Source organism: uncultured Anaerovibrio sp. (assembly GCA_902786545.1).
GTDB lineage: Bacteria > Bacillota > Negativicutes > Selenomonadales > Selenomonadaceae > Anaerovibrio.
Genome location: CADACU010000012.1, coordinates 1 through 41,505, shown reverse-complemented (window position 1 = coordinate 41,505; position 41,505 = coordinate 1). Strand labels below are relative to the sequence as shown.

The following is a 41,505-nucleotide window of genomic DNA, read 5'->3' as shown; positions in this document are numbered from 1 at the left end:
ACGGCGGCTGTGGCCAGAGATAATGTGATGGCAACCCAGTTTCACCCGGAAAAGTCCGGTGATGTAGGTTTGCAGCTGATAAAAAATTTTGTAGACTGGAAGTGTGAGTAGATGATAATTTTTCCTGCTATAGATATTCGGGGTGGGAAGGCTGTCCGGTTGTATAAGGGAGATTTTGCCCGGGAAACGGTATTTGGTGAGCCGGAGGAAATGGCCGCCAAGTGGGAATCTCTGGGAGGACAGTACCTTCATCTGGTAGATTTGGATGGCGCCAGAGCTGGCAAATCCATGAATTTGGATGTGGTAAAGAGAATTATTGACCGGGTTAATATTCCTGTGGAGCTGGGTGGCGGCATTCGCACAATGGACAATATTGATGAAGTTTTGTCGTCAGGCGTTCAGCGGGTTATTTTGGGTTCAGTAGCAGCCAAAAATCCAGCGTTGGTTCAGAGAGCCTGTGCCAAGTACGGTGACCGTATAGTTGTAGGCATTGATGCCAAAGACGGTATAGTGGCCGTGGAAGGCTGGGAAGTGTCCGGTAATGTAGAAGTGGGCATTTTGGCTAAGCAAATGGCTCAGGTGGGAGTAGAGACCATTATTTATACGGATATTTCCCGGGATGGCACCTTGGAGGGGGTCAATGTGGACGCTACAGCCCAGTTGGCCCGTCATAGCGGTGTTAAGGTGGTGGCTTCCGGCGGGGTGAAATCCATTGATGATATCAAGGCCCTGCTTCCTTACGAAAAGTCTGGTATTGAAGGGGTTATTGTAGGCAAGTCCATTTACACCGGTACCCTGAATTTGGCAGAAGCTATTCGTGTTGCAGCTGGGGAGTGATATAATATGTATACCAAGCGGATTATTCCCTGTCTGGATGTAAAAAATGGCCGGGTAGTCAAGGGAACCAACTTTGTGGGGCTTAGAGATGCCGGTGATCCGGTGGAATTGGCCCAAAAATATGATGAAGAACGCTGTGACGAGCTGGTTTTTTTGGATATTACCGCTTCCAATGAGCAGCGGGATACCATAGTGCAGGTGGCCCGGGATTGCGCTTCCAAGGTGTTTATTCCATTTACTATCGGTGGTGGTATCCGCACACCGGAGGATATGCGGAAAATGCTGAAAGCTGGGGCTGATAAGACCTCCGTCAATACGGCGGCAGTAAAAAATCCGGATATTATCCGTCAGGGAGCGGAAATATTTGGCAGTCAGTGCGTGGTGCTGGCTGTAGATGCCCGTAAGACTGGGGAGAACCAGTGGGAAGTATATGTAAATGGTGGACGCACTCCTACGGGAATTGATGTTATCGACTGGGTAAGGAGGGGAACCAGCCTGGGGGCCGGGGAAATACTTCTGACCAGTATGGATGCTGATGGCACCAAAGACGGCTATGACATTCCATTGACCAGAGCCGTATCTGAAGCGGTAAATGTGCCGGTTATTGCCTCGGGGGGAGCAGGGAAACTGGAGCATTTTTATGATGTTTTGACTGAAGGGAAGGCGGATGCTGTATTGGCCGCTTCCGTATTTCATTACGGGCAGTTTACCATACGCCAGGTAAAAGAGTACTTAAAATCCCGAGGGATAGAAATGAGACTTTAAAAAAATAGGAATTAGGAATTAGGAATTAGGAATATTCCCTTCCGTATTTGGAAGGGTGTCAGCCTATCGGGCTGACGGGTGAGGTCTATAGATGAGGTGATATGCTATGTTTGATGTTTCAAAGATTAAATTTGATGAAAATGGTCTTGTACCAGCCATTGTTCAGGAGGAAAATGGCCAAGTGCTGATGATGGCTTATATGAACGCCGAGTCGCTGCAGAAGACCATCGAAACCCGGACCACCTGGTTCTGGAGCCGTAGCCGGAAATCCTTGTGGAATAAAGGAGCCACCTCAGGCAACATCCAGGAGGTCAAGGATTTATTCTATGATTGTGACGGTGATACGCTGTTGGTGATTGTTCATCAACGGGGTAGTGGAGCCTGTCACACCGGGACATATTCCTGCTTTAGTGGCCGTCGCCTGATGGAAAACGATAAGGCGTTGGCCGTGGTGGATCAGCCAAAGGACAATCAACTGGCCAACATTTTAAACGAGCTGTATGATGTGATAAAGGATCGTCAGCTCAATCCAAAGGAAGGCTCCTATACCAACTATCTCTTTGAAAAGGGTCAGGATAAGATTCTTAAAAAGGTGGGCGAGGAAGCGGTGGAAACCGTTATTGCCTCCAAGAATGATGACAGGAATGAAATCATTTATGAGATGGGGGACCTTTGGTATCACTGTCTGGTGCTGTTGGCATACCATAATATCAAGCCGGAGGAAGTGTTCTGTGAGCTTATAAATCGCCACAATGGAGGCAATTATCATCACTTCACCGGAAAAACAGGAATTCGTCCGGTGGATTGATGCAAATTATTACTGAATATTGATACAATTTTATACTCAAATTGCCTGGCCTTTGGTATAATAAAGAATTGAAAGATATTATGAAAGGCTGGGCATTTTTTATGTACAAGGATATTTTTAAATCGTTGAGGGAAGCTGCCCTGGTACGAAATAATATGAATACCCGCCGTACTACGGATGAACCGGCTCCATTGCCGCAAAAATCCTATCCGGAGGACAGCAAGCTGATTGCGTTGCCGGAGCCGGATTTTTTGGAGGATAAGGAAGTAAGCTTTCTGGAATTGATGGAACTGCGGTCGACTATCCGTCTGTACAGCGACCAAAAGCTGACATTGAAGGAGTTGTCTTATCTTCTTTGGTGTACCCAAGGGGTAAAGATGGTTCTTCCATCGGGGGTGACCAAGCGTACGGTGCCATCAGCCGGAGCACGAAATGCCTTTGAAACATATTTATACATTGATAAGGTGGAGGGCCTTAGCAGCGGATTATATCGTTTTTTGGCCATAGAGCACGCTCTGTTGCCGATTGACACCAGTGCTGGTGTCAAAGAACGCTTGCGCAAGGGCTTTAACAAAATCAATATGTTCGATGAATGTGCCGTAACATTCATTTGGGCGGCTGTTCTTGACCGGATGGATTACTTTTTTGGGGGAAGGGCCCTGCAGTATTTGTTTATTGACGCAGGTCATGTTTGTCAGAATTTATATTTGGCAAGCTACACTATAGATGTGGGCTGTTGTGCCATCGGGCATTTTAACGATGAAGAATTAAATCGGGAATTGGGCCTTGATGGTGAGGAAGAATTCGTGGTCTATGCTGCTCATGTGGGCAAAATAAGATAAAAAGGGATGAGTGAAATGGCTGGTAAATCAAGAGAGTTTCCAATATATGCACCTATGTCTGGTCAGGTTGTGTCGCTGGCGGAGGTGCCTGACAGAACCTTTTCCGACAAAACAATGGGGGATGGCGTGGCTATCATTCCTGCTGAAGGACAGCTGTACAGTCCGGTGAGCGGGTATGTAGCAGCGGTAGCTGAAGCAAAGCATGCCATTGGGTTCCAAACGGAGTCAGGGCTGAATATATTGGTCCATGTGGGGTTGGAAGCCCATGATATTACCCGGGAAACCACGGTGGTTCATGTCAAGGAAGGACAACGGGTTCAGGCCGGGGATTTGGTGGCAGAGTACAATCTGGATGCCTTTAAAGAAAAAGAGATAAACACAATTACGCCGGTTGTCTTGATAAATGAGAAAGAGGATAATACGGAAATAATACCAAATGTTGGTCAGGTGCTGGCCGGTGCCGGAGAGATATTTAAGGTTGTGGAAATCGTTGCCCAGGATGAGCAGGAGCCGGAAGAACAACCGCAGGAGCACGAGGAAAAACCAGAAGTTAAAGAGGAAGACGCCTCCAATTCTTTGCTGGACCTGTTTGACAGCTATGGGGCGGACTATTTCAAGGATCCTAAAAATCTGATAAAGCTCGGTGTTATGTTTGTCGTAACAGTCGGTGTCTTGGTAACCATATTTGTTCTTTTGGGAATGTATCTGAACGGTGGTAAATAATATTGTTGCCCAATCTGAGGTTGATATGATGGAGTTGGCACAGGATATTCAATATTTAAAAGGGATAGGCCCGAAGAAGGCCCAGCTCCTGCACAAACTGGGTATTACCAAAATTTTTGATTTGCTCACTCACTTTCCAAGAGGGTATGAGGACCAGAGCTGTATTACACCAATGAGTGATTTGGTGCCGGGAGAAAAAGCAGTGGTTTCCGGAGTTATCACTTCCCTTAATGAGAAGCGGGCCGGGCGGCGTAATATGACCATATTGACTGCCCTGGTTACAGATGGTACCGGATTTTTGCAGGTCACCTGGTTTAACCAGAAATTTTTAAAGGCCAAGCTGAAACCAGGAAAAAAGCTGTTTGCCGCCGGTAAGGTGGAATATGCTTTTGGCGGGCAGGGGCAATATGCTATGAGCCAGCTTTCTTCCTTTGAGGTTATGGATTTTGATGAGGAAATGACGGATAATTTAGGTATTTTGCCTGTTTATCCGGCTGCGGAATCCCTAAATCAAAAATTTTTCCGAAAAACAGTAAGTCAGCTGCTGGACAGTATTGAGTGTATTCCGGAGGTTATTCCGGAAAATATTTTCCGTCGATACAATCTTTTATCGAGGGATGAAGCGTTTCGCAGCATTCATTTTCCGGACAGCTTTGCCAAGGTTCAGCTGGCCCGGGACCGACTGGCCTTTGAGGAATTATATCTTATTCAGTGTGGCCTGATGGTACTAAAAAAACATACCCAGGAGAAAAAACAGGGGATAAAGCATGGTTTGAACAGTCATCTTGTCAATCAATTGCTGGCTGCATTGCCATTTGAGCTTACCAATGATCAGCGGAAGGTGTGGAATGACATCTGTAATGATATGGAACGGCTGGTGCCTATGCGTCGACTGGTGCAGGGGGATGTAGGCTCCGGCAAGACCGTTATTGCCATGCTGGCGTTGGTTAAGACGGTGGAGAATGGTTTTCAAGGGGCCTTGATGGCTCCAACGGAAATATTGGCCAGACAGCATTATGAAGGATTTATGGAGTTATTGGAGCCACTGGGAATAAAGGTGGCTCTTTTATCTGGCAAGCTCACTAAAAGCAAACGGGAAAAGCTTTATGAGGCGCTTGTGAATCATGAGATAGATATTGTAATAGGTACGCATGCCCTAATACAGGATAAGGTGAATTTTGCCAGACTTGGGTTGGTGGTAACGGATGAACAGCACCGTTTTGGCATCAGCCAGCGGGCTGAATTGGAAAAGAAGGCTGCCTATATGCCTGATGTGCTTGTAATGACCGCAACACCTATCCCGCGGACCATGACTTTGACGGTGTACGGTGATTTGGATGTATCTCTGATAAAGGAATTGCCCCCAGGGCGGAAAAGTATTCGTACCTTTGTGCGTACCCCGGATCGCCGGGAGCTTATTTATAAATTTATGCGGGAAGAAATCCTCAAAGGTCGGCAAGCCTATGTGGTGTGTCCTCTGATTGCTGACAATGAGGAAAGTCATTTGCTGTCAGCTGAGGCGGTGTATGATGAACTGACCCATGGAATATTTAGGGATATAAGCTGTGGCCTGGTACATGGCAAGCTGAAGCAGAAAGACAAGGAAGCCATAATGCAGGAGTTTTATGAGGGAAAAATAAAGCTTTTGGTGGCAACCACCGTGATTGAGGTGGGGGTAAATGTTCCAAATGCCAGTATGATGGTGATTGAAAATGCCCAGCAATTTGGCTTGGCCCAGCTTCATCAGCTCCGGGGGAGGATTGGCCGGGGCGAATACAGCTCCTACTGTGTGCTGGTGGCTGATAACCGGGGAGAAGTAGCCAAAGAGCGTATGAATATAATGGAGACTACTTCTGATGGCTTTGAATTGGCCGAGGAGGATCTGAAGCTACGGGGTCCGGGCCAGTTCTTTGGTTCCATGCAGCATGGTCTGCCGGATTTAAAAATCGCTGATGTACTACAGGATATAGATATTCTGCTAAAGGCCCGCCGGGCGGCGCTGGAAACCATGGAAAATAAAGTGGATCTGGACTATGTTTTGCCGGTGTTGGAGCTGCAATATAAGGAGCATTTTTTAAATATAACGGACACATAAAAAGATTACTGACAATTCTTTTATGCTTGTATTCAATCCGTACTTATGCTATTATGTTTACTATGTGGGCATAATGAGGTCATAAATGGGCACAGCCCAATAAAGAGTATATTAGGAGGTCTTTTGACACAATGGAAGTTAATGTAAAGGCGTTGGAAAACCAGCAGGTTGAATTAGAGATTACTGCACCAGCTGCTGAGCTGGATAAGGCATACGATGCAGCATGCAAGAGTATTGCTGGTCGTATCAATATCCCAGGTTTCCGTAAAGGCAAGGCACCAAAGCTTGTTGTTGAGCGCCATGTTGGCAAGGAGAATATCCTCAGCGATGCATTCGAGCGTTTGGGCCAGAAAACCCTCACTGAGGCTTTAGAAAAAGAAGATATTGAGATTGTTACCCGTCCTGAGATTGATGTAGTAACCCTTGAGTTGGGCAAGGATGTTGTTTTCAAGGCAGTTGCTACCAAGAAGCCTGAAGTTGAATTGGGCGAGTATAAGGGCTTGAAGGTTGAAGTAGAGAAGGACACAGTTGATGATGATGCAGTTCAGCAGCAGCTGGTTCGCATGTTGGATCGCCAGGCAGATATGGTTGATGCTGAAGAAGGATCTGCTGTTGAAAAGGACGATTTCATCACCTTGGATTTCAAGGGCTTTGTAGATGATAAGCCATTTGCCGGTGGCGAAGGCAAGGATTATCCGCTTCAGATTGGTTCCAATGCGTTCATTCCAGGCTTTGAGGATCAGCTGATTGGTGCCAAGGTTGGGGAAGAGAAGGATGTAAATGTAACCTTCCCTGAGGAGTATCATTCTGAAGAGTTAAAGGGTAAGCCAGCTGTATTCAAGTGCACTGTAAAGAGCATCAAGAGAAAGGTTCTGCCTGAGCTGAATGATGATTTTGCAAAGAAGGCAAGTACCTTCCAGACCTTGGATGAGCTGAAGGCTGACATTAAGTCCAATCTTGAGAAGAGTGCTGAGACCAAGGCAGAGACTGAAAAGCGCGAGAAGGCAATCAGCATGGCTGCTGACAATGCCAAGGTTGATGTTCCTGAGGTTATGGTAGAGAACCGCATCAATGCAATGATTCAGGAACTGGCTCTCCGGGTTGAGCAGCAGGGCTTGAAGCTGGAGCAGTATATGGCTTATGCTGGTACTGATATTGCCAAGTTGCGGGAAAACTATCGTGATGCAGCTGCTACCAATGTTAAGGTTGATTTGGTATTGGATGCAATTGCCAAGGCTGAGGGCATCAAGGTTGAGGCTGAGGATTTGGATGCAGAGGTTGCTTCCATGGCTGCAGCTTACAATGCAACCCCTAAGCAGGTAAAGAAGATTATCAGCGAACAGGGTCGTCTTGGTGATTTGGTAGCTTCCGTACATAGAAGAAAGACTGCCAACTTTGTAATTGACAGCATTGCATAATATATCAAGTGAAGAAGATTTCTGCCGCCCATTTTTTATGGGCGGCGGGTTGTCTTTTTCTTGTTTTGCTCGAAATTTAATATTATAATAAAGAGAAAGCTATTTGAGATTAACTTTTGTTAAAATGGTTTTCTTTTTCTTATGATATTAACTTTGAGGTGATTATATGAGCTATTTTGTACCATATGTAGTTGAACAGTCAGGTAATGGAGAGCGGTCTTATGACATTTATTCCCGTTTGTTGAAGGATCGTATCATTATTCTGACTGGTGAGATAAATGATACTGTGGCCAGCTCCGTAGTGGCCCAGCTGCTTTTCTTGGAATCTGAAGACCCTGATAAGGACATTTATCTGTATATTAACAGTCCGGGTGGTGTTGTTACGGCTGGTATGGCTATATATGATACTATGCAGTATATCAAGCCTGATGTTTCTACTATCTGTGTGGGGCAGGCTGCCAGCATGGGGTCATTGCTGCTTACCGCTGGTGCGAAGGGAAAGAGATTTTCTCTGCCAAATGCCCGGATTATGATTCATCAGCCATTGGGTGGTGCCCGGGGGCAGTCTACCGATATTCAGATCCAGGCCCAGGAGCTGCAGCGTACCAGAGACATGCTCAACAATGTATTGTCCAAGCATACTGGTCAGTCATTGGATAAAATAAATACCGACACTGAGCGGGATAATTTTATGAGTGCTGAAGAGGCAGTTTCATATGGTTTGATTGATAAGGTTATTGTTCGTCTTGAGGAAAAAGCTGAGGCGGACCAGTAAGGAGGCACGGTTATGGGCTTCAATTTTGATGACGACAAGCTTTCCTGCTCGTTTTGTGGCAAGAAAGAGGACGAGGTAAAGAAACTGGTGGCCGGTCCTGGTGTGTACATCTGTGATGAGTGCATTGACCTTTGCCGGGAAATAATTACTGAGGAAAATTCACTGGCAGCGGCAGAGGAGCTTAGTGATTTGCCAAAGCCGAAGGAAATCAAGGCTATTTTGGACGATTATGTTATTGGCCAGGAAGAAGCCAAGAAGACCTTGTCAGTAGCTGTATATAACCATTACAAGCGGATAAACTGTGCCATGACTACAGAGCAGGATGTGGAGCTGCAGAAGTCAAATATATTGCTTATCGGCCCTACCGGAAGCGGTAAAACCCTGTTGGCAAAAACCTTGGCAAAGATTTTAAGAGTGCCGTTTGCAGTGGCAGATGCTACTACACTTACTGAAGCTGGTTATGTAGGCGAGGATGTGGAAAATATCCTCTTAAAGCTCATTCAGAATGCGGAGTATGATATTTCCAAGGCCGAACGGGGCATTATTTACATTGATGAAATAGATAAGATTTCCCGCAAGAGCGAGAATGTGTCCATTACCCGTGATGTATCCGGTGAAGGGGTTCAGCAGGCTCTTTTGAAAATTTTGGAGGGTACTGTTGCATCCGTTCCGCCACAGGGTGGGCGCAAGCATCCGCATCAGGAGCTTCTGCAAATAGATACGACCAACATTCTCTTTATTTGCGGTGGTGCTTTTGCTGGCATTGAGAAGATAATAAACAAGCGTCGTGGCAACAAAAATATGGGCTTTGGGGCCAAGGTGACTTCCCGTGACAATGCGGATGTCGGTGAGGTACTGACGCATATTGTGCCGGATGATTTGATGAAAAGCGGTCTGATTCCGGAATTTATTGGCCGGTTGCCAGTGGTTGCTACTCTTGATTCCTTGGATGAGGATATTCTGATTGAAATACTCACAAAACCAAAGAATGCATTGGTGAAGCAGTTTGAGTATTTGCTCAGTCTGGATGATGTAAAGCTGTCCTTTGATGATGAAGCACTGCGGGCTATTGCCAAGAAGGCTTTACAACGAAAAACAGGTGCCCGTGGATTGCGTTCTATCATGGAAGGTATCTTGAAGGATGTTATGTATGAAGTACCTTCCCAGAGCGGGGTTACTAACTGTCATATAACCAAGGCAGTAGTCGAGGACAATGTCGACCCTATTTTGAGTTACGGCAAAAAACGGAAGGGCAATGCCAAAACGAATGAAGTTTCCGCCTAAGGGCGTATTGCAATAGACGCTGTCGAGGCAGCGTCTATATTTTATTCTGATGAAAACATCAGGAGGAATGTTTATATGAAAAATGATTTAAGAAGATTGCCATTACTGCCACTGCGGGGCATGATGGTTTTTCCATATATGATGGTTCATCTGGATGCCGGTCGGGAGCAGTCAGTGGCTGCCTTGGAACAGGCTATGCTGGAGGACAAGGTTATAATGCTCACCGCTCAGAAGGATGCGGATGTGGAAAAACCAAGCTTTAATGACCTGTATTCTGTGGGAACAGTGGCTGAAATTAAGCATTTGGTTAAAATGCCGGGTGGTACGGTCCGGGTTCTGGTGGAAGGTATGTATCGGGCTCAGATCATTAACTGCTACGACAGCGGTGAATATATTGATGTGGATGTCCATGAATATCAGGATGAACTGGATAACAGCCTGGAAATGGAGGCATTGGTCCGGGTCGTTGTTCATGAATTTGAGCAATGGGTCAAGACTAGCCGAAAAATTCCGGCTGATGCCATAGTTTCTGTATCGATTATTTCTGATGCAGGCCGGTTGGCAGATATGATTGCCGGTCACCTGAACCTGAAGCTGGAAGAGCGTCAGGAGCTTTTGGAGTGCATTGATGTAAAAGCCCGTCTGGAAAAGCTTTATGGTGTGCTGAAGCGGGAGCGGGATATTCTGGACATCGAAAAAAAGGTCAGTGGACGGGTCCGCAAGCAGATTGAGAAGGTTCAGAAGGAATATTATCTCCGGGAAAAGGTGAAGGCTATTCATACTGAGCTGGGAGATAAGGACGGTATTCAGGGTGATATTGAAGAATACAAAAAGCGTATGCGGAAGGATAAATACCCTGATGATGTGGTGAAGACCATCAACAAGGAGATTACCCGTCTGGAGCGGGCTGGCAATATGTCTCAGGAAGCCAGCGTCATTACCACCTACATTGAAACCTTGCTGGATATGCCGTGGTATGCTACCACAGAAGATAAGGAAGACATCAAGGCGGCCTCTGATGTACTGAATCAGGATCACTATGGGCTGGAGAAGGTCAAGGAGCGTATATTGGAATATTTGGCTGTGAGAAAGCTCACTTCCGGTCAAAATGCGCCGATTATGTGTCTTGTTGGGCCACCGGGTGTTGGTAAAACATCACTGGCCAGCTCTGTAGCCAGAGCGTTGGGCAGAAAGTTTGTGAGAGCTTCTCTGGGCGGTGTCCGGGATGAAGCTGAGATAAGAGGCCATCGTCGTACCTATGTGGGGGCTATGCCGGGGCGCATTTTGGCTGCCCTGAAAAAAGCCGGTACCAAAAATCCGGTATTTTTGCTGGATGAAGTAGACAAGATGGCGGCAGATTACAAGGGAGATCCTACTTCAGCCTTGTTGGAGGTATTGGATCCGGCCCAGAACAATACATTCAGTGATCATTATGTAGAGCTGCCATTTGATTTGTCCCAGGTTTTGTGGATTGTTACGGCCAATAATTTGGGGGATATTCCAGCACCGTTGCGGGATCGTATGGAAATTATTACCTTATCCAGCTATACCGAGCAGGAGAAGCTGGAAATTGCCAAGCGGTATTTGGTACCAAGACAGCGGGAAAGTAATGGTCTTACTACAAAAAATATAAGGATTGGTGCAGGAGTCATTCAGCATCTTATTACTGATTATACCAGAGAAGCCGGTGTCCGTGAGTTAGAGCGGGTTATCGGGCAGCTGTGCCGCAAGGTGGCTAAAAAGCTGGTGGAAGGTGAAGAGAGTGTAGTTAGTGTTACTACCAAAAATTTGGTTGATATTTTAGGCAAGATTAAATATCCGCATCCAAAGGAAAAGCGCCGGCCAGAGGTGGGACTATGCACTGGTATGGCTTGGACTCAGGTTGGCGGTGATATTTTGCCTACTGAAGTAAATGTATTCCCAGGCAAGGGCCAGCTTATTTTGACTGGCAAGCTGGGCGATGTGATGAAGGAATCGGCCCAGGCTGCTTTGTCATATATTCGTAGCCGTCAGAAGAAGCTAAAGCTCTCGCCAAAATTTTATGAGGAAAATGACATACATATTCATTTTCCGGAGGGTGCTGTACCAAAGGATGGTCCATCGGCTGGTATTACCATGGCTACGGCTATGATTTCTGCCCTTACAGGACGAAAGGTCAGATGTGATGTGGCTATGACCGGTGAGATAACCATCCGGGGGCGGGTGCTGCCGATTGGTGGCTTGAAGGAAAAGGTGCTGGCGGCCTATCGTGAGGGTATCCATACCATTATCCTGCCTGAGGAAAATCGTCGGGATATTGAGGAAATCCCTGAGTCAGTACGCAGCAAACTGGAATTTATTCCGGTTGACCATATTGATAAGGTGTTGGAAAATGCCCTGTTGAAATGAGGTATCTATGGCAGAAAAGGTTGTTATTACCCAGGGGAAATATCTTACCTCAGCGGTACAAATGGACCAATATCCGGAGGTTAGGCGGAAGGAGATAGTCTTTATCGGTCGCTCCAATGTTGGCAAGTCATCCCTGATAAATTCCTTGACCAGAGTTCATCAGCTAGCCCGGGTGTCCAGTCAGCCGGGAAAAACCCAAACCATAAATTTCTATGAAATCGGGGCAAAGATTGACGATAATCCTCAGCGACAGGATTTTTATCTGGTGGATTTGCCAGGATATGGCTATGCCAAAACCGGCGCTAAACGACGGAAAATCTGGAGCAAGTTTATAAATGAATACCTGTTGTCATCGGAGGATTTGCAATTCGTGTGTCAGTTGATTGATATTCGGCATGAACCTATGGCATCGGATGTTGAAATGTTTCAGTGGCTGGTAGAGCATAATCTGCCGGTGTTGGTGGTGGCCACCAAGGCGGACAAGCTGGGGAAAAATGGTATTGCCAAAAGCGTAGCTCAGATAAAGAAAACGCTTGGAGTACCGGAGTTGGATGTTCTTCCCTATTCTTCGGTGAAAAACAGCGGCCGGGAAGAGCTGCTGCAGGTGATTGGGGACTGTTTAATGGAAACCGGCGAATGAGGTGTGATTGTTGATGGAACTTACCGCATTTGACAAGGAACTGCTGAATGTTTTGCAGGGCGGTATAGAGTTTGTTCATAAGCCTTACGAGACTATGGCGAATAAGCTGGGTGTGTCGGAGGAAAGGGTACTGAACCGGCTGACGGAATTAAAGAAAGCTGGCTATGTCCGGAAGATAGGGGCGTTCTTTAATTCGGATAAACTGGGATATAGTGGTACTTTGATTGCGGTCAAGGTAATGGATGAGTATTTGGATGAGGTGGCCGAACGGATAAATGAATATCCGGAGGTCACCCATAATTATCAACGCCGAGGGGAATATGCGCTGTGGTTTACCTTTATTACTGATAGACCGGAGCGCCAGGCTCAGGTCTTGGCTGAAGTAAAGGCTCTGCCTGGGGTTGTTTCCCTGATGGATCTATATTCACAAAAGAAGTATAAAATAGATGTCCGGTTTAAATTGAAATGAGGCGGGAAATGGTAATTTCCGAAGTAGATAAAAAGATAATCAGAGCTTTACAAAATGATTTTCCTATTGTTTCTGAACCATATAAAGCAATAGCCGGGGAAATTGGTATTTCGGAAGAAAGTCTGATGCAGCGTTTGGCTCTGATGAAGGAGAAGGGAGTTCTCAGAAAAATGGGGGCAGTTCTCCGGCATGTGGATGTAGGGTTCAAGGCCAATGCACTGGTAGTGTGGGTGGTTCCGGAAGAAATAATGGATGAGGTGGCGCAAAAAATGTGTGCCCATCCGGCGGTGACCCACTGCTATGACCGAAATACGGCGCCTAACTGGCCCTACAATTTTTATACAATGATACATGGGGATTCAGAAGAATATTGTGCCAAGCTGGTCAAACAGCTTTCCGATGAGACCGGCATCAAGGAGTATGAGCTGCAGTTCACGGAGAAGGAATGGAAAAAGACCAGTATGAAATATTACATGGAGTAAGGGGTAATAATATGGTTTCAGAGAAGATGTATGAATTGGGGACAAAGAAATCAACTATTCGGACTATTTTTGAGTTTGGCCGTAAGCGGGCTGCGGAAGTAGGTGAGGAAAATGTCTATGATTTTTCCATTGGTAATCCGAATGTACCGGCCCCGGAAAAGGTTAACCAAACCATTATGGATATTCTGAAGGAAATGGATTCCTGTGCTCTCCATGGCTATACTGTAGCTCCTGGTGATCCGGCAGTGAGAGAAACCATTGCCGGCAGCATTAACCGTCGGTTTGGTACCAGTTTTACCGGCAGGAATTTGTTTATGACCTCTGGGGCAGCGGCAGCACTCACTATTTGCTTTAAGGCTTTGACTGAAGATAATGGCAATTGTGAATTTATTGCATTTGCACCATATTTCCCGGAATATAAGTGTTTTGTGGAGGCAATGGGGGCTGAGCTGAAGGTGGTTCCGGCCAATACGGCTGATTTTCAGATACAGTTTGAAAAATTCCAGGAAATGCTTTCACCGAGTACCAAGGCTGTGATTGTTAATTCACCAAACAATCCAAGTGGGGTTGTTTATTCGGAAGAAACCATAATGCGTCTGGCCAAGATTTTGGAAGCTAAGTCAAAGGAATTTGGTCATCCGATTTTTATTATTTCAGATGAGCCATATCGTGAATTGGTTTATGGTGATATAACAGTTCCGTACATTCCTAAGTATTATAAGGACACTTTGGTGTGCTATTCTTGGAGTAAGTCCCTGTCATTACCGGGTGAGCGTATTGGTTATATTGTTGTACCGGATGAGGTTGCTGATTTTGGCAAGGTGTATGGCTCCATTGCCGGGGCAGCACGGGTATTGACTCATGTCAATGCTTCATCCCTGTTTCAGCGGGTGGTGGCCCGGTGCGTGGATGAACCATCCAATATCGCTGCTTACGAACGAAACGGAAATTTACTGTATAATGGTCTGGTTGAGGCAGGCTTTACCTGTCAGAAACCACAGGGGGCGTTTTATCTATTTCCCAAAGCTCTGGAAGAGGATGATTATGCCTTCTGTGAACGGGCCAAAAAATACAATTTGCTTCTTGTACCAGGAGCTGATTTCGGTTGCCCTGGATATTTCCGGGTGGCGTACTGCATAAAGCAGGAAACCATTGAACGCTCCCTACCGGCCTTCAAGAAGCTGGCTGAGGAATATATATAGTAAAGATTAAAGGACAGAGACTGTAACACGGTCTCTGTTTTTAGTTTTATTTAGCAGGAAAAAAAGCAGGTCACAGAGAATAACCGTAAAGTGGGGAACAAATTAAATGCAAGGAGTAACAAGATGATTGAAACTGTACGGTTGGGGGATAAAGAGAAGATTTTTGACTACATGTCGAAATACTATTTGTACATCTATTACTGTGATTTGGAAACGGAGATATACTACGAGGTATATAATGCCAGTGAGCATGTACACACCATATTGGGGGAAACCGGCAATGTAAGTATGGCTGTCAATGATTTGAGCCGGATGTTGCTAAAACCGGAGTATGTGACCGAAATGGCGGAATTTGTTGATTTATCCACATTGGTCCAGCGCCTACAAGGTAAAAAATGCATAACTCAGCAGGTTGAAGGCAACTTTACCGGCTGGCTGGAGGCAGTAATATTTTCCGGGGAGCAGGGGGATGACGGCAGTCTAAAAAGTATTATTTTTGCTGTGCGGGATATCAGCTACGAAAAGGAAAAGGAAAACAAGCTGATTTACAACTCATATGTGGATGATATGACCCAGCTGTATAACCGCAAAATGTACAATGAAAATTTGGCGGAGTATAACGGTGGACCGATGCAAAAAAATCTGGCCCTGCTGTCGGTTGATGTAAATGGGTTAAAGGTGGTAAATGATACCTTGGGGCATTCAGCCGGAGATGAGCTTTTGTCGGGAGTAGCGGACTGTCTCCGCAACTGTTTTAGACAATATGGACGGATTTACCGGTTAGGGGGAGATGAGTATGCGGCTATTATTTATATTTCCCCGGGAAATTTGCCCAAGCTGATAGATCAGTTTTATGAAATGGTAAACAACTGGCATGGTAAACTGGTGGACAAGATGTCCATTTCCTTGGGCTATGTCACTAGAGCTGAGGGGATGGATAGAAGCATTTACGATATGGCCAAGGTTGCTGATGCCAGAATGTACAAGGCAAAGGAAAGCTACTATGCCCAAAAGGGCGTGGATCGTATCGGTCGCCAGGTTGCCCATGCAGCACTGTGTGCCATATACATCAAGGTGCTGAAAATTAACCTTACTGATAATTGCTACCAGATCATTCAAATAGATGAGGCGGAATTCAGCCAAGTTAACAGCCTGCGTTGCACCTTATCTGAGGATGTAGTCAAATATGCTGAAATTGGCAACATAGTTGCTGAAGATAAAGAGAAATATTACAATTTTTTTGATATTGAGCAGCTAAAAGCAGCTTTTGATGCTGGCAGCACCCATCTAAGTATTACCTATAGGCGCAAGATAAGCGGGGAATTTAGAAAGGTGCAGCTGGAGTTGGCCAGGGCGCAGGAATATTCCCCGGACAACCGTATTGTTTTTCTGTTTGTCAGATGCATCGATTGATAGCTGGCAGATATATGAAACAATCAATTAGTATATCAATTCTTAACTAATTTAATGGTTTTTTAAAATATTATTAAAAAAATTACATAAAAACACAAATATACTGTTCAAAATTATGCAGTTTATTTGAGAGCCTTGTAAATAAATGCGGTCAAACTTACTATTATCGCAGTTGTTTTTGTCGCTTTTGTGTTTGATGTTATAACTGGATTATGGCAGATTTTGTTATATATAGAAAAGTTTTATATACTAAGAAAGAATTACCAAAAAGAAGCTCTCAGGCATTTGAATGCTCTGGGAGTTTTTTATGTGCATTATAATGTACATTGATTTTGATATATTATGACTAAAGATAGATAATTTTGTTAGAAATGCATTACGGAGGTGCAATAAAATGACAGATCAGAAGGATATAAGGACAGCAGAGCTGATGAAACGCCTTAAAGTTTTGAAAGATAAGGTGGTAGAACGCCGGGAGCAGTTTGATGAATTGATGGAATTTGTAGAAAAAGAGACTGTATATCTTACCACTCCTGCGTCTACCAAATATCATCTTAACTGTGAACAGGGTTTATTGGAGCATAGCATCAATGTGGCGGAAACCATGCTTAAAATAAAGGCAGCCATTGCACCAAAAATTTCCGATGAAAGCTGCGTGATAGTGGCACTTATGCATGATTTAGGTAAAGCCGGAATGCCAGGAAATCCTCTCTATATCAAAAATCCACCAGACAGTCAATTTAGGTACCCGTATTACTGGAACGGTAACCTTACTTATTTGAGTGTTCCTGTGCGTAGTCTGTATCTGGTAGCCCAAAGATTTCCACTGACCGAGGAAGAGGTACAGGCCATTGTCTACCATGATGGGCAGTATGTGGAGGATAATCGAAGTGTAGCTACCAATGAAACACCACTTACCTTACTGTTGCAGTATGCAGATACATGGAGTGGTTTTGTACTGGAGGAAAAATTTTGAATACTCTTATGCTCCCAACTGAAGCAAATAGAAGCAGAATATCAGTTTATGAATTTATCTCATAATATGGATAAATATAAAAGCGTGTGAAAAGCAAAGGAGACAAAAGATGGATATTTTATCTTTCGTCAATTCCAAAGACATAAGAGATTATTTGCACGAAATCGATTATAAATGTGATACCATGCAAGCAGCATGGCTGGTGTACCAAAGTGCAAATAAGACAATGGAAGAAAAGCACACGGCTTATCGCTGGATTATTGATAATATGCCTGATTGTCCTATGCCAGAAAGACAATTTTCAATTAACAGGGATAGTCTTCATGATTTTTTGAGGGAACATATGGATTTTTGTGAGAAGCATGAGCTTCAACTGTCTCAACTTGCTCAGGATCCGTGTCTGGAACAATTAAGTGCTGTTGAGAGGGATGTGTACAGATATGCTTTTGAAAGCCGTTGGTATTGCTTTCCAACCCCATTCAAGAAAGGGGACTTGGTATATCGATTTTGTGAAAAACCCCACAAACACGACCTTTGTGCTGGCGTTTTTGTACTTGATGGCATTACAAATGGTGAGGAGGATATTAAGAGATGTGTTCATGGTGATGCATCAGATATGAATGCCTATGGATGGTTTCAGGATGAAGATGGAACTGTATATCAAGAAGTAATGTTTAATTACATGGATTTGGTGAAATATAAGGGGGAGTTATACGGACAAGAAAGGATACTGATTGCCATAAGCAACTTTGTACAGGGAAAACTTGAATTTGAACTGTTGTTACAGTCACAAAGAACTTTGATGATGCGTGACTACGGAGAGTACTGGATACCTAAATGGTATACGGATGAAGGCTTGGAACTTGCCGGGCTCAATAATTTACCTAAAATGACTTGGAAGCAAAAAAGGGCAAATAAAATCCGTAGACGTGAATTTCGAAAATATTATAACAATCTGAGGAATATCTAATAGAATTAAATACATAGATAAAAGATTAAAAAATATTGCAGGATAATATTATGTGGCAAAGAATTAGACTCCTAAATAATAAAATATTGTTTAGGAGTTTTTATGTACAATGAAATGTACATCGTCTTTGATATAGTATAACTAAATAAACTATACTGCGAAGGAGGCCATATATTATGTGGAAGAATTATCGCGAAGTACTGGAAAAAGAATGTTTAGAACGGGCTCATGAATTGTATGGAATTGAATTGCCAGAAATAGTGCACAAAAGAATCGAGGAAGAATTATCCTTGATTGATTACAGATTTAAGAAGAAGGATTTTATATTGGAGGCATGACGACAATGGTTTCAAAGGTATCAGTGATAGGTATAGGTGAATTTGGCAACAGTGTAGTAAATAGACTGAAGAAAATTGGAGATTCACATTTTGCTTTGTGTTCCATTGTTTTTCAGAAAGAGCTAAGCTCCACAGCCATAGCTGAGCAGCAGTCGAGCATTTATTCAGTGGCCGAAGATAGCGACATGGTCTTTGTTGTGGCTGACATGAGGGAAAATTTCCCTAGTAAAGTTGTTTATGACATTGCTGAATATGTGTGGGAGAGAAAAATCTTATCGGTTTCCGTACTGGTGATAGAAAAAAATGGAATCTTTATAAAAGATTTTACACCACCAGGCAGATTAATGTGCATGACACAGGATGATCTAGATTTTCAGTACAAATTTCAGCCAGATTTGTTTAGGGACGGAGTAGATGTAGTTAAGGAAACAATTTTAGGAATAACAGATCCTGTATGTAGAGTCGGTTTAACAGCTGTTGATTTGCGAGACATTGAAGATGTGCTATGCGCGCCTCGTAAGATAAGACCAGCCTTTGCTATAGGTACAGAATTGGAATCTGTAGTTGATAAATTCCTTCATTCCGCAGGCTTGAACCGTAGTAATACAGGATATCCGGCAATGATAAATTTGGTGGCCAATAATCAGAGAAAATCGTTTCTGCAGGATATCCATGCAGTAGTATCATTTTTTTATGGCGATAATAATTTTGATAAGCCAGTACCGGATTTGGAATACGATCTGGGCGGGAAAAATGATATTCCAGGTTGTGAGCTCGGTGTAGACTATTACATAGTTGCTGTTTTACACATGGATGAACCATTTGAGGGCAAGATAAAAATGTTTGGCCTTTTTTTGGATGATAGCTATTTTTTAGAATAAATCCATATCCTTGTTAAAAGGGATTTGCCATTTATCATGGAATAATATAAACATATAGTAAAAATCGGAGGTGCTTAAAATGAGTGACATTAAGAATGTAATTGGTAGAGAGAAAATCAAGATTGATTTAAGGAAATATGTGGATGTTTTGAAAAATGCCAGTGAAGATGCACAATTGGAAATAGAGATCACCATTGGCATTAACGATGCAGGTAAAATCGATTTGATCAATCATAAAACTGGTAATTGTGGCTTGCCTCTTAATTCAAAATATACCTTTGAATCGATGGTGGACAGAGGCTTTAATCATGTGGCTTATGGTGCAGCATTAAAGGTGGCTAAAAAACCTGGTGATAAACTTAATCCTCTGTTTATATATGGCAATTTTGGAATGGGTAAAACTCATTTATTACAGGCAATAGGTAATGAGGTACTGAAAGGCCATCCTGAAAAGAAAGTACTGTATACCACAGCTGAAAATTTCTCCAGAGAGCTTATTAATTCCATTCGTGACAATGCTACTGAGGCTTTTGAAAAGAAATACAGAACTGTTGACCTTCTGCTAATGGATGATATTCAGACTTTGAGAAGAAGAGTAGGCTCCCTGGAAGAATTTTTTAATACTTTAGATGAACTTCAAAGATTAAATAAGCAAATAGTTGTGTCTTGTGATTGTCCTCCAAGGGCGATAGAGGGCTTTGATGAAAAAATCATTTCAAGGATGGCGGCTGGTATGGTTGTCGATATAAAAGCCCCAGCATTGGAAGATCGAATTGCCTTGTTGCAGAAGGTATGTGATGCGGAGCACACCGAGATAGCGGCAGAGGTGTTGGATTATATTGCTCAGAATATCACCAGCAACATTGGGGAACTGGAAGGCGGTTTGGCAAAAGTGGTAGCATACGCTGAACTGACGGGAAATAAGATTACCGTTGATTTAGCCACTGAGGCTTTAAAAGGTACAGTAAAAAATGAATAACAGAATAAGACAAAAATTAATTTGGAAGAAGTATATTAAACGGCATTACTTTCCTATTCATGAATTGACTGATGAGGTTATGTCTAAACTTATTGACAGCGAAGAAGGAGTAATTATGGAAGAAGTTCTTTATCAGTTAGATGCTGATACCTTAGAGGAGTTTTTGGAATTAAGTAATGAAGAGTTAATGAAATGGGGTTATCAGCCGTGAATGTAAGAGCTAGGCAGATAGCAATTTGGAAGAAGTATATTAAACACCATTATTTCCCTATTCACGAGTTGACTGACGAAGTTATGTCTAAGGTGATTTGTAAGGAGAATGGGTTAATCTATACTGATATAGTAGAGATGATGGATGCAGATACCTTAGAGGAGTTTTTGGAATTAAGTGATGAAGAATTAAAGAAGTGGGGTTATCGTCCATGGGACTGAGAGCTAGACAAATAGCATTATGGAAGAAGTTCTTTATCAGTTAGATGCAGATACCTTAGAGGAGTTTTGGGAATTAAGTGATGAGGAATTGATGAAGTGGGGCTATGAACCATGAATGCTTATGAGGGGCAGTGTGGAAACTATGAATAATAGAAGTCGGCAAATAGCAATTTGGAAGAAATACATTAAGCATCATTACTTTCCTATTCATGAGTTAACTGATGAGGTCATGGCTAAGTTAGTTTGTAGAGAGAGTGGGTTGTTGTCAGATGAGATTATAGATCTACTTGATGCTGACACTTTAGAGGAGTTTTTAGCATTAGATATTGAAGAATTAAAGAAGTGGGGCTATGATCCATGAAAGTTATAATTTTCTTCTTGATGATTTATGTAATCTTCTTCTATAAGAGATGAAGAATTTATGAAATGGAGGGATTAACTGTGAAAGATTATGAGGGGAGAAAAGTTGACTTTGACAAAATGAATAATGCACGGAAAAGAAAACTTTATAAATCAATGTGGGGGGAAGTAGACGGATTTAGTATTGAAAAAACGGGTGATTCTGCCTCACAGGACAATACAGATGAAAAGTATAAACCTGCAAGTTCATATAGATTAAGAGGAATTGGGGAACCTGATAAGATTCTTATTAACCAGTTCCAAATCGGAGATGAGAATCAATTTTTAAAAAAATATAAGATGGCGATTGCAGGTGATGGTCAGGAAGAAAGTAGAATCACCACATTGCACTCATCCTCTTTATGTGCGCTCCTTCATTTTTATAATGTTACCGAGGATAATCCACTTACAATGGCAATAAATGGTAGGGAAATCAAGTTTACTGATTCAATATTTGAATTTAAAAGCCCCGTTATAGATCCAAGATATCCATCTAATATGGATGTGGTGCTTATTGGTAAAAATGAGAAAAGCTATGAAAATGTGGTACTATTTTTGGAAAGTAAATTTGCTGAATATTATCTGAGTGCAGGAACAACTTGTAGGGGGATATCGAAAAATTATTTGGATAATGAATATACGCAAGCGCTGTATAAAAATAATATAGATGCTTTAGAATTAAAAATAGAAGATTCTAAAAAGGATCCTGCTAAGTTTGATTTGGTGACAAAAGACCCTAATGAACCTTTCTATATTGCTGGAATAAAGCAGATGATTTCACACTATTGTGGAATAAGGAATTTGCTTGCATCAGAAAAGTATACCGAAAAAGATGCGTACAGGAACGAAAAGGTTCAAGAAAAAGTAGAATCTGAGATTGAAAAGGAAAAATCTGTGGTTATGCTTGGAGAAATTGTATTTGATAGTAAGATTGGCGAGTTGAAATTGAGCTCTGGTAAGACATGTCTTGAAATATATAGAGAAAAATATCAAGAACTTGCCAAGATCATTGCTGCGATAGAAAATTTACCGAAGAACTTTGAAATAGTAAAGGATTTACTTTGTTATTCTACAATCAGGGACAAAATAGAGGATAAGGTTAAAGCATTTTATTACGGCAAGTAAGAGGATTAAGTAGTCAACATATAGCTCCCAGATGATTAGAGATAATCATCTGGGAGTATTTTTATGTACAACAGGGTGTACATTGACCTTGATATAGTATATTCAAACAAAGTAAAAAAATGATTCTGGAGGCGAATAATATGGATGATTTTATGGAATTAACTTCGACCAAGAGAGAGGCAATACTGCCCTATGAAGATTCACTTCTGATAATGGCAGATGATGATTATGGCAATAACAAAGTGCTTACTAATCAGGTGACTAAACTGTTAGCTAATGGTGTAGCTCCAGAAAATATTTTGTTTATACCATCTGTCAACAGAGCAATTGTGGAAGTGCGAGATTCAATCGCCAAAATGTTTGGCATCAACTCAAAGGATTTGTGGGCATGTACTTTTCATAGCCTTTGTGCCCGTATTTTGCGTCGGGAGATTGAAGCGACCGGAATATATCGCAAAAATTTTGTTATATATGATGACAACGATATAAATTCATTGGTAAAGAAATGCATTAAACAAATGAAGTTAAACGATGAATGCAATACTCCTATTGGTGTTTGGAGGGCCATTTCCAATATCAAAATGAAGATGATGGGGCCTATGGAATTTTCACAGTATGCCAATAATAACGGTAATTTTCACCACAAAAAGATTTCTGAGATTTATTCGCTATATCAAAGCAAACTACAAGAAAGCAATGCCTTGGATTTTGATGATTTGCTGCTGATAACAATATCACTAATAAGAGATCATGAAGAAATCAGAACACGTTATCAGCAACTGTTTCGTTATATCTTGGTGGATGAGCATGAGATTATCAACAAGCTCCAGTATCAGTTAATCAAACTGCTGGCAGGTGAAAAAAGATGTTTTACTGTAAGAAATGTAGATCAGGTTATCTAGTATTCAAAATTGCCTGTACTAAGTCTGACTTTGGCAATGGCCGCTTTGCTAGAAACCTTTTGGAGCAGGCCATGATGAAGCAGTCAGATAGACTTATAAAAGAATCCAATGGCAAAAAGTTAAGTCGCAAGGATTTAACTTCTCTTACGGCAGATGATTTTTCGGTAAATGCCGAGAAGATATATAAAAAGTCTAAAACAGCCATTGGGTTTGTGTGATAGTACGATTAAAAGGGCGCTGCTTTCATTCTGCTTATTATGTATGTGGCAGGAATTATGAGGTATTAAATCGAAGTAATCATCGTACTTATGAGATAATCATTGGTTGTGTGTTTGTTTTATTTAGACTTAGAGGTAAACAATTTTTTATGTTTATTCTTATCTATTTTTAATATTGGGGGAATTTTAAATGGCTAGATTTAAAGTGGTCGGTGTAGGTGGCGGCGGGATAAATGCTGTAAATTCTATGATTAATGCAGGAATAAAAGATGTTGAATTTATTTCGATAGATTTTGCCCCATCAACATCTTTGGCTTCAAAACACATAACACTTGGCAGTAATACTGAGGAATGTGCCAAAGCAGCAGATGAGCACGGTGAAGAAATCTTATGCGCACTTAAGGACGCCGATATGGTAATTATAGTTGCTGGTATAGGCGGAACTACTGGTACCAGTGCGGCACAAGTAGTTGCAAAGTGTTCCAAAAAGATTGGTGCTTTTACTTTTGGGGTAGTAATATATCCTTTTTTGTGTGAAGGAGATGAACGAGCTGAACGAGCCAAAAATGGCATTAATGATTTGCGTAACGTTGTAGATTCAATTCTTGTCATCCCAAGTGAAAAATTATTTAACAATCTTGATAAATCGACTTCCCTTATAGACAAATTTAAGGAGATAGATGATATTATTCGTCATGGTGTCCAAAGTATTTGTGATATTGGCAATGGTTATAGTTTTGTAGGAGCGGACTTAGATATGATTAAGGCGGTAATAGGCAATAATAAATTTGCATATGTGGGTATTGGTGAAGCTGCTGGGAATAATGCTCCCCTGACGGCGTTCGGTGAGGCTATAAATTCGCCGTTTATAGAAGAACAATTATGCGAAGCCAAGGGAATTATTGTCCATTTTATTGGTGATGCATCACAATTTAATTTACTTGAACTTAACGAGACTGTTATGAATATTGGAAACTATGTTCATCCTGAAGCAAATATTATGTGGACTGGTGTTTTGGATGATGCCATGGGTGACAAAGTACGAGCAATAGTAGTGGCAACTAGCCAGTGTAGAGATTACGAATAATGAAGTATATTAAGAAGTTAATATAAGGTTATTGATTCTGGAATATGAATGTAAAATATTTGAGGGGAGTACTAATTATGAATAAGAGAGCACTAGGGGAAAAAATGTTTAAATCATTTTTGGACGGCGATTTAAAGCCTTTGCTGGAAGAAGTAAAAAAAGATGACACTTTAGATTTAGAATTTCGTGGTGAAAGTCATGCAATTATTTATTATCGTGGTGGTAAAATATGCGATATTTACGAAGATAAAGTGGTTTTTGATACAGCTTATATGCCAGAAGCGTTAAAAGCTGAAACTTTTAATGAATTACAAGTAGGTAATTATGTTAATATAATAAATGAAATTCCGACTTATAAGCGGTATATTGATTATAAAATGAGTGAAAAACATGCTTATGAGCGTGAATTCCAGCAGGTTGTGGTTCGTGAAAATAATCGTCATCACGACATTTCACATGATAGTGACTATTATATAACCGATATAGAGTATATGGATGACGATGGTACCAAAACATCTAGATTTGATATGATTTCTATAAAGTGGCGTTCAACTGGAATCGATAGAAGAGAGCATAATGCATCTAAAGTTCCTGTTCTGTCAATTATTGAAATGAAATATGGTGATAATGCTTTAACTGGAAATTCAGGTATCGGAGATCATCTGAGGGATATGAGAGATTTTATTAAAAGTAATGAGATGTCATTTTTTTGCGATGATGTTGCGGAGATTTTTAAGCAAAAATGTAAATTGGGTTTGATACCAGATATGAAAGACAAACCTCATGAGGTTAGTAATTTAAGTGATAGGCGAATAGAAGTCGTATTTTTGATTGGTAATCATAAGCCAGCAAAGAGCAAATTATGTGAGGAAATTGCGAAAATTAAATCATCAGAGTATGATTTTGATATAAAATTTGCAAGGGCTTCTCTTATGGGATATTGTCTATATGACAGTCTGATGCTTACACCAGAAGAGTGTGTTGAATTTTTACAAAAAAATAAATAGGATAAGGCTACGGCTTTAGTTGTTATCTTTTAACAAGATTAGAACTCCCAGTTGGTTTGGTATCATTAAATGAGATGCTTGATTTATAGAGGTGGTCACTCATGGTAGAAGAATTTTATGGGAAAATCAGCAGGTCAGGTTCTAATTTATCAGGGACAAAATAGAGGATAAGGTTAAAGCATTTTATTACGGCAAGTAAGAGGATTAAGTAGTCAACATATAGCTCCCAGGTGATTAGAGATAATCATCTGGGAGTATTTTTATGTACAATTGAATGTACATTGACTTTGATATGGTATATTCAAACGAAATAAAAAATTGGAGGCGGGTAATATGGATATGTGATGTTAATCAAGTTATTTAATGTACAAATAATTGAACATTGCATATTGTAGAATACATATAAAAGAAACAGATGATATTTTAAAAATATGGCTACTAAAAATGGAGGCGGGCAACATGATTATTTACAGAGCTGAATTGACATATGAGTCCCTACAGTGTGGAAGGAATGATAAGGAAACCTTGAATCCGGAAATTGATGATAAAAAAATTGTCCGCATTATTAATGATGTTAACGATGATCTTGGGTTTTGCTGCGGCCTGGATGACAACCTGAGTGTTGCCGTTGTTAGTGGTGAATACGGACGCTGGGATATAGTTTGGGCCTGCAATTTGGAAAAAATTACTTTAAAGGACTGTGAAAAGTGGCTTAAGAATCACTTTTTGGATAACTATGCCGTTAAAAAGGTGGTAGTGGATAATATTCACGAGATTTCAGTAAAAGAATTTAATAAACTTCTTGATAAGGCAAATGACAAGAACTTTTATAGTGGCTGGAATATAGTAAATAAGCTGGGGCTTGATTACTTTGAGAACAGACGGTTTCATGTTCAGGAGCATGTATATCGGCAGGAGAACATCACAAAAAGAAAAATTAAAAGCCTTGCTTATGAAATTATGGCTGATCAAAGTCTGTTGGAGGAGATTGACAGAATTTATTCCCGCCAGAATGAAAAGAAATATTATGGTAATCCCGTGCATTATGTTATTAAAGCTGGTACAGTACAGGCTGCCAATGATATTATTAGCCTTCTTGTTTTTGCATTGAAGGCAAATAAGCGGCTTCTGGGCGGACGGGTGAGCTATGTTAATAACATTAGTGAGCACTGCTATGATGATGAAGAATTTCAGCAAATGTTTAAAACGGGCAGAGGCTCGGCTTTGGCTATTGATATGAGTGGTACTGATGAAGATCATGGAGTGTATGCTTCGGCTTATCGGGAGGTAGTGGATTTTATTGCAAAGTCAGTGATGGATAACCAGCTTTATACACTTTGCTTTTTGGTGCAGATTTCTGAAAATCTTGGGTTTAGCAAAGGTCTTATTGCGTCTGTCCAGGAAGACATACACTTGATAGAAATCTGCGAAGGACGGGGAGATAAGGAACAGGCGGTCAATTACTTGGAAAAGCTTACAACAAAATCACAATTCAAGGCATCTCGGGAAGAATTGGAAAGGGCATTGCCATCCCAAACTAAGACCTTTACGGCAACTGAAGTATATAAAACCTATAATAAATGGTTTAGTAATGGGCTGAAAAGCAAGGCTTACAAAGCATATAAGGCAGTTGAAAAGGTTGCTATCAAAGAAAAGAAGAAAGGCAACAAGCCTTATGAAGAACTTAAGAATATGGTGGGGCTTGTGAATATAAAGGCGTTGGTGGACCAAATTATTAATACTGCCAAAATTAGACAGACCAGAAGCAAACTGGGGCTGGATAACTACAATGTATCCCAGCACATGCTTTTTACCGGTAATCCGGGTAGTGCCAAAACCACAGTTGCCCGCCTTATGGCGGAAATATTAAAACAGGAAGGAGTGCTGGAAACTGGACATTTTGTGGAATGTGGCCGGGCTGATCTGGTAGGCAAATATGTGGGCTGGACAGCTCAAATCGTACAGGAAAAATTCCGTGAAGCCGTGGGAGGCATATTATTCATTGATGAAGCCTATGCTTTGGTGGATGATACAAATTCCTTTGGGGCGGAGGCGATCAATACTATTGTGCAGGAGATGGAGAACAGACGGGATAGTGTTATTGTGATTTTTGCCGGTTATCCGGAAAAGATGGAGGAATTTTTGGCAGGAAATGAGGGCTTGCGGAGCCGTATTGCCTTTCATCTTGATTTTCCTGACTATAATGCTGAGGAGATGCTTCAAATTCTTGAGCTTATGGTAAAAAATAAGGGGTATGTAATTGACGATGAGGTGCGTGAAAAGTGTCTGGATATCTTCAAATGTGCCTGCGGACAATCGGAATTTGGCAATGGGCGTTTTGCCAGAAATCTTTTGGAACAGGCAATGATGAAGCAGTCAGATAGACTTATAAAAGAATCCAATGGCAAAAGGTTAAGCCGCAAGGATTTAACTTCTCTTACGGCAGATGATTTTTCTGTAAATGTCGAGAAGATATATAAAAAGCCTAAAACAGCCATTGGGTTTGTGTGATAGTACAATTGAAATGGCACCTGCTTTCTTTCTACTTATTTTGTATGTGGCAGGAATTATGAGGTATTAAATCGAAGTAATAATCGTAGTTATATGATAATTATTGGCTGTGTGTTTTTTTATTTTAGATGTATATGTAAACCATTTTTTATGTTTATTATTATCTATTTTTAATGTGTGTGGTGATTAAAGTTGTCTAAAAAGTGGAATATTTGTGATTTTTCTATAATGCCTAGATTTAAAGTGGTCGGTGTAGGTGGCGGTGGAATAAATGCTGTAAATTATATGATTAATGCAGGCATAAAAGATGTTGAATTTATTTCGGTAGATTTTGCCCCATCAATGTCATTGGTCTCAAGACACATAACACTTGGCAGTAATACTGAGGAATGTGCTACAGCTGATGAGCACTGTGAAGAAATCTTATGCGCACTTAAGGAAGCCAATATGGTAATTGTAGTTGCTGGTATGGGAGGAGCTACTGGTGCCGGTGCGGCACCAGTAGTTGCAAAGTGTTCTAAGAAGATTGGTGCTTTTACTGTTGGGGTAGTAATATGTCCTTTTTCTTGTGAAGGAGCTGAACGAGTTGAACGAGCCAGAAATGGCATTAATGATTTACGTAACAGTGTAGATTCAATTCTTGTCATCCCAAGTGAAAAAATAATTGACAATCTTGATAAGTCAACTTCCCTTACTGACAAATTTAAGGAGATAGATAATATTATTCGTCATGGTGTCCAAAGTATTTGTGATATTGGCCATGGTCATAGTTTTGTAGGAGCGGACTTCGAGGATATTACGATGGTAATCGGCGATAATAAATTTGCATATGTGGGTATTGGTGAAGCTACTGGGAGCAATGCACCATTGAAGGCTTTCCGTGAGGCTATAAATTCACCGCTTATAGAAGTACCATTAAGCGAAGCCAAGGGAATTATTGTTCATTTTATCGGTGATGCACCACAATTAAATTTACTTGAACTTAACGAGACTGTTATGAATATTGAAAGCTATGTTCATCCTGAGGCAAATATTATGTGGACTGGTGTTTTGGATGATGCCATGGGTGACAAATTACGAGCAATAGTAGTGGTGGCCAGCCAATGTAGAGATTACTTATAATGCAGTATATTAAGAAGTTGACATAAGACCAAGGTGAGTTTCGGGAGGTAAAGCTGGAGTTGGCGAAGGCGGAGGCGGAGGACTATTCCCTGGATAATCGAAGTGTTTTCCTGTTTGTCAGAAGTATGGAGTAATATATTGTTGCTATATGAAACAATTGTTAAGTGCATAAATTCCTAAGTATTTTAATTGTTTTGAAAAATATTATTAAAATAATTACATAAAAACACAAATATACTGTTGACACGAACAAAAAAGTATAGTATAGTTACCATTGTTTACATTATTCCGAAGAAGTCATCAGAATGTTTAACAGACTGGTGATGGAGGATACTCTGGAGAATCCCATTAAATTGGGTGCCGAAGGTGCAAGGCGAAGCGTTCGCTGAATCTCTCAGGCAAAAAGACAGTGATGATGTGAAATTAGGTTAATTTATGTGTTTGTTTGCATATCCTTGTTTCATTTTACAGTGTTTTTTAGAGTATCGTCTTCGGATGATACTCTTTTTATTTCGGAGGTTATACCTATGGACTTATTACCACTTGTACAAATGATTAACACCTACTTATCAGATTACATTCTGTGTTTTCTGCTGATTGGTCTGGGACTGTTCTATACAATTAGAACCCGCTTTGTGCAAATCCGTTGTTTAGGTGAGGGCTTTAGGCGGTTCTTTGGCAATTTCTCACTGAACGGTGAGGCCGGTGAAGGCGGCATGAGCTCCTTTCAGGCTTTAGCCACGGCGGTAGCAGCCCAGGTGGGTACCGGTAATGTAGTTGGTGCATCAGGAGCGATTCTTACCGGTGGTCCGGGCGCCATTTTCTGGATGTGGATTATTGCTTTTTTCGGTATGGCTACTAACTATGCCGAGGCAGTATTAGCCCAGGAGACCAGGGTAGTGAAGGAGGACGGTTCTATTCTGGGTGGACCGGTCTACTATATTCATAAGGCGTTTCCAGGCGGATTTGGCAAGTTTTTAGCTGTGTTCTTTGCGGTGGCCATTACACTGGCCTTGGGCTTTATGGGCTGTATGGTTCAGTCCAATTCCATCGGTGAAACCAGTGCGGCGGCCTTTGGCATTCCAACCTGGGGTGTAGGTTTTATAATTGCTTTGTTGGCCGGTTTTGTATTTATTGGCGGCACCACTCGTATTGCCAAGATTACTGAAAAGCTGGTGCCAGTTATGGCCATTTTTTATCTTATCGGTGGTGCGATTATTCTTCTGGCTAATGCCAGCCGTGTACCTGAGGCGGTTTCCTTGATTTTCTTCTATGCCTTTAATCCTGAGGCAATTATAGGCGGCAGCTGGGGTATTGCTATTAAAACTGCTATCAGTCAGGGTGTAAAGCGGGGCTTGTTCTCCAATGAGGCTGGTATGGGTTCCACTCCACACGCCCACGCATTGGCCAATGTAGAAAAGCCACATGATCAGGGTGTAGTTGCAATGGTTGGCGTATTTATTGATACTTTCGTGGTTCTTACCATGACAGCATTGGTGGTTATTACGACTCTTTATACCGGGGATGGTGTACTGGCGCACGGTGCAGTAGATGGGGTATCAAAAACCAATATGGCTCAGCTGGCCTTTGGCAGTCTGTTTGGCAGCAGCATCGGCAGCGCATTTATCGCGATAAGTTTGCTGTTTTTCGCCTTCTCCACAATTCTTAGCTGGAATCTCTTTGCCAAGATAAATGTGGAATACCTTTTTGGCAAGTCGGCAGTAAAGGTTTTCTCCTTGATTGCTATTGTGTTTGTGTTTATGGGGTCCTGCCTGTCCAATGATTTGGTTTGGGAGCTTACGGATATGTTCAACAATCTGATGGTTATTCCAAACGCCATGGCTCTCTTCGCTTTGAGTAGCATTGTGGTAAATAATGTAAATAACCGTTGATGAAAAACAGGTGCAAATCTAAAATTTGCACCTATTTTTTATCGCTGTATATATATTGGTGAAGCAAGAAAATCATGGTTTGGAACCGGTGATTTTTGACATAGCTCATAAATATTTTGAGCAATAATATCATAATACAGTATATGTTCTAAGGGACCGGCGAGGTGTTTGTTTATCAAATCCCGCCGGTTTATGTGTTCGGATACCTTGGTAATGAGTGGGATGGTGGAAACTTTCTTTAGTTTTTTTATCAGCTCACGCCCTTTATTATCAAAGGCCAATACCCGGGCATAAGGCGAGCCGATTTGGTCGGCTTCGGTGGTTATATCATTAGTTAGGTTTAACAGCAGATGAAGAATCAGCCGGCTTATTCTGGTTCGCTGGTAACGCTTGCTGACCAGTGTATTGATAAATTCCGTCATCGAGGAAGCATTGGCAGCCTCGATTAGCTTATATTCCAAGCCTTCGCTCATGGAATCAATTTTTCGCAGCTGTTCAGGTGAGCTGGTCATCAGCATAAGCTGCAAAGCCGGATATAACTGGTGCATATCAAATGTTATGGAAGGCTCTTTAGTGAGCATGGCACAGGTCGTGCTGGGGAGCACCAGCTTTAATTCATCCAAACAATTTTTTTGCAGCATATTTCTTATGGCACGGCCGCTGGCAAATTGCCCGTTTGCTTTGTGGTCGTTGTGATGGCTGCCGGTCCGTTGCATGGCCAAAGGCTGGATGGTTGAGTTTAATTGTTTTATAGCCTTAAGATATTCTATGGCCAGGATAGTATTGGGATCATGTAGTATAGCCGCCTCAGTGCCGATATTTTGTGCCATGAGTTCAGCAGCGGCACTGGCATAAGAAAAACCTTCCTTTAATTTAGTTTGAAGTTCATTTTTATAATTAGCCAAATCAAAACCGGCTATTTTATTCAGTAGCGGCAAATCCGGATGGGCACAGCTAAAGATCAGATGATTTACCACACCGAGCTTGTGGAAAAGCGAAACACCGCCAAAGGCAAAATGCTGGGCACTGCGACTGGTAAAAACAGCCGGCAGCTCCAATACCAGATTGACGCCATTTTCTACGGCCAAAGCTCCCCGTTGCCATTTGCTGAGAACAGGTAATTCACCCCGTTGGGTCAATCCGCCGCTGATGCAGGCAATGATAGTACAGCTTTCGCCTAATTTCTCGCGTAGTTTATTTATCTGATGTAAATGTCCGTTATGAAAAGGATTATACTCGGCGATTATTCCGGCAACCATATTCTTCGCTCCCATCAAGGTACTTCTCTAGAAATTTTAACAGAAAAACAGGAGTAATGAAACGCTAATAGAAAAAATTCCATTACAGTTGCCTTTATTCCATCATTCAGTCAGGCCCGGAGGAAAATATTTTCGGCTTCATAGCGCGGGTCCTGCCATGGGATGTTCCTCATCCGTAAATCTAATTAGGAATGAGGAAAGCCCCCTTGGCTCCCTTGGGGGAGCTGGCAACTTTAGATGCCTGAGGGGGTAGCGGCTAAATCGTTCGAAGGCGGTTGACCGATACTCAATAGGGCAATATGGCAGCTGCAGGTCTGCTAAGATGTATATTTTCCTATATATAATATAGGAAAATCTGAACAACTGCGTTATACCGAGATATATTTTAAGCCATCGGTGAAACGCTGAGCAGAGTATTTTGCCGGTGGCAAAATTTGAACAATGGCGTTATACCGAGATGTACTTTAAACCATCGGTGAAACGCTAAGATGTATATTTTCCTATATATCATATAGGAAAATCTGAACAACTGCGTTATACCGAGATATATTTTAAACCATCGGTGAAACGCTAGGAGGAGTATTTTGCCGGTGGCAAAATTTGAACAATGGCGTTATACCGAGATATACTTTAAGCCATCGGTGAAACGCTAAGATGTATATTTTCCTATATATAATATAGGAAAATCTGAACAACTGCGTTATAATATCATAGGGATTGATTTGACAAATTTGGAGGTTTTGAATGAAAGAAAAAGTTGCAGTGGCCATGAGCGGTGGTGTGGATAGCTCTCTGGTGGCTACTTTGTTAAAAGAAGAGGGTTATGAGGTCATTGGTATCACTATGCGTCTCAGTGATGAAGGTCGTGGCTTTTGTCTTTCACCAGAATCCGATGCGTCAATGCTTAGCTCAGTTAAGGATGCCAAAAAGGTGGCTGAACAGATAGGTATTGCCCACTATGTTGCAGATTTTCGGGATATGTTCAAGACCAAGGTTATAGATTATTTCCTCGATGAATATGCTGCCGGGCGGACACCAAATCCGTGTGTGGCCTGTAATCCTCAGATTAAATTTGGTGCGCTTTTTAATAAAGCCCGGGAACTGGGGGCGGATTATTTTGCCACTGGTCACTATGCCCGTGTAAAGAAAAATGAACAGGGTGACTATGGTTTGTATATGGGCAAGGATAACCATAAGGATCAGTCCTATGCCCTTTATCGCATACGGCGGGATATGTTGCCATACATTAAATTTCCACTTGGTGAACGGACCAAGGCTGAGACCAGACAATTAGCGGCAAAATATGGCTTGGTGGTTGCTGATAAAGAAGAGAGTCAGGAAGTATGTTTTGTACCGGATGATGATTACAAGACTATGCTAAAGCGGTTTAGACCCCAGTGTTTAAAGCCAGGTGATATTGTGGATTTATCCGGCAAAGTGTTGGGGCGGCATAACGGTGTGCCGCTTTATACCGTTGGTCAGCGAAAGGGCCTAGGCATTGCCTATCCGGAACCGCTATATGTTGTAAAGCTGGATATGGCCAAAAATCAGGTGGTAGTAGGCAGCAATAAGGATGTCATGGCGGATAGTCTGATTGCCGAACGGACTAACTGGCTGGCTTTTGACGAATTGAAGGAACCAATCCGAGTCAATGCCCGTATCCGGTATGGTGCCCGGGAAGGGCAGGGTACGGTGACTCCGTTGGATGATGGAAGAATTAAAGTTGCTTTTGATAACCCACAGCGGGCTGTTACACCAGGACAATCGGTTGTATTGTATTCCGGTGAACAAGTCGTAGGTGGCGGCATTATTGTTGAATAGATTTAGATAAATGGGGGAAGGTATATTATGGGCAGTTTTGTACGATCGGTTAAGTACAGGCTGATTGCAGTCATTGCCGTGGCAGTGGTGGCAGCTATTGGTGGAATATGGTGGTACGCTGCTTATTACACCAATACACCGGAATACGCCTTGAAAATGGTTGGAGAGGCCATAGAAAATCACGACAAAAGCAAATTGGAAAAATATGTAGACTTTGAGCATCTCTTGGATGTGAGCAGTGATGCTTTGCTGGATGGCCTTGTCGAGGCCAATATTCCGGCAGTGGGCGATACCAAGGAAGCAGTCAGCAGCTTTTCACGGATGTTTAAGATGCCGGTGGTTATGAGCCTGAGGATGGCCATAGATAATTATGTGGAATATGGTCAATGGAGTAAAACAGGACAAAATGAGCGAATGTCAGCAGTTGATGCTGATATGATTGTGGAAAAATCCGGTATTGGGGCTACTGCATTCCGTCGGTTGGATAGTGTGGCTGTGGACAGTGAGTCTGGTACGGCATTGGCCAAGGTGCGGGTGTTTCAGGAGGAAGCCAACGAAGAATATGTTCTGGATGTAGAATTGGTGAAGCATGATGATGGTCCTTGGCAGATTTATGAGATTACCAATTTTAAGGATTTTATCGGTGTAGTTCATGATTCCCGTCGTCAGCATGTAAAGCTGTATCTGGAGCAATCTTTAGCCATTATGACCCGACATGATGAACGGGCAGCTGCTCTGGAGGAAAAAGTCACCAATGTTTTGGCCGGAGGTTCATTGGGAAACAATGATACCAGAAATAGTTTGAAGAAATTGATGGAAAGTGAAGTAGTGCCGGAGTGGCAGGCACGAAAAAATGAGTTGGAAGAAATGAAGGTGCCAGCGGCAGCCGGGACTTTACACCGACTCAGAATAAAGATTTGTGATTTGCATATTGATTATGCCAATGGTTATGCCAAATGGATGGAGGATAAAAATGCCGCCACTATCCGCAGTGCGGACTCTTCTTTAAAACAGGCCAAGACCCTGGAAAAGGAAGCCGAGCTGCTGACCAGACAGGTGAATTCACATATTAAATGAGTGTGGCCTTCCCCACTGGGGAAGGGGTCAGCCCCAAGGACTGACGGATGAGGTTTGTTAAATATAGAAGGATGACATTATGAGTGATAGTTTGGATAAAACACAGCCCTTACCCCAGATAACGGATGATATGTTAAATCAGGATACCCAGTTGATTAGCCATAGTCGGGTGCGTCAGTTGGATCCGGTAAATGTAAATACTAACCGTCGACAGCCGGGGACTAATCAGCCGAATTACCAGCAAAATTTTCAGCAAGGCTATCAGCCGGCACCGCCCAAGCCACCTAAAAAAGATGGCAAAGGGAAAACGGTATTGCTGTTGTTTATAGCCTTTGTTGTGGCAATGTTTGTTGGACTGGCTGTTTCCGGTTATATTAGTGATCGAAACACCAAACAGGCGGAGCTTAAGCAGCAGCAGGCGCAGTCGGAAAAAAACGCCTTGGAAGCATCGGAGAAGCAGCAGGACCTCAGTTCTCGCCGCGCTCAGTTGGACCGACAAATAAAGGAGCTGGAGGCTCAGCAGAAAAAGGCTCAGTCTGAGGCTGATACCCTGAGAGGCAAGAGTGAGCAAAAAAATAAGGACCAGAAGGATAAATCAGGCATTGTAAAGGTTTTTGACAAAGTCACCGGCAAGGAAGGTCAGGAGAAAAAAGAGGCTCAGGAAATAGATCAGCAGGAAAAATCCGCTGCGGATAAGCTGGCAGAAATAAATGAGTCCATAAATAATGCCAAAGAGGCTTATGATGAGGTAAACCGTCAGCTGGATGAATTGGAAGCCCTTCGTCAGAAGGCCGTAAAAACTAAAGCGGATGCTGAGAAGGTATATAATGACAACAAGGATTTGATTGACAGTGTAGCCCATTATGTCATCAAAGGGGTAACGCTGTTGCAGGATATGATGAAGTAATTATTGGGGGTATACAGGTTGAAAAAGTATTTGTTGATGGCCATAACCGTTGTATGTGCAATGACAATGCTGATGGCAGGTTGTTCCAATAAGCAGGGGAATGGCGAGATGAAGGGGCTTGCCATTGGCGTTATGCCGGATGTTGACTCCATTCCAATTATCATAGCCCAGGAAAAAGGATATTTTGCTGAAGAAGGCCTAAAGGTAGATGTTCAGCAGTTTAAAAGTGCTATGGACCGGGATGCGGCCCTTCAGAGCGGTAATCTTGACGGAGCTATTTCTGATTTGTTGGCGGTGGCGTTTGCCAAAAGTGGGGGATTTGATGTAAAGGTAACTTCCCACACGGAGGGGAATTACAAGCTGATTGCCGGCAAGAATGAAAATATTGCCAGTCCAAAGGATTTGGTGGGCAAGGATGTGGCTGTTTCCAAAAATACTATTATTGAATATGTCACTGACCAGATTTTGGTTACCAACAATATGAAGGAAGACAGCATCAATAAGGTGGTTATTCCGCAAATTCCTACCCGTCTGGAAATGCTCCAAAATGGCAAGCTGGCCGCCGCCACCTTGCCGGAACCAATGGGTAGCATTGCTGTGGCCAACGGCTGCAAATTTATAACTGATTCCGAGCAGATGGGGATTAACCCTGGGGTTATGATGTTTACAGCCAAATGTGTAAGCGATAAGGAAAAAGAGCTAAAGGCATTTTACCGGGCCTACAATAAAGCCGTAAAATACCTTAATGAGCATCCCCAGGAGGAATACATTGATTTGATTATCCAGAAAAGCGTATTCCCGGCGATTGCCAAGACAGCTTTGAAACTGCCGAAATATCGTGAAGCCGGACTGCCACAGGAAAAAGATGTTGTTGATTGCATGAAGTGGATGAACAGCAAGGGGCTTATCAAGCAGAATTATTCATATGAAGATATAATTGTTAACCTGTTTAACTGATGGCTTATGATCAATATTGAAAATTTATCAGTAAAATATAAATCTGACAGTGATATTTATACGGCTATTTCCGGCATAAATCTGACGGTACCGGATGGTGGTACATTGGCTATTATTGGGCCCTCCGGCTGTGGAAAATCCACCTTGCTTAAGGTTATTGCCGGATTGATTCCTGATTATGAGGGTACTGTCCACATAAATGGAGAAGCAGTAAATCCCAAGAAGCAGACCATTGGCTTTATGCCCCAAAATTATGGACTTTTGCCATGGCGGACGGTTTATGACAATATTCGGCTTGGTATGAAAATCAAGCGGGCACCGGAACTGTTGGACAGAAAGATGCTGAAAAAACTGATGCGTCAGTTGGGCATTGAAGGACTGGGACATCGCTATCCGGTGGAGTTGAGCGGTGGTCAGCAGCAGCGGGTGGCCCTGGCCAGGGTGTTTGCCCTGCAGCCGGATGTGCTGCTAATGGATGAGCCGTTTTCCGCTTTAGATGCCATTACCCGGGAGGAAATGCAGGATATTTTTCTAAGGCTGTGGCATAAATTCAATGTTTCAACCATATTTGTTACCCATTATGTGGAGGAAGCCCTTTATCTGGGGCAGAGAATTGCTATTTTGTCCGCCAATTCAGGGAATATAAGTATGATTTGGGATAATCCACTGTTTGGCGGCAAGGATATCCGCCAAAATCCGGATTTTTTTGAAATGAGCCTAAAGCTCAGAAACACTATAAAAAAGGATTGGAATCAGGCATGGGAAAGTTAGTTGGTTTTTGGTATTTGCTGGCGGCGGTAGCCTTGACCATTGTGTGGTTTGTGGTGGCCCAGATAGTTGATTTGCCGATTATTCCTTCCCCGATCCGGGTGGTGGAGAATTTGGCCGATATATTTATGCAATATATTGCTATCCATAGTCTGTACAGTTTGTGGCGTATCGTGGCCGGATTGTTGCTGGCCATAGCTGTTGGATTGCCTATGGGTGTTTTGATGGGCTATTTTCCAAAAACTGATAAGTTTTTGGCTCCGGTGGTGTATTTGACCTACCCGGTTCCGAAGATTGCCCTGCTGCCTATCCTGATGCTGTTGTTTGGTGTAGGGGATTTGTCCAAGGTGTTTATGATTTTTTTGATAATTGTTTTTCAGGTAGTGGTAGCGGTTCGGGACGGCATACGGGCTATTCCAAAGGAAACCTTTTATCCATTGTATTCTTTGGGAGCCTCCTTTAAAGATATTTTCTTTGAGGTATTGTGGCCGGCTTCATTGCCTAAATTTATAACTGCCATTCGGGTGGCTTTGGCCACAGCTATTTCTGTGCTGTTTTTTACTGAGACCTTTGGTACCCAGTACGGGATGGGTTATTTTATTATGGATGCCTGGCTGCGGGTAAATTATCTGGAGATGTATTCCGGTATAGTGGTACTAAGCCTGTTGGGATTGGTGCTTTTTACCACCATTGATTTTATTGAAAAATATGCCTGCGATTGGCAGTATAAAAATTAAAGGTACACATTCTTGCTTTTGTCTGATGAATTTTCTTCGTTTTTTGCAGGAAAATATATAAAAGTGTCAAATATTGTCGTGGGGAGAAAGATTTTTATAACAAGAGAGGAGTTACTTTTTGTCGGCAAATTGAAAGGATGAGTAAGGGTGGCAGTAGATGTGAAAAATGTTATGGAGATATTCGTCGAGATGAATCTGGATAAAGCTCTCGATGAAACTCCGGATGTTTGTCGTTGTGATCAATGTCGGGCAGATATAAAGGCGTTGATATTGAACAAGCTTAAACCTATGTATGTTAGTACAACAAAGGGAGAGGTAATGAGCAAGTTGCACGCATTTGATACAGGTAAGCAAGTGGAATTCTTATGCTGTTTTCGGGATGCGGTAGAAAAGGTTAAGTCAAACCCGTATCATGATAAAGCTCAATAAACTTTTATCTTGCGCTATATCGGGTGCCAAGGATGGGAGTAAAGCACCCATAAAGCCCAAGAGTTATTCGGATGCATTCAGTCGGAGTTTGAAGCTCCAACTGAGTAAATCTCATTTTACTGCAATCAAAAATGACTATCGCAGATGCGATAGTCATTTTTTTATTATAAAATCTGCAGTTGGTATTATCTATGCTTTTTAAAGAAATCCAATGCAACTGGTGGGAACAGTGCGTAGGAGAGTACATCTTCCTCGGAAGCATTTGGATAACCCTTTTCAGCCAACTCTTTCTTGAAGTCGGCAACCTTAGGCTCTTTGGCATCAGCCACAGCACAGTCAGTAATCATATCCTCAGGCTTAATCTTCATAGCCTGCAATACTTCTGGCTTAACTGGTTTTGGAGTCTTACCAAACTTACCACGGGCCAAATCCTTAACCTCATTTGGTACCATAGTGTAACGAGGCTGGCCATTAGCCATCATAATAACATTCATGGTAGCCATAGTTCCGACAATCTGAGAGGATGGAGTAACCAATGGAGGGAAGCCCAGATCTTCACGAACCCGTGGCATCTCATCCAGCAACTCCTGATACTTATCAGCAGCCCCCATTTCCTTCAGCTGGTTAACCATATTGGAAAGCATACCGCCTGGAATCTGGAAATCCAATACCTTTGGATTAACATCAAAGTATCCAGGGAGGTTAAATTCCTTCATAATTTCCTTCTTAACGCCCAAGAAGTGCTTAGCAATAGGCTCCATAGCCTGACGATCCAGACCGGTATCTCTTGCAGTGCCCTCCAAAGCAGCTATCATGGTTTCAGTACAAGGCTGGGAAGTATCATTTGCCAATGGTGACAATGCACAGTCAATAATGTCTACACCAGCTTCGATAGCCTTGAGATATGTCATGGAACCAAAACCGGAAGTGTAGTGGGTATGGAGTTCAACCGGAAGTCCAACCTGTGCTTTCAGCTTCTTCACCAAATCCTCAGCAACATAAGGCTTCAACAGACCGGACATATCCTTGATACAGATGGAGTGAACGCCCATTTTTTTCAATTCGATAGCCAAATCAACAAAGGTCTGATTTGTATGGAATGGGCTGATGGTATATACAAGACAGCCCTGAACATGTGGATGCTCTTTTGCCTTTAAAGCGGCATCGATAGCCGTACGGAGATTGGTGACATCGTTTAAGGCGTCAAAAATACGGAACACGCCTACACCATGCTCGGATGCTTTGTTAACAAACGCCCGGACAACATCATCAGAATAGTGGTTATAGCCCAACAGGTTTTGGCCTCTGAGCAGCATCTGAATAGGAGTCTTCAGGTGAGCCTTGAGGGTATCAAGACGCTCCCAAGGGTCCTCATCCAGGAAGCGAAGACAACTGTCAAAAGTTGCGCCGCCCCATGCCTCGAGCGCATTGTAACCAATTTTGTCCAAAGCCTCCAGCTGAGGAAGCATCTGACCAATACGCATACGGGTTGCTAACAGTGACTGATGAGCATCACGAAGAACGGTTTCAGTGATTTTGACTGGACCACCTGCAGCATTAGCTCCGCTGACTTCAGCAGTGGAGGCTGGGTTACTCTGAGAGCTGCTGCCGAAAATATTTTCCAAAAATGACATACCGGAACATCTCCTTAAAAATATTAAATTCCCCGAATAATATGCTTACTCCCTAATAAGCAATCTCTATGTCAAGTATAAATTGTATGATAAATTTTGTCAATGGAGACAGGGTATGTATTCAAAGTAATTTAAGAAATATTTCAAAAATTTCTTCGTTTTTTAGGGCAAAATAAGTTTTTACAATATTTACCTTTTTAATTCATTTTGTTTTTTGGCAATTCATCCACAATTTCAATGTTGTCCAGCACGGATTTCATATTTTCACGGAAGCTGACCAGATAAGCCTGGCGGAGGGTTTGCTGCCGTTCCTTTTCTTCGGGGCTCAGCCCTACTGTACGCTGCTTTCTGGCCAGAGTATTTATTTCTTCAATCAATTCTTTGGTAATCATAATTCCTCCGATAAATTTTATTACATCACTTATGATATTATACTCCTCCTGGTCAAGGGGGATAAATTTCTATAAAAAAACTCTTTTGTTAGAAAGGATTTAGAGTCATTTATGAAGAATACGAAAAAATAGAGTGCGTGTCATTAAAAATTTCTGCGGGAGGTGTCAAGCATGCGGTGCGGACACAGAAAGTATTTGAAATTTTTTAATATAAAGACAAGCTTTTGTCTGTTGGCAATGTTGGCAATAATTTTTGGTGTGTCGAAAATTATGCCTGTAATGCCGGCGGAGGCCTATGTGGAGAAGGTCGTCCATGTGGGTTATTTTGAAGAGGAGGGGTTCCAGGCAGGTGCCGCTGCCAATAAGGTAAAAAGTGGTTATGGCTATGATTATTTGCAGCGTCTTAAGTTATTGACCAACTGGAAGTATGAATATGTATATGGGACATATGGGGAACTGTATGACAAGCTTTTAAAAGGGGAAATTGACCTTTTGGGGGGGCTGGCCTATACCCCGGACCGGGTCGCTGTTTTGAATTATCCGA

At 42.2% G+C, this 41,505-nt stretch carries 41 protein-coding genes, 1 pseudogene and 1 riboswitch (1 of these 43 only partly in view); of the genes and pseudogenes, 39 read left to right on the top strand and 3 right to left on the bottom strand.

All coding sequences use genetic code 11. The features are described 5' to 3' along the window. The 31 genes and pseudogenes from hisH to QZV24_RS03730 form a co-directional block, all read left to right on the top strand. Positions 1-111 (top strand): annotated as a pseudogene (gene hisH, locus QZV24_RS03880) (imidazole glycerol phosphate synthase subunit HisH); it begins 457 nt to the left of the window's first position. Further along, entirely contained in the window at positions 112-837 is a 726-nt protein-coding gene (gene hisA, locus QZV24_RS03875; protein ID WP_294520385.1) for a 1-(5-phosphoribosyl)-5-[(5-phosphoribosylamino)methylideneamino]imidazole-4-carboxamide isomerase, read from the top strand. It abuts the pseudogene before it with no gap. 6 nt (positions 838-843) lie between these two features. Further along, positions 844-1,602 (top strand): imidazole glycerol phosphate synthase subunit HisF, encoded by a 759-nt coding sequence (gene hisF / locus QZV24_RS03870; RefSeq protein WP_294520382.1) that lies wholly within the window; start codon positions 844-846, stop codon positions 1,600-1,602. Between the two features lie 106 nt (positions 1,603-1,708). Then, a complete protein-coding gene (gene hisIE / locus QZV24_RS03865; RefSeq protein ID WP_290656504.1) occupies positions 1,709-2,410 on the top strand; it encodes a bifunctional phosphoribosyl-AMP cyclohydrolase/phosphoribosyl-ATP diphosphatase HisIE in 702 nt (233 codons plus the stop codon). Between the two features lie 101 nt (positions 2,411-2,511). Then, complete coding sequence (locus QZV24_RS03860; RefSeq protein WP_294520378.1) at positions 2,512-3,252, top strand: SagB/ThcOx family dehydrogenase; 741 nt, start codon at positions 2,512-2,514, stop codon at positions 3,250-3,252. A 15-nt stretch (positions 3,253-3,267) separates the two neighbouring features. Next, entirely contained in the window at positions 3,268-3,975 is a 708-nt protein-coding gene (locus tag QZV24_RS03855; RefSeq protein ID WP_294520375.1) for a glucose PTS transporter subunit IIA, read from the top strand. A gap of 28 nt (positions 3,976-4,003) precedes the next feature. Then, positions 4,004-6,070: an ATP-dependent DNA helicase RecG gene (gene recG, locus QZV24_RS03850; RefSeq protein ID WP_294520416.1), complete on the top strand. Its 2,067-nt coding sequence runs from the start codon at positions 4,004-4,006 to the stop codon at positions 6,068-6,070. Positions 6,071-6,201: 131 nt separating this feature from the next. Further along, positions 6,202-7,488: a trigger factor gene (tig, locus tag QZV24_RS03845; RefSeq protein WP_294520372.1), complete on the top strand. Its 1,287-nt coding sequence runs from the start codon at positions 6,202-6,204 to the stop codon at positions 7,486-7,488. Positions 7,489-7,654: 166 nt separating this feature from the next. Further along, positions 7,655-8,263 (top strand): ATP-dependent Clp endopeptidase proteolytic subunit ClpP, encoded by a 609-nt coding sequence (gene clpP / locus QZV24_RS03840; protein ID WP_290656509.1) that lies wholly within the window; start codon positions 7,655-7,657, stop codon positions 8,261-8,263. Positions 8,264-8,275: 12 nt separating this feature from the next. After that, the gene (gene clpX / locus QZV24_RS03835) at positions 8,276-9,547 is read left to right on the top strand and encodes an ATP-dependent Clp protease ATP-binding subunit ClpX (RefSeq protein ID WP_294520368.1); all 1,272 of its coding nucleotides are present in this window, start codon (positions 8,276-8,278) and stop codon (positions 9,545-9,547) included. Between the two features lie 75 nt (positions 9,548-9,622). After that, positions 9,623-11,935 (top strand): endopeptidase La, encoded by a 2,313-nt coding sequence (lon, locus tag QZV24_RS03830; RefSeq protein WP_290656511.1) that lies wholly within the window; start codon positions 9,623-9,625, stop codon positions 11,933-11,935. 7 nt (positions 11,936-11,942) lie between these two features. Beyond that, positions 11,943-12,575, top strand: coding sequence for a ribosome biogenesis GTP-binding protein YihA/YsxC (yihA, locus tag QZV24_RS03825; RefSeq protein ID WP_294520365.1), 633 nt, complete (start codon positions 11,943-11,945; stop codon positions 12,573-12,575). 13 nt (positions 12,576-12,588) lie between these two features. After that, positions 12,589-13,044 (top strand): Lrp/AsnC family transcriptional regulator, encoded by a 456-nt coding sequence (locus tag QZV24_RS03820; RefSeq protein ID WP_290656513.1) that lies wholly within the window; start codon positions 12,589-12,591, stop codon positions 13,042-13,044. 8 nt (positions 13,045-13,052) lie between these two features. After that, positions 13,053-13,526 carry an AsnC family transcriptional regulator gene (locus QZV24_RS03815; protein ID WP_294520359.1) on the top strand — a complete coding sequence of 158 codons (474 nt, stop codon included), beginning with the start codon at positions 13,053-13,055 and terminating at the stop codon, positions 13,524-13,526. An 11-nt stretch (positions 13,527-13,537) separates the two neighbouring features. Next, a complete protein-coding gene (locus tag QZV24_RS03810; RefSeq protein ID WP_294520356.1) occupies positions 13,538-14,728 on the top strand; it encodes a pyridoxal phosphate-dependent aminotransferase in 1,191 nt (396 codons plus the stop codon). Positions 14,729-14,851: 123 nt separating this feature from the next. Next, a complete protein-coding gene (locus tag QZV24_RS03805) occupies positions 14,852-16,141 on the top strand; it encodes a GGDEF domain-containing protein (RefSeq protein ID WP_294520353.1) in 1,290 nt (429 codons plus the stop codon). Positions 16,142-16,535: 394 nt separating this feature from the next. After that, positions 16,536-17,117, top strand: coding sequence for an HD domain-containing protein (locus QZV24_RS03800; protein ID WP_294520350.1), 582 nt, complete (start codon positions 16,536-16,538; stop codon positions 17,115-17,117). A gap of 109 nt (positions 17,118-17,226) precedes the next feature. After that, positions 17,227-18,087 carry a hypothetical protein gene (locus QZV24_RS03795; RefSeq protein WP_294520347.1) on the top strand — a complete coding sequence of 287 codons (861 nt, stop codon included), beginning with the start codon at positions 17,227-17,229 and terminating at the stop codon, positions 18,085-18,087. Between the two features lie 176 nt (positions 18,088-18,263). Then, positions 18,264-18,425 (top strand): hypothetical protein, encoded by a 162-nt coding sequence (locus tag QZV24_RS03790; RefSeq protein ID WP_294520345.1) that lies wholly within the window; start codon positions 18,264-18,266, stop codon positions 18,423-18,425. A gap of 5 nt (positions 18,426-18,430) precedes the next feature. Beyond that, positions 18,431-19,306 carry a hypothetical protein gene (locus tag QZV24_RS03785; RefSeq protein WP_294520342.1) on the top strand — a complete coding sequence of 292 codons (876 nt, stop codon included), beginning with the start codon at positions 18,431-18,433 and terminating at the stop codon, positions 19,304-19,306. Between the two features lie 79 nt (positions 19,307-19,385). Further along, positions 19,386-20,285 carry a chromosomal replication initiator protein DnaA gene (locus QZV24_RS03780; protein ID WP_294520339.1) on the top strand — a complete coding sequence of 300 codons (900 nt, stop codon included), beginning with the start codon at positions 19,386-19,388 and terminating at the stop codon, positions 20,283-20,285. A gap of 207 nt (positions 20,286-20,492) precedes the next feature. Continuing rightward, on the top strand, positions 20,493-20,717 hold the full coding sequence (locus QZV24_RS03775; protein ID WP_294520336.1) for a hypothetical protein: 225 nt from the start codon (positions 20,493-20,495) through the stop codon (positions 20,715-20,717). Positions 20,718-20,850: 133 nt separating this feature from the next. Continuing rightward, positions 20,851-21,078 carry a hypothetical protein gene (locus tag QZV24_RS03770; RefSeq protein ID WP_294520333.1) on the top strand — a complete coding sequence of 76 codons (228 nt, stop codon included), beginning with the start codon at positions 20,851-20,853 and terminating at the stop codon, positions 21,076-21,078. Positions 21,079-21,158: 80 nt separating this feature from the next. Continuing rightward, positions 21,159-22,241: a hypothetical protein gene (locus QZV24_RS03765; RefSeq protein ID WP_294520330.1), complete on the top strand. Its 1,083-nt coding sequence runs from the start codon at positions 21,159-21,161 to the stop codon at positions 22,239-22,241. A gap of 140 nt (positions 22,242-22,381) precedes the next feature. After that, positions 22,382-23,143 (top strand): UvrD-helicase domain-containing protein, encoded by a 762-nt coding sequence (locus QZV24_RS03760; RefSeq protein WP_294520327.1) that lies wholly within the window; start codon positions 22,382-22,384, stop codon positions 23,141-23,143. Further along, positions 23,107-23,361, top strand: a complete 255-nt coding sequence (locus QZV24_RS03755) for a hypothetical protein (RefSeq protein ID WP_294520324.1) — start codon at positions 23,107-23,109, stop codon at positions 23,359-23,361. Before QZV24_RS03760 ends, QZV24_RS03755 begins: the two co-directional genes overlap by 37 nt. A 190-nt stretch (positions 23,362-23,551) precedes the next feature. Next, positions 23,552-24,448 carry a cell division protein FtsZ gene (locus tag QZV24_RS03750; protein ID WP_294520321.1) on the top strand — a complete coding sequence of 299 codons (897 nt, stop codon included), beginning with the start codon at positions 23,552-23,554 and terminating at the stop codon, positions 24,446-24,448. Positions 24,449-24,525: 77 nt separating this feature from the next. Then, entirely contained in the window at positions 24,526-25,455 is a 930-nt protein-coding gene (locus tag QZV24_RS03745) for a hypothetical protein (RefSeq protein WP_294520318.1), read from the top strand. Between the two features lie 459 nt (positions 25,456-25,914). Next, a complete protein-coding gene (locus QZV24_RS03740; protein ID WP_294520315.1) occupies positions 25,915-27,966 on the top strand; it encodes an AAA family ATPase in 2,052 nt (683 codons plus the stop codon). Positions 27,967-28,158: 192 nt separating this feature from the next. Further along, positions 28,159-29,088: a cell division protein FtsZ gene (locus tag QZV24_RS03735; RefSeq protein ID WP_294520313.1), complete on the top strand. Its 930-nt coding sequence runs from the start codon at positions 28,159-28,161 to the stop codon at positions 29,086-29,088. Positions 29,089-29,413: 325 nt separating this feature from the next. Continuing rightward, a riboswitch (glycine riboswitch) is annotated at positions 29,414-29,508 on the top strand. A gap of 107 nt (positions 29,509-29,615) precedes the next feature. Beyond that, positions 29,616-30,980: a sodium:alanine symporter family protein gene (locus tag QZV24_RS03730; RefSeq protein ID WP_294520310.1), complete on the top strand. Its 1,365-nt coding sequence runs from the start codon at positions 29,616-29,618 to the stop codon at positions 30,978-30,980. Positions 30,981-31,018: 38 nt separating this feature from the next. Here QZV24_RS03730 and QZV24_RS03725 read toward each other — a convergent pair whose 3' ends face one another. Beyond that, entirely contained in the window at positions 31,019-32,254 is a 1,236-nt protein-coding gene (locus tag QZV24_RS03725; protein WP_294520307.1) for a nucleotidyltransferase family protein, read from the bottom strand. 729 nt (positions 32,255-32,983) lie between these two features. On the opposite strand from QZV24_RS03725, the gene mnmA reads away from it, so the two are divergent. The 7 genes from mnmA (at position 32,984) to QZV24_RS03690 (ending at position 38,935) form a co-directional block, all read left to right on the top strand. Then, positions 32,984-34,060 (top strand): tRNA 2-thiouridine(34) synthase MnmA, encoded by a 1,077-nt coding sequence (gene mnmA / locus QZV24_RS03720; RefSeq protein WP_294520304.1) that lies wholly within the window; start codon positions 32,984-32,986, stop codon positions 34,058-34,060. A 27-nt stretch (positions 34,061-34,087) separates the two neighbouring features. Next, positions 34,088-35,137 (top strand): DUF2939 domain-containing protein, encoded by a 1,050-nt coding sequence (locus tag QZV24_RS03715; protein WP_294520302.1) that lies wholly within the window; start codon positions 34,088-34,090, stop codon positions 35,135-35,137. Positions 35,138-35,216: 79 nt separating this feature from the next. Then, on the top strand, positions 35,217-36,044 hold the full coding sequence (locus tag QZV24_RS03710) for a hypothetical protein (protein WP_294520299.1): 828 nt from the start codon (positions 35,217-35,219) through the stop codon (positions 36,042-36,044). 18 nt (positions 36,045-36,062) lie between these two features. Continuing rightward, positions 36,063-37,001: an ABC transporter substrate-binding protein gene (locus QZV24_RS03705; protein ID WP_294520296.1), complete on the top strand. Its 939-nt coding sequence runs from the start codon at positions 36,063-36,065 to the stop codon at positions 36,999-37,001. Positions 37,002-37,007: 6 nt separating this feature from the next. Next, the gene (locus QZV24_RS03700) at positions 37,008-37,772 is read left to right on the top strand and encodes an ABC transporter ATP-binding protein (RefSeq protein ID WP_294520293.1); all 765 of its coding nucleotides are present in this window, start codon (positions 37,008-37,010) and stop codon (positions 37,770-37,772) included. Then, complete coding sequence (locus QZV24_RS03695) at positions 37,760-38,506, top strand: ABC transporter permease (RefSeq protein WP_294520291.1); 747 nt, start codon at positions 37,760-37,762, stop codon at positions 38,504-38,506. The genes QZV24_RS03700 and QZV24_RS03695 overlap by 13 nt, the downstream gene beginning before the upstream one ends. 147 nt (positions 38,507-38,653) lie before the next feature. Continuing rightward, positions 38,654-38,935: a late competence development ComFB family protein gene (locus QZV24_RS03690; protein ID WP_294520288.1), complete on the top strand. Its 282-nt coding sequence runs from the start codon at positions 38,654-38,656 to the stop codon at positions 38,933-38,935. 185 nt (positions 38,936-39,120) lie between these two features. Here QZV24_RS03690 and QZV24_RS03685 read toward each other — a convergent pair whose 3' ends face one another. Both QZV24_RS03685 and QZV24_RS03680 read right to left on the bottom strand, forming a co-directional pair. Next, positions 39,121-40,569 carry a pyruvate carboxylase subunit B gene (locus tag QZV24_RS03685; protein WP_294520285.1) on the bottom strand — a complete coding sequence of 483 codons (1,449 nt, stop codon included), beginning with the start codon at positions 40,567-40,569 and terminating at the stop codon, positions 39,121-39,123. A 197-nt stretch (positions 40,570-40,766) separates the two neighbouring features. Next, entirely contained in the window at positions 40,767-40,961 is a 195-nt protein-coding gene (locus tag QZV24_RS03680; protein WP_294520282.1) for a DUF896 domain-containing protein, read from the bottom strand. A 171-nt stretch (positions 40,962-41,132) separates the two neighbouring features. Here QZV24_RS03680 and QZV24_RS03675 point away from each other — a divergent pair. Then, the coding region (locus tag QZV24_RS03675; RefSeq protein ID WP_294520279.1) for a hypothetical protein at positions 41,133-41,505 on the top strand (373 nt) is incomplete at its 3' end.

What these genes read in the sequence shown, in the direction of transcription:
- clpP (WP_290656509.1), top strand. Translation starts at nt 7,655, where the DNA reads ATGAGCTATTTTGTACCATATGTAGTTGAACAGTCAGGTAATGGAGAG.
- QZV24_RS03785 (WP_294520342.1), top strand. Translation starts at nt 18,431, where the DNA reads ATGGTTTCAAAGGTATCAGTGATAGGTATAGGTGAATTTGGCAACAGT.
- QZV24_RS03680 (WP_294520282.1), bottom strand. Translation starts at nt 40,961, where the DNA reads ATGATTACCAAAGAATTGATTGAAGAAATAAATACTCTGGCCAGAAAG.
- QZV24_RS03805 (WP_294520353.1), top strand. Translation starts at nt 14,852, where the DNA reads ATGATTGAAACTGTACGGTTGGGGGATAAAGAGAAGATTTTTGACTAC.
- QZV24_RS03810 (WP_294520356.1), top strand. Translation starts at nt 13,538, where the DNA reads ATGGTTTCAGAGAAGATGTATGAATTGGGGACAAAGAAATCAACTATT.
- hisIE (WP_290656504.1), top strand. Translation starts at nt 1,709, where the DNA reads ATGTTTGATGTTTCAAAGATTAAATTTGATGAAAATGGTCTTGTACCA.
- QZV24_RS03780 (WP_294520339.1), top strand. Translation starts at nt 19,386, where the DNA reads ATGAGTGACATTAAGAATGTAATTGGTAGAGAGAAAATCAAGATTGAT.
- QZV24_RS03725 (WP_294520307.1), bottom strand. Translation starts at nt 32,254, where the DNA reads ATGGGAGCGAAGAATATGGTTGCCGGAATAATCGCCGAGTATAATCCT.
- QZV24_RS03745 (WP_294520318.1), top strand. Translation starts at nt 24,526, where the DNA reads ATGAATAAGAGAGCACTAGGGGAAAAAATGTTTAAATCATTTTTGGAC.
- QZV24_RS03790 (WP_294520345.1), top strand. Translation starts at nt 18,264, where the DNA reads ATGTGGAAGAATTATCGCGAAGTACTGGAAAAAGAATGTTTAGAACGG.
- tig (WP_294520372.1), top strand. Translation starts at nt 6,202, where the DNA reads ATGGAAGTTAATGTAAAGGCGTTGGAAAACCAGCAGGTTGAATTAGAG.
- QZV24_RS03730 (WP_294520310.1), top strand. Translation starts at nt 29,616, where the DNA reads ATGGACTTATTACCACTTGTACAAATGATTAACACCTACTTATCAGAT.
- QZV24_RS03700 (WP_294520293.1), top strand. Translation starts at nt 37,008, where the DNA reads ATGATCAATATTGAAAATTTATCAGTAAAATATAAATCTGACAGTGAT.
- recG (WP_294520416.1), top strand. Translation starts at nt 4,004, where the DNA reads ATGGAGTTGGCACAGGATATTCAATATTTAAAAGGGATAGGCCCGAAG.
- lon (WP_290656511.1), top strand. Translation starts at nt 9,623, where the DNA reads ATGAAAAATGATTTAAGAAGATTGCCATTACTGCCACTGCGGGGCATG.
- QZV24_RS03710 (WP_294520299.1), top strand. Translation starts at nt 35,217, where the DNA reads ATGAGTGATAGTTTGGATAAAACACAGCCCTTACCCCAGATAACGGAT.
- QZV24_RS03815 (WP_294520359.1), top strand. Translation starts at nt 13,053, where the DNA reads ATGGTAATTTCCGAAGTAGATAAAAAGATAATCAGAGCTTTACAAAAT.
- hisF (WP_294520382.1), top strand. Translation starts at nt 844, where the DNA reads ATGTATACCAAGCGGATTATTCCCTGTCTGGATGTAAAAAATGGCCGG.
- QZV24_RS03695 (WP_294520291.1), top strand. Translation starts at nt 37,760, where the DNA reads ATGGGAAAGTTAGTTGGTTTTTGGTATTTGCTGGCGGCGGTAGCCTTG.
- hisA (WP_294520385.1), top strand. Translation starts at nt 112, where the DNA reads ATGATAATTTTTCCTGCTATAGATATTCGGGGTGGGAAGGCTGTCCGG.
- QZV24_RS03760 (WP_294520327.1), top strand. Translation starts at nt 22,382, where the DNA reads ATGGATGATTTTATGGAATTAACTTCGACCAAGAGAGAGGCAATACTG.
- clpX (WP_294520368.1), top strand. Translation starts at nt 8,276, where the DNA reads ATGGGCTTCAATTTTGATGACGACAAGCTTTCCTGCTCGTTTTGTGGC.
- QZV24_RS03755 (WP_294520324.1), top strand. Translation starts at nt 23,107, where the DNA reads ATGTTTTACTGTAAGAAATGTAGATCAGGTTATCTAGTATTCAAAATT.
- QZV24_RS03820 (WP_290656513.1), top strand. Translation starts at nt 12,589, where the DNA reads ATGGAACTTACCGCATTTGACAAGGAACTGCTGAATGTTTTGCAGGGC.
- QZV24_RS03715 (WP_294520302.1), top strand. Translation starts at nt 34,088, where the DNA reads ATGGGCAGTTTTGTACGATCGGTTAAGTACAGGCTGATTGCAGTCATT.
- mnmA (WP_294520304.1), top strand. Translation starts at nt 32,984, where the DNA reads ATGAAAGAAAAAGTTGCAGTGGCCATGAGCGGTGGTGTGGATAGCTCT.
- QZV24_RS03740 (WP_294520315.1), top strand. Translation starts at nt 25,915, where the DNA reads ATGATTATTTACAGAGCTGAATTGACATATGAGTCCCTACAGTGTGGA.
- QZV24_RS03855 (WP_294520375.1), top strand. Translation starts at nt 3,268, where the DNA reads ATGGCTGGTAAATCAAGAGAGTTTCCAATATATGCACCTATGTCTGGT.
- QZV24_RS03685 (WP_294520285.1), bottom strand. Translation starts at nt 40,569, where the DNA reads ATGTCATTTTTGGAAAATATTTTCGGCAGCAGCTCTCAGAGTAACCCA.
- yihA (WP_294520365.1), top strand. Translation starts at nt 11,943, where the DNA reads ATGGCAGAAAAGGTTGTTATTACCCAGGGGAAATATCTTACCTCAGCG.
- QZV24_RS03795 (WP_294520347.1), top strand. Translation starts at nt 17,227, where the DNA reads ATGGATATTTTATCTTTCGTCAATTCCAAAGACATAAGAGATTATTTG.
- QZV24_RS03860 (WP_294520378.1), top strand. Translation starts at nt 2,512, where the DNA reads ATGTACAAGGATATTTTTAAATCGTTGAGGGAAGCTGCCCTGGTACGA.
- QZV24_RS03750 (WP_294520321.1), top strand. Translation starts at nt 23,552, where the DNA reads ATGGCTAGATTTAAAGTGGTCGGTGTAGGTGGCGGCGGGATAAATGCT.
- QZV24_RS03800 (WP_294520350.1), top strand. Translation starts at nt 16,536, where the DNA reads ATGACAGATCAGAAGGATATAAGGACAGCAGAGCTGATGAAACGCCTT.